At 72.1% G+C, this 56,948-nt stretch carries 46 protein-coding genes (2 of these 46 only partly in view); 19 read left to right on the top strand and 27 right to left on the bottom strand.

The annotated features are described in order from the left end of the window. On the top strand, window positions 1-1,225 hold the 3' portion of the coding sequence (gene ptsP / locus ACIRVK_RS09740) for a phosphoenolpyruvate--protein phosphotransferase (protein ID WP_404244927.1). 446 nt of this gene lie to the left of the window's left edge; only the last 1,225 of its 1,671 coding nucleotides appear in the window; its start codon lies beyond the left edge, outside the window; the stop codon is at window positions 1,223-1,225. A 66-nt stretch (window positions 1,226-1,291) separates the two neighbouring features. Here ptsP and ACIRVK_RS09735 read toward each other — a convergent pair whose 3' ends face one another. Together ACIRVK_RS09735 and ACIRVK_RS09730 are read right to left on the bottom strand one after the other, a co-directional pair. Next, window positions 1,292-2,185 carry a hypothetical protein gene (locus ACIRVK_RS09735; RefSeq protein ID WP_404244925.1) on the bottom strand — a complete coding sequence of 298 codons (894 nt, stop codon included), beginning with the start codon at window positions 2,183-2,185 and terminating at the stop codon, window positions 1,292-1,294. Window positions 2,186-2,356: 171 nt separating this feature from the next. After that, on the bottom strand, window positions 2,357-4,324 hold the full coding sequence (locus ACIRVK_RS09730) for an acetoacetate--CoA ligase (RefSeq protein WP_404244923.1): 1,968 nt from the start codon (window positions 4,322-4,324) through the stop codon (window positions 2,357-2,359). A gap of 210 nt (window positions 4,325-4,534) precedes the next feature. Between ACIRVK_RS09730 and ACIRVK_RS09725 the strand changes: the two genes are divergently transcribed. Next, window positions 4,535-6,913, top strand: coding sequence for a TIM-barrel domain-containing protein (locus ACIRVK_RS09725; RefSeq protein WP_404244921.1), 2,379 nt, complete (start codon window positions 4,535-4,537; stop codon window positions 6,911-6,913). Here ACIRVK_RS09725 and ACIRVK_RS09720 read toward each other — a convergent pair. Further along, window positions 6,904-7,440 (bottom strand): NUDIX domain-containing protein, encoded by a 537-nt coding sequence (locus ACIRVK_RS09720; RefSeq protein ID WP_404244919.1) that lies wholly within the window; start codon window positions 7,438-7,440, stop codon window positions 6,904-6,906. The genes ACIRVK_RS09725 and ACIRVK_RS09720 overlap by 10 nt on opposite strands. A 47-nt stretch (window positions 7,441-7,487) precedes the next feature. After that, on the bottom strand, window positions 7,488-8,297 hold the full coding sequence (locus tag ACIRVK_RS09715) for a M15 family metallopeptidase (protein WP_404244917.1): 810 nt from the start codon (window positions 8,295-8,297) through the stop codon (window positions 7,488-7,490). Between the two features lie 98 nt (window positions 8,298-8,395). Here ACIRVK_RS09715 and ACIRVK_RS09710 point away from each other — a divergent pair, with 98 nt between their 5' ends. The 4 genes from ACIRVK_RS09710 (at window position 8,396) to glpK (ending at window position 13,624) form a co-directional block, all read left to right on the top strand. Continuing rightward, window positions 8,396-8,821 (top strand): Zn-ribbon domain-containing OB-fold protein, encoded by a 426-nt coding sequence (locus ACIRVK_RS09710; protein ID WP_404244949.1) that lies wholly within the window; start codon window positions 8,396-8,398, stop codon window positions 8,819-8,821. Beyond that, window positions 8,818-10,008 (top strand): lipid-transfer protein, encoded by a 1,191-nt coding sequence (locus ACIRVK_RS09705; RefSeq protein ID WP_404244915.1) that lies wholly within the window; start codon window positions 8,818-8,820, stop codon window positions 10,006-10,008. Before ACIRVK_RS09710 ends, ACIRVK_RS09705 begins: the two co-directional genes overlap by 4 nt. Window positions 10,009-10,144: 136 nt before the next feature. Then, the gene (locus ACIRVK_RS09700; protein ID WP_404244913.1) at window positions 10,145-11,797 is read left to right on the top strand and encodes a GGDEF domain-containing protein; all 1,653 of its coding nucleotides are present in this window, start codon (window positions 10,145-10,147) and stop codon (window positions 11,795-11,797) included. Between the two features lie 315 nt (window positions 11,798-12,112). Continuing rightward, window positions 12,113-13,624: a glycerol kinase GlpK gene (glpK, locus tag ACIRVK_RS09695; protein ID WP_404244911.1), complete on the top strand. Its 1,512-nt coding sequence runs from the start codon at window positions 12,113-12,115 to the stop codon at window positions 13,622-13,624. Window positions 13,625-13,697: 73 nt separating this feature from the next. On the opposite strand, the gene ACIRVK_RS09690 is transcribed toward glpK, so the two are convergent. The 5 genes from ACIRVK_RS09690 to ACIRVK_RS09670 are packed head-to-tail and all read right to left on the bottom strand — an operon-like array spanning window position 13,698 to window position 21,632. Continuing rightward, window positions 13,698-14,303: a GTP-binding protein gene (locus ACIRVK_RS09690; protein ID WP_404244909.1), complete on the bottom strand. Its 606-nt coding sequence runs from the start codon at window positions 14,301-14,303 to the stop codon at window positions 13,698-13,700. Further along, the gene (locus ACIRVK_RS09685; protein WP_404244907.1) at window positions 14,284-17,901 is read right to left on the bottom strand and encodes a hydantoinase B/oxoprolinase family protein; all 3,618 of its coding nucleotides are present in this window, start codon (window positions 17,899-17,901) and stop codon (window positions 14,284-14,286) included. The genes ACIRVK_RS09690 and ACIRVK_RS09685 overlap by 20 nt, the downstream gene beginning before the upstream one ends. Before the next feature lie 24 nt (window positions 17,902-17,925). Beyond that, entirely contained in the window at window positions 17,926-18,321 is a 396-nt protein-coding gene (locus ACIRVK_RS09680; protein ID WP_404244905.1) for a DUF742 domain-containing protein, read from the bottom strand. Window positions 18,322-18,330: 9 nt separating this feature from the next. Further along, complete coding sequence (locus ACIRVK_RS09675; RefSeq protein ID WP_404244903.1) at window positions 18,331-18,765, bottom strand: roadblock/LC7 domain-containing protein; 435 nt, start codon at window positions 18,763-18,765, stop codon at window positions 18,331-18,333. Further along, a complete protein-coding gene (locus tag ACIRVK_RS09670; RefSeq protein WP_404244901.1) occupies window positions 18,762-21,632 on the bottom strand; it encodes a nitrate- and nitrite sensing domain-containing protein in 2,871 nt (956 codons plus the stop codon). The genes ACIRVK_RS09675 and ACIRVK_RS09670 overlap by 4 nt, the downstream gene beginning before the upstream one ends. Before the next feature lie 419 nt (window positions 21,633-22,051). Between ACIRVK_RS09670 and ACIRVK_RS09665 the strand changes: the two genes are divergently transcribed. Continuing rightward, window positions 22,052-22,591 carry a hypothetical protein gene (locus ACIRVK_RS09665; RefSeq protein ID WP_404244899.1) on the top strand — a complete coding sequence of 180 codons (540 nt, stop codon included), beginning with the start codon at window positions 22,052-22,054 and terminating at the stop codon, window positions 22,589-22,591. Between the two features lie 12 nt (window positions 22,592-22,603). Here ACIRVK_RS09665 and ACIRVK_RS09660 read toward each other — a convergent pair whose 3' ends face one another. The 4 genes from ACIRVK_RS09660 to ACIRVK_RS09645 all read right to left on the bottom strand — a co-directional run bounded on the left by ACIRVK_RS09660 (window position 22,604) and on the right by ACIRVK_RS09645 (window position 30,472). After that, window positions 22,604-27,226, bottom strand: a complete 4,623-nt coding sequence (locus ACIRVK_RS09660; protein WP_404244897.1) for a hypothetical protein — start codon at window positions 27,224-27,226, stop codon at window positions 22,604-22,606. Between the two features lie 37 nt (window positions 27,227-27,263). Beyond that, window positions 27,264-28,154, bottom strand: coding sequence for a hypothetical protein (locus ACIRVK_RS09655; RefSeq protein WP_404244895.1), 891 nt, complete (start codon window positions 28,152-28,154; stop codon window positions 27,264-27,266). 25 nt (window positions 28,155-28,179) lie between these two features. Next, window positions 28,180-29,706, bottom strand: coding sequence for a hypothetical protein (locus ACIRVK_RS09650; protein ID WP_404244893.1), 1,527 nt, complete (start codon window positions 29,704-29,706; stop codon window positions 28,180-28,182). Window positions 29,707-29,770: 64 nt separating this feature from the next. Continuing rightward, on the bottom strand, window positions 29,771-30,472 hold the full coding sequence (locus ACIRVK_RS09645) for a GntR family transcriptional regulator (RefSeq protein WP_404244891.1): 702 nt from the start codon (window positions 30,470-30,472) through the stop codon (window positions 29,771-29,773). Window positions 30,473-30,601: 129 nt separating this feature from the next. Here ACIRVK_RS09645 and ACIRVK_RS09640 point away from each other — a divergent pair, with 129 nt between their 5' ends. From ACIRVK_RS09640 to ACIRVK_RS09620, 5 genes are read left to right on the top strand one after another with little or no spacing between them, the layout of a single operon-like run. After that, the gene (locus ACIRVK_RS09640; protein ID WP_404244889.1) at window positions 30,602-31,897 is read left to right on the top strand and encodes an MFS transporter; all 1,296 of its coding nucleotides are present in this window, start codon (window positions 30,602-30,604) and stop codon (window positions 31,895-31,897) included. Further along, on the top strand, window positions 31,894-32,739 hold the full coding sequence (locus ACIRVK_RS09635) for a putative hydro-lyase (RefSeq protein WP_404244887.1): 846 nt from the start codon (window positions 31,894-31,896) through the stop codon (window positions 32,737-32,739). The genes ACIRVK_RS09640 and ACIRVK_RS09635 overlap by 4 nt, the downstream gene beginning before the upstream one ends. A 17-nt stretch (window positions 32,740-32,756) precedes the next feature. Further along, window positions 32,757-33,515, top strand: a complete 759-nt coding sequence (locus ACIRVK_RS09630; protein WP_404244885.1) for a LamB/YcsF family protein — start codon at window positions 32,757-32,759, stop codon at window positions 33,513-33,515. Further along, entirely contained in the window at window positions 33,512-34,129 is a 618-nt protein-coding gene (locus ACIRVK_RS09625) for an allophanate hydrolase subunit 1 (protein WP_404244883.1), read from the top strand. Before ACIRVK_RS09630 ends, ACIRVK_RS09625 begins: the two co-directional genes overlap by 4 nt. Next, on the top strand, window positions 34,126-34,995 hold the full coding sequence (locus ACIRVK_RS09620) for a biotin-dependent carboxyltransferase family protein (RefSeq protein ID WP_404244882.1): 870 nt from the start codon (window positions 34,126-34,128) through the stop codon (window positions 34,993-34,995). The genes ACIRVK_RS09625 and ACIRVK_RS09620 overlap by 4 nt, the downstream gene beginning before the upstream one ends. 38 nt (window positions 34,996-35,033) lie before the next feature. Here the strand turns inward: ACIRVK_RS09620 and ACIRVK_RS09615 are convergent, their stop codons facing one another. From ACIRVK_RS09615 to ACIRVK_RS09595, 5 genes are all read right to left on the bottom strand, one after another. Beyond that, on the bottom strand, window positions 35,034-35,879 hold the full coding sequence (locus ACIRVK_RS09615) for an SGNH/GDSL hydrolase family protein (protein ID WP_404244881.1): 846 nt from the start codon (window positions 35,877-35,879) through the stop codon (window positions 35,034-35,036). Next, window positions 35,876-37,033, bottom strand: a complete 1,158-nt coding sequence (locus tag ACIRVK_RS09610) for a glycosyltransferase (RefSeq protein WP_404244880.1) — start codon at window positions 37,031-37,033, stop codon at window positions 35,876-35,878. The genes ACIRVK_RS09615 and ACIRVK_RS09610 overlap by 4 nt, the downstream gene beginning before the upstream one ends. Next, window positions 37,030-38,166 carry a glycosyltransferase family 4 protein gene (locus ACIRVK_RS09605; protein ID WP_404244879.1) on the bottom strand — a complete coding sequence of 379 codons (1,137 nt, stop codon included), beginning with the start codon at window positions 38,164-38,166 and terminating at the stop codon, window positions 37,030-37,032. Before ACIRVK_RS09605 ends, ACIRVK_RS09610 begins: the two co-directional genes overlap by 4 nt. Before the next feature lie 186 nt (window positions 38,167-38,352). Further along, window positions 38,353-39,771 carry a HEAT repeat domain-containing protein gene (locus ACIRVK_RS09600; protein WP_404244878.1) on the bottom strand — a complete coding sequence of 473 codons (1,419 nt, stop codon included), beginning with the start codon at window positions 39,769-39,771 and terminating at the stop codon, window positions 38,353-38,355. Window positions 39,772-40,072: 301 nt separating this feature from the next. Then, the gene (locus tag ACIRVK_RS09595) at window positions 40,073-40,465 is read right to left on the bottom strand and encodes an ankyrin repeat domain-containing protein (RefSeq protein ID WP_404244877.1); all 393 of its coding nucleotides are present in this window, start codon (window positions 40,463-40,465) and stop codon (window positions 40,073-40,075) included. Window positions 40,466-40,725: 260 nt separating this feature from the next. On the opposite strand from ACIRVK_RS09595, the gene ACIRVK_RS09590 reads away from it, so the two are divergent. Together ACIRVK_RS09590 and ACIRVK_RS09585 are read left to right on the top strand one after the other, a co-directional pair. Beyond that, window positions 40,726-40,920, top strand: a complete 195-nt coding sequence (locus tag ACIRVK_RS09590) for a hypothetical protein (RefSeq protein ID WP_099934012.1) — start codon at window positions 40,726-40,728, stop codon at window positions 40,918-40,920. A gap of 40 nt (window positions 40,921-40,960) precedes the next feature. Beyond that, on the top strand, window positions 40,961-42,553 hold the full coding sequence (locus ACIRVK_RS09585) for a hypothetical protein (protein WP_404244876.1): 1,593 nt from the start codon (window positions 40,961-40,963) through the stop codon (window positions 42,551-42,553). A 27-nt stretch (window positions 42,554-42,580) separates the two neighbouring features. Here ACIRVK_RS09585 and ACIRVK_RS09580 read toward each other — a convergent pair whose 3' ends face one another. Then, window positions 42,581-44,089 (bottom strand): PLP-dependent aminotransferase family protein, encoded by a 1,509-nt coding sequence (locus tag ACIRVK_RS09580; RefSeq protein WP_404244875.1) that lies wholly within the window; start codon window positions 44,087-44,089, stop codon window positions 42,581-42,583. Window positions 44,090-44,187: 98 nt separating this feature from the next. Here ACIRVK_RS09580 and ACIRVK_RS09575 point away from each other — a divergent pair, with 98 nt between their 5' ends. From ACIRVK_RS09575 to ACIRVK_RS09560, 4 genes are all read left to right on the top strand, one after another. Next, window positions 44,188-44,853, top strand: coding sequence for a YitT family protein (locus tag ACIRVK_RS09575; RefSeq protein WP_404244874.1), 666 nt, complete (start codon window positions 44,188-44,190; stop codon window positions 44,851-44,853). Next, on the top strand, window positions 44,850-45,626 hold the full coding sequence (locus tag ACIRVK_RS09570) for a glycerophosphodiester phosphodiesterase (RefSeq protein WP_404244873.1): 777 nt from the start codon (window positions 44,850-44,852) through the stop codon (window positions 45,624-45,626). The genes ACIRVK_RS09575 and ACIRVK_RS09570 overlap by 4 nt, the downstream gene beginning before the upstream one ends. A 54-nt stretch (window positions 45,627-45,680) precedes the next feature. Then, entirely contained in the window at window positions 45,681-47,015 is a 1,335-nt protein-coding gene (locus ACIRVK_RS09565) for an MFS transporter (RefSeq protein ID WP_404244872.1), read from the top strand. A 267-nt stretch (window positions 47,016-47,282) separates the two neighbouring features. Next, window positions 47,283-47,657 (top strand): RNA polymerase-binding protein RbpA, encoded by a 375-nt coding sequence (locus ACIRVK_RS09560; RefSeq protein ID WP_003977404.1) that lies wholly within the window; start codon window positions 47,283-47,285, stop codon window positions 47,655-47,657. Between the two features lie 98 nt (window positions 47,658-47,755). Here ACIRVK_RS09560 and fxsA read toward each other — a convergent pair whose 3' ends face one another. From fxsA to ACIRVK_RS09540, 4 genes are all read right to left on the bottom strand, one after another. After that, complete coding sequence (gene fxsA, locus ACIRVK_RS09555) at window positions 47,756-48,316, bottom strand: FxsA family membrane protein (RefSeq protein WP_404244871.1); 561 nt, start codon at window positions 48,314-48,316, stop codon at window positions 47,756-47,758. A gap of 81 nt (window positions 48,317-48,397) precedes the next feature. Next, on the bottom strand, window positions 48,398-49,192 hold the full coding sequence (locus ACIRVK_RS09550) for a polyprenol monophosphomannose synthase (protein ID WP_404244870.1): 795 nt from the start codon (window positions 49,190-49,192) through the stop codon (window positions 48,398-48,400). 571 nt (window positions 49,193-49,763) lie between these two features. Further along, entirely contained in the window at window positions 49,764-51,365 is a 1,602-nt protein-coding gene (locus tag ACIRVK_RS09545) for an amidohydrolase (protein ID WP_404244869.1), read from the bottom strand. Window positions 51,366-51,428: 63 nt separating this feature from the next. Then, complete coding sequence (locus tag ACIRVK_RS09540) at window positions 51,429-51,869, bottom strand: Lrp/AsnC family transcriptional regulator (protein WP_093768230.1); 441 nt, start codon at window positions 51,867-51,869, stop codon at window positions 51,429-51,431. A gap of 270 nt (window positions 51,870-52,139) precedes the next feature. On the opposite strand from ACIRVK_RS09540, the gene ACIRVK_RS09535 reads away from it, so the two are divergent. Continuing rightward, window positions 52,140-52,577 carry a hypothetical protein gene (locus tag ACIRVK_RS09535; RefSeq protein WP_404244868.1) on the top strand — a complete coding sequence of 146 codons (438 nt, stop codon included), beginning with the start codon at window positions 52,140-52,142 and terminating at the stop codon, window positions 52,575-52,577. Between the two features lie 10 nt (window positions 52,578-52,587). On the opposite strand, the gene ACIRVK_RS09530 is transcribed toward ACIRVK_RS09535, so the two are convergent. From ACIRVK_RS09530 to ACIRVK_RS09515, 4 genes are all read right to left on the bottom strand, one after another. Continuing rightward, window positions 52,588-53,682, bottom strand: coding sequence for a phosphotransferase family protein (locus tag ACIRVK_RS09530; RefSeq protein ID WP_404244867.1), 1,095 nt, complete (start codon window positions 53,680-53,682; stop codon window positions 52,588-52,590). Window positions 53,683-53,695: 13 nt separating this feature from the next. Continuing rightward, window positions 53,696-54,796 carry a hypothetical protein gene (locus ACIRVK_RS09525; RefSeq protein WP_404244866.1) on the bottom strand — a complete coding sequence of 367 codons (1,101 nt, stop codon included), beginning with the start codon at window positions 54,794-54,796 and terminating at the stop codon, window positions 53,696-53,698. Window positions 54,797-55,137: 341 nt separating this feature from the next. Beyond that, window positions 55,138-56,310, bottom strand: a complete 1,173-nt coding sequence (locus ACIRVK_RS09520; protein WP_404244865.1) for an acyl-CoA dehydrogenase family protein — start codon at window positions 56,308-56,310, stop codon at window positions 55,138-55,140. 248 nt (window positions 56,311-56,558) lie between these two features. After that, window positions 56,559-56,948 carry the 3' portion of a TetR/AcrR family transcriptional regulator gene (locus ACIRVK_RS09515; RefSeq protein ID WP_404244864.1) on the bottom strand. The gene runs 306 nt beyond the window's last position, so only the last 390 of its 696 coding nucleotides appear in the window; the start codon falls outside the window, past its right edge; it ends in the stop codon at window positions 56,559-56,561.

The raw sequence follows: 56,948 nt of genomic DNA, 5'->3' as shown, positions 1-56,948 counted from the left end.
CGACGAGCCGTATGTCCTCATCGCGCGTGACCTTGCGCCTGCGGACACCGCCCTGCTGGATCCGGCCCTGGTCCTCGGATTCGTCACCGAAGAGGGCGGCCCCACCAGTCACAGTGCGATTCTGGCGCGGGCCCTCGGGGTGCCGGCCGTGGTGGCGCTGCCAGGTGCGGGCGAACTCGCCGAGGGCACGCTGATCGCGGTGGACGGCAGCACCGGCGAGATCTTCGTGAACCCGAGCGAGGAGAAGAAGGCACAGTTGGAGGCCGCGGCTGCCGAGCGTAAGGCGGCTTTGGCCGCCGCCACCGGGCCGGGTGTCACCTCCGACGGTCACAAGGTGCCGTTGCTGGCCAACGTCGGTGGGCCGGCGGACGTGCCGGCCGCCATCGAGGCCGGTGCCGAGGGTGTCGGTCTGTTCCGCACCGAGTTCCTCTTCCTGGACGACAGCAAGAACGCCCCGTCGGAGCAGAAGCAGATCGAGGCCTATCGGCAGGTTCTCGAGGCGTTTCCGGAGGGCCGGGTCGTCGTACGTGTGCTGGACGCGGGCGCGGACAAGCCGCTGGACTTCCTCACCCCGGCCGACGAGCCGAACCCGGCACTGGGCGTGCGCGGTCTGCGGACGCTGCTCGACCACCCTGAGGTGCTGCGTACCCAGCTGACCGCCCTGGCCAAGGCTGCCGAGGGGCTACCGGTCCACCTCGAGGTGATGGCTCCGATGGTGGCGGACCGTGCCGATGCAAAGGCGTTCGCCGACGCGTGCCGTGAGGCCGGGCTGCGGGCGAAGTTCGGGGCAATGGTCGAGATCCCCTCGGCTGCACTGCGGGCTCGGTCGATCCTGCAGGAGGTGGAGTTCCTGTCGCTGGGGACCAATGACCTGGCGCAGTACACGTTCGCCGCCGACCGTCAGGTGGGTGCGGTGTCCCGGCTGCAGGACCCGTGGCAGCCCGCGCTGCTCGACCTGGTGGCGCTGTCCGCGGAGGCGGCTAAGGCCGAGGGCAAGAGCTGTGGCGTCTGCGGTGAGGCGGCGTCCGACCCGCTGCTCGCGTGTGTGCTGACCGGTCTGGGCGTCACCTCTCTTTCCATGGGTGCGGCGTCGATTCCTTATGTGCGGGCGACGCTGGGCAAGTACACGCTGGCCCAGTGCGAACGAGCCGCCTCGGCCGCCCGCGCCGCGGAGAGCGCCGAGGAGGCGCGCAGCGCGGCGCAGGCGGTGCTGTCCGGCGAGTAGTCCGGCGGGGACAGTCGGCTGTTCGTTGAGGGGCGCTTCACCTTCGGTGGGGCGCCCCTCGTGCTGTCAGTGGTGGTGGCCCGGCGTCTGTCCTTCCTGCCCGAGGTCGGGCGGTACGCAGTAGTCGACGTCGGATTCCGGGGAGATGATGTCTCCGGAGTCGATGTCGGTGCAGTAGGCGTCGAAGACCTCTCCGGCGGTCAGCGGTGCGAGTCCTTCACCGCGCAGGCGCCAGCCGTAGACGCGGTCGGTACTTCCGGGGCCGCTGGTGCGAATGACGAGTCCGCCGGGGCTCTGGGTGGCGAGGCCGAGGGCCAGGACGGTGGTGAACTCGAGGGCTTCGGCCTCGTCCAGTCGGAGCGCGCCCTGCTCGTCCTCGTCGGCGTGCAGGACGGAGACCAGTGTCTCCGGCTCCGCGGAGACACTGCAGACGAGGTGCCGGTTGCCGCGTCCCGCGGTGTCGAGGATGCGGACCACCAGGTCCGCGGCCCGGGCGAAGGCGGCTCGGCCGATGTCCTCGCCACAGGAGGCGCAGGCGCCGAGTCGGGCCAGGAGGGTGGACGCGTACTCCCAGGTGGCCTGGCGGACGGCTTCGTCGACGAGGGCGGGGACCAGGTCGGCGAGAGGCCGGCCGTCGTAGGGGATGGCGGGGCCCGTGCTGGCGAGTTCGGCTGTGAAGCGGGTACGGCTCGACGGGATGTCGGGATCCAGGCCGGTGTCCGCGCAGAAGTCGGCGTACTCCTGCGGGTCGAACAGGGCCAGGGTGGTGTGGCTGCCCTGGGAGGCGCGGACCTTGAGGAGTGCCTCCACCTGCTCGAGGTACGTCTGGTGGTCGTCGAAGGTGAAGCTGCGGTAGCGCCGCATGGCACGGAAGTCGTGCTCGTCGGTCAGCAGGCCGATGGTGCCCGCGATTTCGCGGCGCAGGACCCGCCGCATGATCTGGTGTTCTGTTCGAGCCATTTTTCCCCCTGTTGCCTGGTCGATCAATGCTCACTCACAGTAACGGGCGGCACTGACAACGGGGGCTGGCAAGGCGATCGAGGACCAGCGGGTGCTGGAGCCTGCAGGTCAGGGGGTGGGCGTCGGGAAGTCGGTCCGGTTCGCCGGAGCGGCGGCGGTGGATACGGGCTGTCAGTCGCGTTTGCGGGCGAGGGCCTCGTAGAAGTGCAGCAGGTCGAGGTTGTCGATGGAGCCCGGGTTGACCGCCTTCTCCAGTGGCGTGCCCTGGAGGAGGCGTTTGACCGGAACCTCGATCCGCTTGCCGGTGAGGGTGTGCGGGACGCCGGGAACCTCGATGATCTCGTCCGGCACATGGCGTGGGGAGAGCTGTTCGCGGATGGTCTGCTTGATGCGGCTCAGGAGGTCCTCGTCGAGGGTGGCTCCGGGCGCCAGGTGCACGAACAGGGGCATCCAGTAACCGCCGTCGGGCTGTTCGATGCCGATGACGAGGGATTCCCTGATCTCGGGTAGGCGCTCGACGGCTTCGTAGATGTCGGCGGAGCCCATGCGGACGCCCTGGCGGTTGAGCGTGGAGTCGGAGCGGCCGTGGATGACGACGGAGCCACGGGAGGTGATGGTGATCCAGTCGCCGTGCCGCCACACACCCGGGTACGTGTCGAAGTAGCTGTCGTGGTACCGGCTGCCGTCGGGATCGTTCCAGAAGCAGACCGGCATCGACGGCATGGGGTTGGTGACGACGAGCTCGCCGACCTCGTCGATCAGGGGCTTGCCGCTCGGGTCCCAGGACTGCAGGTCGGTGCCGAGGCCGGGGGCCTGGAGTTCGCCGATGTAGACCGGCAGCGTGGGGACGGCTCCGGCGAAGCAGGAGCAGACGTCCGTGCCTCCGCTGACGGACGCGATCCACAGGTCCTCGCGGACCTCGTCGTGCAGCCAGCGGAATCCGTCGGGGGGCAGCGGCGATCCCGTGGTGGCGACGCACCGCACCCGGGAAAGGTCGAAGTCGCGCGCGGGGCGCACGTCGGCCTTGCGGCAGGCCATCACGTAGGCCGCGGAAGTGCCGTAGAGGGTCGCTCCGGTCCGCTCGGCGATCCGCCACTGGGCCGCGGTGTCCGGGTATCCGGGGCTGCCGTCGTAGAGGACGATCGTGGTGCCTGTCAGGAGGCCGGAGACGAGGAAGTTCCACATCATCCAGCCGGTCGACGTGTACCAGAAGAAGCGGTCCTCGGGTCCCAGGTCGCAGTGCAGGCCCAACTGCTTGAGGTGCTCGACCAGGATGCCGCCCTGGGACTGGACGATGGCCTTGGGCAGGCCGGTCGTGCCCGAGGAGTAGAGCACCCAGAGCGGGTGGTCGAAGGGCACCTGTTCGAAGACGGGCTCCACGTCCGCGCCGGTCAGCGCCGACCACTCCAGGGCACCCTCCGGAGCCTCGGTACCGAGCAGCGGGACGTGTACGACGGCGCGCAGTGTGGGCAGTTCGCGGCGCAGTTCGGCGACGGTCTCCCGGCGGTCGTGCTCCTTGCCGCCATAGCGGTAACCGTCGACGGTGAACAGGACGACCGGTTCGACCTGCTGGAAGCGGTCCAGGACGCTGCGGGCACCGAAGTCGGGCGCGCAGGACGTCCACACGCCGCCCACGGCCGCCGTGGCGAGGAGGGCCACGACGGCCTGCGGGATGTTCGGGAGATAGCCGCTGACGCGGTCTCCTCGGCTTACGCCGAGGGCGCGCAGCTCGGCCGCCAGGGAACCGACCTGACGGCGCAGCTCGGACCAGCTGACCGGGCGCGGCTCGTGCGTCTCGTCGACATACAGGAGGGCCGGTTCGTCCGCACGGGTCGCGGCCGCGCGCAGGGCGTGCTCGGCGTAGTTGAGGGCCGCCCCGGGGAACCACTGGGCGCCCGGCATCGACCGGTCGCCCAGTACGCGCGCGGAGGGGGTCGAGAACCGGACGTCGAACCAGTCCGTGACGGCTTTCCAGAACGTGTCGAGTTCGTCGACCGACCAGCGGTGCAGCGCCGCGTAGCCGCCCTCGGCCGGGGCGCCGTGGTGTTCGGCGGCCCAGGCCTGGAACCGTGTGACCTGCGCCTGGTCGATGCGCTGCGGATCCGGCTGCCAGAGCGGCTGGGGGGTCACGGACGACATGGGGCGGCTCCCGACTGTGCGCGTCGTGTGCGTCGGCGCGCACGTGCTGGGTTGTGCGCGGACGCGGCTGACACGGACGATGCCATGTGATCGACTTCTGCACCAGGGTGAGTCCCACATAGTCCGCCTCATGAAGATGTGGTCCCGGCACGGGTGAACGGAAGTTGAACAACACTCGTGTGGGGGGCGGTCGATGGCAGGCTGAGCAGCATGGACGGTCGTGACCTGGTGCGTTCGATAAGGGTGGTCGGTTCGGTGGGGGCGTCCCAGGGCTTGCGGACCGTGAAAGCAGCATGGCGCAGGAGGCGTACGGATGCCGCCGCGTTGCCCCGCCGGGGCGCGGAGCGTGCTCGGGTGCCCGGGCCCGTACGGGAGGTGGAGCCCGGTCCGGGCGGTGGCTTTCTCCGGTTCGACCGCTCGGAGCTGCGGATCCTGGTCGCTGTGAACGGGGCGGTGTTCTGGGGCTGGGACGGGTCCGCTCCGGAGCCGTCGTACGCGCTCGCGGGCCGCTGCCCGGAGCCGGATCCCCGGGCGGTCCTGGAGCCGGACAAGGACGGCGGCTGGCGGGTCGTGGCGGAGCGGGTGACGGTCGTCGTCTCGCGGCACGGAGCGATCGAGGTGCGTACGCCCGGTGGGGTGACCCTGCGCAGGGATCTACCGCCCAGGTGGTGGGAGCCGGTCGGTGGCGGCGTCGCGCGATGGATGCAGCGCTCCGAGGTGGCGGCGGACGCGCGGTTCTTCGGGCTCGGGGGCCGTGCGTCGGGCCCACGGCTGCGTGGGGGGACGTACCGCCTGTGGAACACGGACCCGGGCGGCAGCTTCGGTCCGGACGACGATCCGCTGTACATCACGATGCCGGTGCAGCTGGTGGTTGCCGACGCGGCCACGCATCTGGTGTTCCACGACTCCTCCTGGGACGGCACGGTGACGCTCCGGGAAGGCGAGGAGGGCGCTGGTTCCGGGCACGACCGGCCGGGGACCAGCGAGCTGCGGATGGACGGCGGCCCCTTGCGCTGCTGGGTGATGGTGGGCACCCCCGCGCGCGTGCTGCTGGCCTGGGCGTCCCTGACAGGTCCGCCGGCGCTGCCGCCGACGTGGGCGCTGGGGCATCACCACGCGCGTTGGGGCTTCGGCAGCGAGCAGGAGGTGCGCCGGGTCGTCGCGGGCTACAAGGATCACGAGCTGCCTCTCGACGCCGTTCATCTGGACATGGACCACTACGACGAGCACCAGGTGTTCACCGTGGACACGGAGCGCTTTCCCAAGCTGCCGGTGCTGGCGGAGGAGCTGCGGCGGGACGGGATTCGGCTCGTGTCGATCGTCGACCCCGCGGTCAGGGCGGAAGCCGGCAACGCCGTGTACGACGGTGGAGCAGCCGAGGACGCGTTCGTCCGGGACACCGCGGGGCAGGTGGTGCGCGGAGTCGCGTGGCCCGGGGAAGCGGTGTTCCCGGACTTCACCCACGCGCGCGTGCGGGAGTGGTGGGGGCGGCTCTACGAGGAGCGCCTGGCTCAGGGGTTCTCCGGTTTCTGGCACGACATGAACGAACCCACCTCGTTCACCGCTTTCGGGGAGACGACGCTGCCGCGTTCGGCCCGGCACTTCCTGGAGGGACGCGAAGGCGACCACAGGGAAGCGCACAACATCTACGCCCTGTGCATGACGCGGGCAGGCTATGAGGGTCTGCGCGAGCTGGCTCCCAAGGAGCGGCCGTTCGTCTTCTCACGCTCCGGGTGGGCCGGTATGCAGCGCTACGGGGGCACCTGGTCCGGCGATGTGGCGACCGGCTGGCCGGGGCTGCGGGCCTCGCTGTCGCTGGTCATGGGGCTCGGGCTGTGCGGAGTGCCGTATTCCGGGCCGGACGTGGGCGGTTTCGACGGGAGTCCGTCTCCCGAGCTGTACCTGCGGTGGTTCCAACTGGGTGCCTACCTACCGCTGTTCCGGACACACGCGAGTCTGCGGGCGGGGCGGCGGGAGCCCTGGGAGTTCGGGGACGAGGTGCTGGAGCACGCGCGCCTGGCGCTCGTCGAACGCCGGCGGCTGCTGCCGTACTTCATGACGCTGGCGCATCTGGCCCGGCGCACGGGAGCGCCCTATGTGCGGCCGTTGTGGTGGGGCGTGACCGAGGACCGTGCGCTGCGTGACTGCGAGGACGCGTTCCTGCTGGGCGACTGCCTGCTGGTGGCGCCGGTGCTCGATCCCGGCACGGACCGGCGCGCGGTGCAGCTGCCGCGGGGGCGCTGGTACGACACGGTTACGGAGAAGGCGTACGAGGGGCCGTCGCAGGTGCTCGTCGACGCTCCCTTGTCGCGGATTCCGGTGCTCGCACGCGCGGGTGCCGTGATTCCCGTGCGGGGGGACGACGGCGGGCTGGAACTGGAAGTGTGGGCGCCGCCCAAGGGCCGCACCGGGGGCGGGCTGGTGGTCCCCGACGCGGGTGACGGATGGGACGAGCCGGAACTCGAGCGCTACGTCACCCGTTGGAAGGGTCGGAAGCTGGTGGTCCAGCGGGAGAGTGAGGGCGGCTCGTCACAACCGCCCTACCCGGTGCGTGTGCGCGGCCTCGACGAGGCCCGGGCTCAGATGTAGCGGCCCTCGAACCAGGCCCGTACGGCCAGCGTGTGCAGGGGGAAGGCGAGTTCCTCCGGCCTGCGCAGGAGCTGCCAGCCCTCCGTCTCGTCCGTGGGGGCGGACTGCGGCAGGACGTCGGCAGGGCGTTCCGGAAGCAGCCCGAACAGCAGGAGGTGGCCGTCGGGGGAGCTCATCGCGTCGACGAGCCGCACGTCGCGGCCGGCCGCGTCGATGCCGGTCTCCTCCTTGAGTTCGCGGACGACGGCCTGCCGCCAGTCCTCGCGGTCGTCGATGTAACCGCCGGGCAGGGCGAGACCCCCGCGCGCGGGGGCGATGGTTCGGGTGATGACGACCAGGGCGGTGCCTTTGGTGTCGTACACGGGCTGGAGCGCGATCGCGACCGGGAGCGGGTTGCGGTAGGCCACGGTGTGGCAGGCCGGGCAGGTGCGGGGCCAGCCGGAGACGCCCTCTCCATAGAGGGCTCCGCAGCTCGAACAATGCGAGTCGGGCGCGGAGTTGGGGGTGGAGGCTTGAGTTTCGGACACGAAGCGGAATGTATCCGATCGGGTGAAGGGCGTCTTCGGGTGGTCGCTCAGCGGCCGCTCACGAGAGACTTCCAGGACACCGGGAAGTCGAAGTAGGTGTTGGGGTAGGGCTCGGGCTGGTAGGTGTAGTGCCACCATTCCTCGGCGAGGTTCACGAATCCGAGCCCCTCCATGGTGCTCTTGAGCAGCAGGCGGTTGGCGTGCTGTTCGCCCTGGATACGCGGGTCGAGGGTGTGGGCGAGGGTGTCGAAGCAGTCGAAGCCGGTGCCCATGTCGACGGAGTTGTCAGGGAAGCGCTCCTCCTTGGGCGCGAAGCAGGGTACGAGCGGTTCACCGGGGTGATAGGGCCTGGTGGGTTTCGCGGGGAGCCTCACGATCGTGAGGTCCATCGTCGAGCCGCGGCTGTGGCCGGATTTCTCCGCGATGTAGCCGTCCGCGAACAGGCGGGTCTTGTCGACGCTCGGGTAGAACTCTCCTTTCATGGCCTGGTCGTCCAGGTCCTCGGCCCAGCGGACGAAGTGGTTCACGGCGCGCTGCGGCCGGTAGCAGTCGTACACCTTGAGGGTGTAGCCCTTGCGCAGGAGCCGCAGCTGGGCTCTGTGGAGGGCTTCGGCGGCCGGGCGGGTGAGGATGCAGACCGGCTGCTCGTAGCCGTCGATGCGCTCGCCGACGAAGTTGTGCGGAGTGAAGTAGCGCATCTCCTGGATGATCGTCGGATCCACGCTTCTCAGGGCCACGAAGTTCTTCGGCGCCTCGGGTTCGGTGCTCGCCCGGGGGGTCGCGGACGCGGCGGTCACGGTCAGTAAGGCGGCGAGGACGGTGACGAGACCGCGGACCGCGCTGGTGAGTCGTGTCATGTCTCCTGCACTGCCCATTTGGAGACGTCCGTGACACACTTCTGACGTTCCGTCAGGTACGGCGCCAGGGAGGGGCTTTGTCTCGGACACGAACACCCGTGGTCGACGGTTGGTTCGCCGGGGACGGTGACGGCTTCAGGCTTCTCGGCACCCGCTGCGCCGCATGCGCCTCGGTGTTCTTTCCCCGCGAGGACGTCCACTGCCGCAACCCGGGGTGTCCCGGCGGCGACCTCGAGGAGGTGCCCCTCTCGCGGCGCGGGCGGATCTGGTCCTACTCGGACAGCCGGTACCGGCCACCGTCACCCTATGTGACGAACCCGGAACTTTCGTGGGAGCCCTACGCGTTGATCGCTGTGGAACTGGAGGCCGAGCGGATCGTGGTGCTGGGCCAGGCTGTTCCCGGGGTCACCGTCGCCGATCTGACGGTGGGCATGGAGGTGGAGGTCGTCCCCGGCGTGCTGCACGAGGACGCGGAGACGACCTGGACGACGTGGCACTGGCGGCCGACGGGGGTGGGGGTATGACGGGCGAGGTTGCGGTGCTCGGTGCGGGGATGCACCCGTGGGGCAAGTGGGGCCGCAGTTTTGTCGAGTACGGAGCGGCGGCGGCCCGCGCGGCGCTCGCCGACGCGGGCGTGGAGTGGCGTGACGTCGGCGCGGTCGTCGGTGCGGACACGGTGCGCGGCGGCTATCCGGGCTACGTGGCCGGCGCGACGTTCGCGAAGGCGCTGGGCTGGCAGGGTGCGCGGGTGACCAGCGTGTACGCGGCGTGCGCTTCGGGGGCGCAGGCCGTCAACACCGCGCGGGCGCAGATACTTTCGGGTCTGGCGGAGGTGGTTCTCGTGGTGGGCGCGGACGCGGCGCCCAAGGGCTTCTTCCGGCCGGCGGGCGGTGATCGTCCCGACGATCCGGACTGGCTGCGTTTCCGTGTCCTGGGGGCCACCAATCCGACGTACTTCGGGCTGTACGCGCGCCGCCGCATGGCGGCGCACGGGGATACTCTCGAGGACTTCGCGCAGGTCAAAGTGAAGAACGCGGCCCTCGGCGCACTCAATCCCAACGCGCGCTACCGCAAACGGGTCACGGCCGAGGAGGTCGCCGGCTCGGCGGTGGTCGCCGATCCACTACGCCTGCTCGACATCTGTGCGACGTCGGACGGGGGCGCCGCGCTGGTGCTGTCCAGCATGGAGTTCGCCCGTCGGCACGGATTGGCGGAGCCGGTACGGATCCGGGCCGTGTCGACGGTGACTCCGCGCTACCCGAGCACCGTGCTCGATCTGCCGGACATCGCGACGGACTCCGCGGTGGCGGTGGAACCGGCCGCCGAGACGTTCCGCGCGTCGATCGCGCGCGCGGCGTACGAGGAAGCCGGCACAGGACCGGAGGATCTCTCCTTGGCGGAGGTCTATGACCTCTCCACCGCGCTGGAGTTGCAGTGGTACGAGGATCTTGGGCTGTGCGGCGAGGGCGAGGGCGCGAAGCTGCTGCGCGAGGGCGCGACAAGCCTGGGCGGGCGCGTACCGGTGAACACGAGCGGCGGGCTGGCCTCCTTCGGGGAGGCGGTGCCGGCCCAGGCCATCGCCCAAGTGTGCGAACTCACCTGGCAGTTGAGGGGGCAGGCAGGCGATCGGCAGGTCTCGGGGGCGAGCGTGGGGATCACGGCGAACCAGGGGTTGTTCGGGCACGGGTCGGCGGTGATCGCGGTGCGGTGAGACACGGGTTGCGCGCGAGGACGCCGAGGGTTGGGAAGCAGACACCTTCTCCTACGCTGCGTGATCAGCCAGGAATCCTGCGTGAACGTCTTATGAACTGGGCATGGGCGTGCGCCCGCGGAGCCATCATGCTCCCGTGCGCTCCTGGACGGACACTCTCCGCTTCGCCTTCCAACCGGTGGTCAACCTGACCACCGGAGGGGTCGCCGGGCTGGAGATACTCGCCCGCCCGGAGAGCGGGGACATCCTCGCCGAGGCCCGTCGGGACCCCGAACTCGACGGCGAACTGGCGGTGTCGGCGGTCCGGGCGGCGGCGCGCAGGGAGACGCTGCTGCCGCTGCACGTCAACGTGTTCGCGGGAACCCTCGCCGACCTCGGGGGCCTGACTCCGCTGCACGACGCCGTACGGCAGGCGGGACGGCTGCCGTGGGAGGTGACGATCGACGTCGGTCCGCCGTACACACATGTGCCGCAGCAGGCACTGCTCGACGCGGTGGGCTCGGTGCGGGGGCAGGGTTTCCGGATCAGCGCGGACGGCGTAGGGGATGGGGACGTGCCGCTGCGGCTGCTCACCGATCTCGGCCCCGACCTGGTGAAACTCGACGCCTCGCTGCTGGCCCGGCCGGCGGCGGTGCGGGCGATGCGAACCCTGTGCGAGGAACTGGGCGCGCTGCTGTCCGTCGAAGGCGTGGAGACGGAGCTGCAGTGCGCGTCGGCGGTGGCGGCCGGCGCGCAGCTGGCGCAGGGCGAACTGTTCGCACCCCCGTCCCGGCTGCCCGCGGCGGACGTATACGTTCCGCCCCGCTCCCCCGGTGCCCTGGCCCTGCCGCGGTCGGGGCCGTCCGTGCGCGAGTTCGTGCGGCCGGCCGCTCTGCTGCCCGCGACGGCGTCCGCCGGTCAGGTCCGGGCGCTGCTGACCGGTTCGCCGGAGGTGTCCGGGGTGCTGCTCGTGGACGCACACGGGGTCCCGCTCCGGTCGGTGCACCGCTCGCGCTTCCTGCTGTCGATGTCGGGACGCTACGGGCACGCCCTGTACGCCGACCGTCCCGCGGCCAAGCTCGGCGATCCGCCGCGGACCGTGGGCGTCGACGCCACCGCGTGGGAGGTGCTGGACGTGGTGGCGGTCGGTGCCCGGGACCGCACCTCGGACGACGTGGCCGTCGTGGACCGGTACGGGCGGTGTGTGGGCGTCGTACGCCTGGCGGACCTGGTGCGGGCGCTGGCCGAGAGCCGGATCGAGGAGGCAGCCGGACTCAACCCGCTGACCCGGCTGCCCGGGTCGGACGCGATCACCTCGGAGGTGGACCGGCGCATCGCCGACGGGCGGGCGTTCGCGCTCAGCTGGCTGGACGTGGACCACTTCAAGCAGGTCAACGACGGGGCCGGGTTCGCGGCAGGTGACGAGCTGATCCGGTCGGTGGGGCGGGCGCTGCAGCGGGCGGCGGCCGGGAGCATGCGCGTGGGGCACATCGGCGGGGACGACTTCCTGGTGCTCACCGATCCGGAGCGGCTCGATCCGCTGGCCGGCTCCGTGCTGGAGGTGCCCTGGTCGGCGGGCGGGCGGCGCGTCACGTTGTCACTCGCCACGGTTCTGTGCCCGCCGGGCAGCGTGGTGGACCACCGGGAGGCCGCGGCGGCTCTGGCACCGCTGAAGCAGGCCGCCAAAGCGCTGCACGGGGCCAGCTGGGTGCTGGGACAGGCAGGTCTGCCCGGCCATGAGGTTCTGCGCGGCTCGCGGGCGGCGCCCGCCCCCGCGGGCTGCGCGCCGGCGGAACCCGGCCTAGGCTGATCCTTGTGTCGCCCCCGCCCGAGCGTCTGCAGAGGGACGTCCTGGCGGCTGTCACCGTTGGTGTCCGCGACCTTGACGCTCCCAGAGCGCCGGTGAACACTTCCGGTGTCGGTCGACATCACCGTCCGTACACGGTGTAACCAGGCACACGCCGCGCGGGCCCCGCCTGCGGAACAGGCCCGATCCCCCACGGGCGATTCGGCTGCGACGGCTCGCTCGTCACCGCACCCTGCGTGCAGGGCAGGGGCCCAGGAGCCGCTTCAACGCAGCCTTCTCATCCGAGCAGCATTCTGAGGGAACGACGAAGGGGACGTCATGACGGACAAGTTCGTCGCCGCTATCGACCAGGGCACCACCTCGAGCCGTTGCATCGTCTTCAACCAGGACGGCGCGATCGTCGCCGTCGACCAGCGCGAGCACCGCCAGATCTTTCCCAAGCCCGGCTGGGTGGAGCATGACGCGACCGAGATCTGGTCCAAGGTGCAGGCGGTGGTCGCGGGCGCGATCGCCAAGGCCGGTCTGCGGGCCGACCAGCTCAGCGCCCTCGGCATCACCAACCAGCGCGAGACCACGCTCCTGTGGGACCGCGCCACCGGCAAGCCGGTGCACAACGCGATCGTCTGGCAGGACACCCGCACCGCCGCGCTGACCAGGCAACTCGGCGGGTCGGACGGACAGGACCGGTTCCGGGAGCAGACCGGCCTCCCGCTGGCCACGTACTTCTCCGGTCCCAAGGCGGCCTGGCTGTTCGACAACGTGCCCGGCCTGCGGGCCCGCGCCGAGAACGGCGAGATCGCCTTCGGCACCATGGACTCCTGGCTCATCTGGAATCTCACGGGCGGCACCGACGGAGGGCAGCACGTCACCGACGTGACCAACGCCGGCCGCACGATGCTGATGAACCTGGAGACTCTGCAGTGGGACCAGTCCATCCTCTCCGCGATGAACATCCCCGAGGCGGTCCTCCCCGAGATCAGGTCCTCCGCCGAGGTCTACGGCACCGCCATCGGCCAGCTCGCCGGCGTGCCGGTGGCGTCGGCCCTCGGCGACCAGCAGGCAGCCGTGTTCGGGCAGGCCTGCTACGACGTGGGCACGGCGAAGAACACCTACGGGACGGGCTCCTTCCTGCTGCTCAACACGGGCAACCGGCCGGTGGCGTCGAAGAGCGGCCTGCTGACGACGATGGGCTACAAGATCGGGAGTGAGGCGCCGGTCTACTGCCTGGAGGGGTCCATCGCGATAACCGGCGCGCTCGTCCAGTGGTTCCGCGACCAGCTCGGGATCATCCGCACCGCGGACGAGATCGAGCCGCTGGCGGCGAGCGTCGAGGACAACGGCGGCGCCTACATCGTCCCCGCCTTCTCCGGCCTGTTCGCGCCCTACTGGCGCTCCGACGCCCGCGGTGTCGTCACCGGCCTGACCCGATACGTCACCAAGGCGCACCTCGCGCGGGCCGTGCTGGAGGCGACGAGCTGGCAGACCCGCGAGGTCGTGGACGCCATGTACCAGGACTCCGGGGTGCACATCACCACCCTGAAGGTGGACGGCGGCATGACCAAGAACAACCTGCTCATGCAGCACCAGGCGGACGTGCTCGACGTGCCGGTGGTCCGTCCGAAGGTCTCCGAGACCACGTGTCTGGGTGCCGCGTACGCCGCCGGGCTCGCCACCGGCGTGTGGAACGACCTCGACGAACTCAAGGCCCACTGGCAGAAGGACGCCGAGTGGACGCCCTCCATGGAGGCCTCCGTCCGTGACCGGGAGTACCACAACTGGCGCAAGGCCGTGGAGAAGAGCTTCGGTTGGGAGGAGGAGAGCGAGAACTGAGCGCACGTACGCGCGCGTGCGTCCAGGGCCGCGGCCCGTACCCCGGTCGGTGGGGGTGCGGGCCGTGCGCGCCTCAGGTCGTAACGGCGTGGCGGCGCTCGGCCGCGATCGCCATCGCGTGCCGGACGACCCCGATGAGGATCTCCTTCACGGACTCCCGGTCGCGGGCGTCGCACAGCAGGACCGGTACGTCCTCGTCCAGGTCGAGGGCCTGGCGGATGACCTCCGCGGGGTAGCGGGCGGCGCCCTCGAAGCAGTTGACCCCGACCAGGAACGGTATGGAGCGCCGCTCGAAGTAGTCGACGGCGGCGAAGCAGTCCTCCAGGCGGCGTGTGTCGGCGAGGACGACGGCTCCGAGGGCGCCCTCGGAGAGCTCGTCCCACATGAACCAGAACCGCTCCTGCCCGGGCGTGCCGAACAGGTACAGCACCAGGTCCTCGCGCAGGGTGATGCGCCCGAAGTCCATGGCCACGGTGGTGGTCCGCTTGCCCTCCACACCGCTCGTGTCGTCGACCGGACGTCCGGCCTCGGTGAGCAGTTCCTCGGTGCGCAGCGGGCGGATCTCGCTGACCGCGCCGACGAGGGTGGTCTTGCCCACGCCGAAACCACCGGCCACCAGGATCTTGAGCGTGACGGGCTCGACCGGGGACTTGCCGCGCTCAGAACGCCCGAAGATCATCGATCTGTTCTCCTGCTTGATGGGTGGGGGGCGGCGGTGGGCCGTAGCCTCCGCCGCCAGGGGTTTCGATGACGAGTACGTCGCCGCGTCCGACATCCGCCGAATCGCTGCCACCGAGGCGGGTGACCGTGCCGTCGGCCCGCTCCACGCGGTTGGCGCCCAGCGCGCCCGGCTCGCCGCCTGCCATGCCGTACGGCGGGACCCTGCGGTGCTGGGAGAGCGTGGAGACCGTCATGGGCTCGTGGAAGCGGATGCGGCGCACAGCGCCGTCCCCGCCGGACCACCGCCCGGCGCCGCCGCTGCCGTGTCGGACGGCGAACTCGTCCAGCTGCACGGGCAGCCGCCACTCCAGCACCTCGGGGTCGGTGAGCCGCGAGTTGGTCATATGGGTCTGCACGACGGGCGCGCCGGGAAAGCCGTCGCCCGCGCCGGATCCCGAGGCGATGGTCTCGTAGTACTGGTGGCGCTCGTTGCCGAAGGTGACGTTGTTCATGGTCCCGGAGCCCTCGGCCTGGACGCCGAGCGCCGCGTACAGGGCGCCGGTGATGGACTGGGAGGTCTCCACATTGCCCGCGACGACCGCGGCCGGCGGTTCCGGCGCGAGAAGGGAGCCGGGCGGCACGACGATGTCCAGGGGGCGCAGACAGCCGTCGTTGAGCGGGATGTCGTCGGCGACGAGAGTGCGGAAGACGTACAGGACGGCCGCGGTGACCACCGCGAAGGGGGCGTTGAAGTTGCCGGACAGCTGTGGTGACGTCCCGGTGAAGTCGACGGTCGCGGAGCGGTTGTCGCGATCCACGCGCACGCGTACGCGGATGACTGCGCCGGAGTCGGTCTCGTAGGCGTACTCGCCGTCGTCCAGGGCGTCGATGACCCGTCGGACCGCTTCCTCGGCGTTGTCCTGCACGTGCCGCATGTAGGCCTGGACGACGTCGAGGCCGAAGTTCTCGATCATGCGGGCGACCTCGTCGACGCCCTTCTGGTTGGCGGCGATCTGGGCACGCAGGTCGGCGAGGTTGGTCCTGGGGTTGCGCGAGGGGTGGGGCGCCTCGGTGAGCAGACGCCGGGTCTCGTCCTCGCGGAAACGGCCGTGCTCGGCGAGCAGCCAGTTGTCGAAGAGAACACCTTCCTCCGCGATGGTGCGGCTGTTCGCGGGCATGGAGCCCGGGGCGATGCCACCGATCTCGGCGTGGTGGCCGCGGGAGGCGACGTAGAACAGAATGCGGTCACCCTCTGTGTCGAAGACCGGGGTGATCACGGTGACGTCGGGCAGGTGGGTGCCCCCGTGGTACGGGTCGTTGACGGCGTAGGTGTCGCCCGGCCGCATCGAAGTGCCGCGCCGCCGGATGACTTCCTTGACGCTGGTGCCCATGGAACCCAGGTGGACGGGGATGTGCGGGGCGTTGGCCACGAGGTTCCCGTCCGGGTCGAAGAGCGCGCAGGAGAAGTCAAGGCGCTCCTTGATGTTGACGGACTGGGCGGTGGACTCCAGCCGGGCGCCCATCTGTTCGGCGATGGACATGAAGAGGTTGTTGAAGACCTCAAGCAGAACCGGATCGGCTTCTGTGCCGAGATCGGAACTCTGTGTAATCACCGCGCGTTCCATCACCAGATGCCCGTCGTCTCGCGCCACGGCCAGCCAGCCGTCGTCGACGACGGTCGTCGCACTGGCCTCCGTGATGATCGCGGGGCCGGTGACGGTCCGGCCGGGAGGAAGGTGCTCGCGGCGGTGGAGGGGTACGTCTCGCCAGGTGCCGCCCGTGTGGAGGCGGACGGTGTCGGGGGCGGCGGGCCGGCCTTCGTAAGGGGCGAGGGCGGAGAGATCGGGGGGTTCGGTGATGCCGGTGGCTTCCACGGAGAGGGCTTCAACGACGACAGGGCGATCGAGGGTGAAGGAGTACGTGGAGCGGTGACGTTCCTCGAAGGCGTGACGCATCGTGTCGGGCTCGGTCAGCTCGACGGTGAGGGTGGTGTCGGTGCCGTCGTAGCGCAGCTGTGCACGGCGGGTGACCTCGATGCGGGTCGCGGGGACGTCCTCCGCGAGGAGTTCGGTGCTGGCCGCTGCTTCGAGGTCGTCGGCCGTCTCGAGGACGCCGGACATGGAGGCGGGCGCCAGGGGTGCCTCGACGGACTGTTCGCGCATGGCGGTGGTGTCGGCGAGGCCGATACCCAGGGCGGAGAGGACGCCGGCCATGGGCGGGACGAGGACGGTGCGGATGCCGAGCGAGTCGGCGACCATGCACGCGTGCTGGCCACCCGCCCCGCCGAAGGTGGTGAGGGCGTAGCGGGTGACGTCGTGGCCCTTCTGGACCGAGATCCGCTTGACCGCGTTGGCGATGTTCGCGACGGCGATCTGCAGGTAACCCTCGGCGACCTGTTCCGGTGTGCGGTCGTCGCCGGTGGCCTCGCTGATCTCGCGTGCGAGGTCGGCGAAGCGGTCACGGACCAGATCCTCGTCGAGGGGCTGGTCGCCGTCGGGGCCGAACACCCGGGGGAAGTGCGCGGGTTGGATGCGGCCGAGCATGACGTTGGCGTCGGTGACGGCAAGCGGTCCGCCACCGCGGTAGCACGCGGGGCCGGGGTCCGCGCCCGCCGAATCCGGCCCCACGCGGTAGCGGGAGCCGTCAAAGTGGAGGATCGAACCGCCTCCGGCCGCGACGGTGTGGATGTCCAGCATCGGGGCGCGCAGTCGGACACCGGCGATCTGGGTGGTGAAGACGCGTTCGTACTCGCCGGCGAAGTGCGAGACATCGGTGGAGGTACCGCCCATGTCGAAGCCGATGACCCGGTTGAAGCCGGCCAGCTGGGACATGCGGGCCATGCCGACGATGCCTCCGGCAGGTCCGGAGAGGACGGCGTCCTTGCCACGGAACTGCCCCGCCTCGGCGAGACCGCCGTTGGACTGCATGAACAGCAGCCGCACGCCCTCGAGTTCGTCGGCGACGTGCTTCACGTAACGCCGAAGCACGGGCGACAGGTAGGCGTCGACGACCGCGGTGTCTCCGCGGGGCACGAGCTTCATCAGCGGGCTGACCTCGCTGGAGAGCGAGATCTGCGGAAAACCGATGCGGGCGGCCAGCTCGCCCACGGCCTGTTCGTGCGCGGGGTGCAGGTGACTGTGCATGCAGACGACGGCGACGGCGCGGATCCCGTCGTCGTACGCCTCCTGGAGGGGTCCGGCGAGGGCGTCCAGGTCGGGGGCGCGCAGGACGGTGCCGTCGGCGGCGGTGCGCTCATCGACCTCCACGACCCGTTCGTGGAGCAGCTCAGGGAGTTCGATGCGCCGGGCGAAGATGCGCGGGCGGTTCTGGTAGGCGATGCGCAGGGCGTCGCGGAAGCCGCGGGTGACGACCAGGAGGGTGCGTTCACCCTTGCGCTCCAGGAGGGCGTTGGTGGCCACCGTCGTCCCCATGCGGACCGCCTCGACTGCCTCGCCCGAGCCGTCCAGCAGTGCACGCACCCCTGCCACGGCCGCGTCGGAGTACCGCGCGGGGTTGTCCGACAGCAGCTTGTGCGTGAGCAGACGCCCGTCCGGGCGTCGCGCGACGATATCGGTGAACGTGCCGCCTCGGTCGACCCAGAACTGCCAGCCTGTCACGTCAGTACCCCGCTTCCGCGCCGCTCACAGCGCCCGGAGGCCGTTGATCACGTCGCGCAGAATACTCTCGTCCACCAGCTCGGCCGGGGGTACGGGCCGGTTCACATGGACGAATTCCGCGTCCACGAGGTCGCCGACCAGCACTCGCACCACCCCGATGGGCAGATCGAGCGAGGCGGCGAGCTCGGCGACCGACTGGGGGGTGTCACGGCACAGGTCGACGATGTCCACGTGCTCCGGGGACAGCGTCACGTCGGTGTCCGGGTCGTCCGCCTGAGGCTCCGCGACGACCACCGCGATCAGGTCGAGGCGGTGCTGGCCCGGACTGGAGGTGCGGCCGCGCGTCATCGCGTACGGACGCACGACCGGTCCGGCCTCGTCGTCGAACCAGTGGCTTCTTCCCCGACCCTCAACGCTCATGACATCCCACTACCCGCCCGCGGGCAGATCGGTGCGCGGAGCGGTGCCCAGATGCACGCCGACCCGCTTCACGAGCAGCGTCATCTCGTACGCGACCTGGCCGACGTCGGAGTCGGCGTCCGAGAGGACGGCGAGGCAGCTGCCGTCACCGGCGGCCGTCACGAAGAGGAAGGCGTCGTCGAGCTCGACGACGGTCTGCCGGACGTTGCCGGCCTCGAAGTGCCGTCCGACGCCCTTGGCGAGGCTGTGGAAACCGGAGGCGACCGCGGCGAGGTGCTCGCTGTCCTCCCGGCTCAGGTCCCGGGACACACCGGTCGGCAGGCCGTCGCCGGACAGGACGAGGGCCTTGCGGATGCTCGCGACGCGGTCCACCAGTTCGTCCAGGAGCCAGTTGAGCTCGCCGGAGTTGGTCGCGGTGTGGCCGGTCGGCTTCGGTGCGGTCATCGACCGTCCCCCTTTGTCGTTCCGTGTGGTGCTGTGCCGCTGTGGGCGTTGTCGCCTGCGGCGTTCTCCTCGCGGCCGCGTTGCCAGCCGCGCTGGAGCGAGGCCATACGGCTGCGTACCTCGTCGGCGTCCCGCTCCGCGAAGTCCGGGTTGTCCTGGGGGCGCCTCGGGGCGCTCTGCTTGAGCTGCGGTGCCAGATTCGCCTGGCGTACCCGCCGGGGCAACGGGCTCGTTCCCGGGCTCCCGTCGCCACCCCCTGCGATCGCCGGTCGAGCGCGCGTCGGGAGGACGGGAGCCTGCGATGCGTCCGCGTGGCCGTCGGGCGCCTGGGCGGCGGCGGGTTCACCGAGCCCGTCGGAGCCGCCCGCTCCCGGACCCAGCGGCGAGGCGCCGCGGCGACGGGTGGGCAGCGGCGGGGCGCCGTCCTGGCCCGGCCGAACCGGTCCGCCCGACATCAGGCTGTCGTCGGCCCTGCGGCGGGAGGGCAAGGGTGCCGCGCTCGGCGGTTCGGCGGACGGCTCCCCGGGGGTCGTCGGGCCCCCTCTCGCGTCCTCTCGGCGTGAGCGCTGCCCGGTGACCGGGCGGCCGTGGGAGCTGACCAGCTTGGGCACACCGCGCCTACCCAGCGGGAGGGGGGCGCTCGTCTGGTCTTCCGCGGTGTCGCGGGCCGACTGGTGGCTGTCGGCGTCGCCGGGGAAGGGATCGCTGTGCCGGACTGTCGTCTCGTCCCGTGTGAGGGCGATGGAGCGGCGGGGACGGAACAGTCCGCCTTCCTCGGCGTCGTCGTCGAGCGCCCCCGGGAAGTCCTCGACGGCGTCGAGGTCGACGGGGGCCTCCAGCTCCACCGGACCGTCCAGGAGGGAGGCGGGCAGGCCGGGCAGCTGCGCGGACGCGCTCCGGCGGCTCTCCTCCAGCTCGGCCTCCTTCGAGGGGTGGGGCCGGTCGAGACGGAAGCCGATGCCGTTGGTGTCCGGGACGTCGTCCGTCAGCAGGGCGTCCGGAATGAAGACGACGGCGGTGGTGCCGCCGTACGGGGAGGGCTGCAGGGAGACGCGGACGTTCTGCCGCTGGGCGAGCCGGCTGACCACGAACAGGCCGAGCCGGTCGGTGTCGGACAGTTCGAACTCCGGTGTCTCGGCGAGCCGGAGGTTGGCGTCCAGCAGCGCGTCGGCCGCCATGCCGAGGCCGCGGTCGTGGATCTCCAGGGTGAAGCCGTTGGCGACCCGCTCACCCACCACCTGGACGGCCGTGTGCGGCGGGGAGAACACCGTGGCGTTCTCCAGGAGTTCGGCCACGAGGTGGGTGAGGTCGGCGACGGCCGGGCCGGTGACGGCGACCCGGGGCAGTCGGCGGACCTCGATGCGCTCGTAGTCCTCGACCTCGGCGACGGCGGCCCTTACGACGTCCATCAGCTGGACGGGCTTGCGCCACTGCCGGGAGGGAGCGGCGCCGGAGAGGATCACCAGGCCCTCGGCGTGCCGGCGCATACGGGTGGTCAGGTGGTCGAGGCGGAAGAGGTCAGCGAGCTCGTCGGTGTCCTCGGTCCGCCGTTCCATGCTGTCGAGCAGGGTGAGCTGCTTGTGCAGCAGGACCTGGCTGCGCCGGGCGAGGTTGACGAACACCTCGGAGACGCCCGCGCGCAGTTCGGCCTGTTTGACGGCGGCCTCGACGGCGGCGCGGTGCAGGGTGTTGAGGGCCTGGCCGACCTCGCCGATCTCGTTCTTGTCGTACTCGAGGTGCGGGACCTCGGTCTCCACGTCGACCTGTTCACCCGCGGACAGCCTCCGCATGACGCTCGGCAGCCGCACACCGGACGCCTCATGGGCCTCGAGGCGCAGTTGCCGCAGGTCGCGGACGAGGGTGCGCCCGACACGCACCGACAGGAACAGCGAGAGCAGCAGGGCGACGAGGCCCAGGACGCCGGCGACGGCGGCTTTGGCGATGACCCTGACGGCGACCGGGCGGACGCGGTCCTGATAGCGGTCACCCGCCTGGTCGTTGAGGGTGCCGAGCCTGTCGAGCACATGGCCGGCGGCGGTGTCCCAGCTCTGCGCGGTGACCTCGCCCGGCCTGCCGGAGGTGGAGGAGACGGCGGCCTGTTCGGCCACGCGCAGCGGGGCGGTGGTGGCGTCCTTCCAGAACCGCGTGTAGCGATTGCTCTCCGCGGAGGGCAGCAGCGGCAGGTTCACGTCGTACAGCAGGCCGCGCTGGGCCACGAGATCGGTGATGTCCCGTATCTCGCCGCGCGAGAGCTTGCCGACGATCAGGGAGGAGCCGAGCAGGGCGTCCTCGCGGGAGAGGAGTTCGCGGGCGCGAGCGAGGTTGACCAGCGCGCGGTACTGCTTGTCCATCTCGACGTTGTCGACGACGTGCAGGTTGGCGAGCAGGACGTAACACGGGTCGACCAGGCGGTTGTAGAGGTCGAGGGCCTGGGCTCGGTCGACGGTGCCGTCCTCGATGCTCCGGCGCAGGGCGTCGAGGCCCTCGAGGGAGTCCAGCACGGTGGACAGCCGCTCGCCGGTGGCCTGCCCCATGGCGTCGCGGACGTCGGGGTTCCTGGAGTTCTGCCGGATCTCGGCGACGGCCTTGTCCGTGGCGGCCCGGCTGCGCCTGAGGTCCACGAGGCTGTCGGAGGCCCGCGGGTCGGCGAGGTAGACCAGGGACTGCCGCCGTTCCTGTTGCACGACCCGGACGGTGTCCTCGATCGGGTAGGCGACCTTCTCCACCACGTCGGAGACGCTGAACAGGTCCTCTGCCTGACGACCTGTTAGCACCGTGGCGAAGCCCCAGATCGCCGTCAGGGACACCAGCGGCACGAGAAGCAGCGCCACGATCTTCCGGCGGATGGACTTCCCGCGAAAGCGCATGGCCTCCCCCAGCTCGACCCCCGCCGGCCGGGGGTACACATGTACGTCAACAAACGGCGCGAGCCTACTACCGACACACAGGTAACTCGAAGAGCCGTCCGGAGGCTGAACTTCCGCACGGGCGACGAGACATGGCGAGTTGTCCGGTCATGGGGGACATCGCCTCCCTCGCGGTCCGCCCGGTGACGGGAACTCATCCCGCCGGTGCCTGCCGCCTATTGGCCGAATTTTGTCGTTCTTTGGGAATCTTCGCGACGCGTCGTTCGTCCTTCTCTACGGGAGATGGGGGCGGAATCGGCCACACGAGCCGCATCCCGCACCCTCGGCGGCGTAAAACAGCGCAAGCCGGGCAGCCACTGGGGAGCCGTGCCGTCCGGCACGGGGCGAGCGGTCTGCTGGCGGTGGGGAGTGACACGGTGATGGGCACGGCGGAGCGGCACAAGACGCAGGGGGACGGCGTGAGGGCGAGCCTGGTCGAGGAGCGGGGCGCGCAGGCACCGGATCACGACATTCCGGCAGCCGGACGTGAGGTCACGGTGGAGCGGGAAAGGCGGCGTGACCGGCCACCCGCCCGTCCGTTGTGGGTCGAGGAGCCGGCACGGCGGCGCCGGCTGCCCGATCCGGTGCGGACGGCGGCGGTGCGGGCGGTGCTGATCATCGCGGTGACGCTGCTCCAGGCGATGGTGGCCTTCCTGTGCACCATGGCCGGGTCCTGGCTGGCCTTTCCCATGGTCATCAGCAGCATCGCCAGCACGGTGGTGGCCACCTGGGGCGCCCTCGACGTGTGGGTGACCCGCCAGGTGTGGAACCAGCGCAACGGCGTGGTGTCGACGCCGAGCAGCACGGCACGGGCCCTGCGGCGCGAGCGTCGCCGGGCCCGGCGCCAGGCGAGGGTCGCCGAGCGGGCCGAGAAGCGGATATCCCGGCAGGGCGGCACCGGGCAGCTGTCGCACTCCTGAGACCGTCGCCCGTCAAGTGGCGCTGGGTGCGGGCCGTTTGAACATCCGTGTCGCCGTGATCTCGCTGTGCACCGCCTCGCCCTCGCCGGCCGGTGCCTGCTGGGGCAGCCCCGGCCGGAGGTGTTCCTCCACGCTGATGTACTTCAGCCCGGCCCGCAGGTCGGCGTCGTTGCGCAGCCGGATGACCAGCGGGAACTCGGCCAGCGCGGTCGTGTCGAACAATCCGGTGGTGTACAGGAGCTGGACACCCAGCGCGTCGGAGACGGCCCGCTGGAGTTCCAGCAGGTAGGTGGCGTTGGCGCGGCCGATGGGGTTGTCGAGGAAGAGCGTGCCGGCGTGCCGGTGCCTGTCGCGTCCCCGGTCGTTGGAGCGCAGTGCCGCCATGGTGCAGTACAGCGCGATGGCGGCGGTGAGCAGCTGGCCGCCGGAGAACACGTCGCCCATCTGGCCGACGGGCACGCGCTCGGCGCGCAGCACGGCGTCCGGTTTGAGGATCTCGACGGCGACGCCCTTGGGCTGGAGCGCGGCGGCCACACCGCGCAGCAGCAGGGACATGCCGTCGCGGCGCAGGTCGGAGTTCTTCTTCACGGCGGCCCGGGTCGCCTCGTCGATGACCTCGCCGAGCCGTTCGGTCAGGGTGGCCTGATCGGGTTCCTCGAAGCGGATGCGCAGGAACTCCTGACCCGACCACTCGCCGAGTCCCTCGGGCAGCCGGGACAGCCGCTGGGCGGAGCGCAGGGTCGCCAGCGCCGACTCGACGAGACCACGCAGCCGGTCCACGATCGAGTCGCGGTTGCGCTCCAGTTGAGCCAACTCGTCGGTGAGGACCCGCAGTCGGGGTGCGAAGGCGTCCGACCACTTCTGCGCGTGCTCGGGCAGCGCGGAGGTCGGCAGCTCGCGGATCTGCTGGCGGGCGGGGGTGCGGACCTGTTCGTAGCGGGTGGAGTTGGCGTGCCGGACGAGGACGTCGCTCGCCTCGCGGACGGCGGTCTCGGCGGCCGAAAGATCGGCGGCGCAGCCGCGCAGCGACCGGCGGGCCTCTGCCGCCGACTGCCGGGCCTCCTCCAGGCTGCCCGGGTAGGGCTCCGGCTCCTCCTGCTCGTCCTCCATGGAGTGCTCGCGCAGCAGGTCCCGCAGCATCGCGGCGGTCTCGTCGAAGCCGCCCGCCGCGTCCTCGGCGGCGCGGTGGGCGTCGAGCAGCTCGCTGTGGGCCTCCCGGGCCTGGGTCAACGCCTCGGTGCGGGAGGCCAGTTCGGTCGTCGCCGTACGCAGGAGGGCCTGGGCGTGCTCGGCGTCCCGCGGCTGCAGTTCCTCGGTCAACTCGGTGTGCGCCTCGCCGTCCTCGGGGGCGTGCCGTTCGGCCTCGCCGCGCAGCCGGCCCAGCTGCTCGCTCGCGCTCGACATCCGGGTCTCCAGGAGCTGCACCAGCTCCTCGGCCCGGGCGGCAGCCGCCTGCCGGGACGGTCCGTCGGAGCCGTCCGGCGACTCCAGCAGCTGCTCCGCGCGGGTGCGGACCTTGTTGCTGAGCCGGTCCAGGTCGGCGCGGGCCGCACTCTCGTCGCTCTCCGCTCGCGCCTGCTCGGCCCGCAGGTCGGCGCCGACGCCGACCTTCTCGTACACCTGGGACGCGGCCCGGTAGGCCTCCCGCAGGGCGGGCAGGGACGCCCTGGGGGCGTCCGGGTCGGCGTCCGGTACGTCGTCGGGGGCGCCGGCGATCTCCGAGCGCTCGGCACGCAGCGCGCGTGCGGTGCGGCGGGCGTCGTCGGCGGCCCGCTGGGCGGCACGCCGGTCCTCGTCGGCGGCGCGGGCGCGTTCCAGGCAGGCCTGGGCGCGGGCTTCGCACTCGGCGCCGTCGTCCGCCAGTTCGCGCAGCTTCACCTGCCAGCCGGCCCGCTCGCGCAGCCGGAAGGCGAGCCCGGCGAGGGCGTCGGCGGCCCGGCGGGCCTTCTGCGCGGCCTCCTGCCGCTCGTCCCGCACCTGCGCGGCCTCGGCGGCAGCCTCGTCGGCCTCGGCCCGTACGGTGCGGGCCTCGGCCAGCTCTACCTCGGCCTCCTCGGCGAACAGGCCTGCCTCGTGCGCCGCCTGTGACAGCTCGAGGAGCCGCCCGGCCGGGCAGCCGGTGCGCCAGGAGGCGAGACGGGCCGCCAGCTCGCGGTCCTTGCCGAGGCGGGCCGCGAGTGTGCGGATCTCCTCGTCCCGTTCGGCCGCCCGAGCTCGCAGCGTCTGCCGCTCCTCGTCGGCGGCGTGCTCGTCGTGCATGGCCGGGTTGGGTGGCACCAGGAAGACGTCCGTGCCCTGGGTGTCCGGGGCGGGCGTCGGCGCGAGCAGGGCGGCGGCGGTGCCCACGGCGACGGCGGACCGGGGCAGCAGTGCCGCGTCGGTCAGCGCGTCGCGGGCACGCGCGTGCGTGGCGGGGTCGGTGATGATCACACCGTCGACCAGTTCGGGTCGTGCGGCCAGCACGCGGGCGTGGTCGGCCGGGTCGACGGCCTGGGCGAGGTAGCGCCAGCCGGGCAGGGCGGGGATGCCGTGCTCGCCGAGGAACTCGACGGTGGCCAGCACGTCCGGTCCGGGCGGCAGCAGCCCGCCGTCGCCGAGCGCGGCGAGGATCCGGGAGTCGTCGGCCGCGGCGGTGCGCAGCTCGAAGAGCTGGCGTTCGGCAGCGGACACCGAGTCGTCGAGCAGTTCCCGCAGTTCGTCGGCGAAGCGGTCCAACTCCTCGGGGGTGAGGGCGGGTTCAGCGTGCTGGGACGCCTCACGGGGGTGCGGTACGGAGGACCTGGGGCGCCCGCCGGTCAGGCTCAGCAGCTCCGCCAGCCGCTCCTCGGCCGCCAGTGACTCGGCGGTACGCCGCTCGGTCTCGTACGAGCGCCGGGTGGCCGTCGCGGCGTCGGCGGCGCGGGCGGCCGTCAACTCGGCGCGGGACTCGGCGGCAGCCGCCTCGCGGGCGTGTTCGGTGGCCTTGCGGGAGACCTCACGGGCCGTGTCCCAGGCGGCGACGGCGGTCTTCTCGGCGTCGCTGGCCGCGAGCGCGGCGCGGGCCGGGTCGGCGTCGGGCGCGCTGTCGTCGAGCCAGCCGGCGCGCACGGCCTCGGTGGTCTCCTGCTCGACCTCGGTCAGGCGCTGGCGCAGGTGGCCGATCTCGCTGCGCGTGCGTTGTGCCTCCGTGGCGGCGGCGGTCGAGTCACGGTACGCCGACTCGCTGACCTCCTGGAGGGCGGCGGAGCGCTCCTCCTCCTCGTTGGCGAGGGTCTCGGCGCTCTCGGCGGCCGCGTGCAGGGCCCGTACGAGGTCCACGGCGGCCTTGGCGCGGGCGGCGAGGGCCGGGGCGGCATCACGCTCGGCCTCCTGGATCGCGGCGGCCACGCGGGCGACGCGGTCGGCGGCGGCGCGGTGGCGCAGCACGGCCTCGGCGGCCTGCCAGGCGGAGTGCAGGGTGCGCGCGTCGGCGAGCTCGCGCTTCTGCCCGGCGGCGGACTTCTCCGCCGCCGCCAGAGCCAACGAGGCGTTGCGGTAGGCGAGTTCGGCGGCGATCCGCGCGCTGCGCTCCCGGGCCGCCTCGGCGTGCGTGACCGCGTACGCGGCCGCGGTGACCCGCTGGGCGAGGTCGGCGGCCCGGACGCGTTCCCGCCCGCCCCGCGCCGACAATCTGCGGGCCAGGGTGCGGGTGCGGCGTTCCGCACCCGCGTGGATGTCACGCGCACGCGCGCGTGCCTCGGCGGCCTCGACGATCCGGCCGAGCAGGTCCACCGAACCGGCGGTGAAGTCACGTTCGGCCATCAGCTCGGCCCGGCGGCCCAGCTTGTTGCCGAAGCCGCTCACCAGGTCGGCGAGCCCGTCGGTGTCCCGGGTGTCGGTGACGGCGCGCAGCAGCAGGTCGGTGAAGTCGGAGTCCTTCTTGACCGCGAAGAGGCCGGCCGCCTCGCCCTCGTCGGCGTTCATCTCCCGCTGGTAGCGGAAGAGTTCAGGATCGAGGCCCAGGTCGGTGAGGTGTTCGATCCACCGGTCGTGGATCTCCTCCCAGTGCACCTCCAGGTGCGGGTACGCCTTGCCCGCCTCGGTGATGGCGTCCCGGAAGCCCTTCATGGTGCGCCGACGTCCCTGCGCGCCCGACTGGCCCTCGACGGGCGGGCGTACGGAGGTGGCCTCGGCCACCGGCAGGTTGTCGAGGGACAGCCCCGGCCCGGGCCGGAACGAGTACCAGGCCTCGGCGAACTTGCGCGGGTCGTTGGAGACCTGGCGCCCGCGCCACTCGCTGACCTTGCCGACGACGACGCACTCGCCGGTCAGCGTGTGCTGCCATTCCAGGGCGACGTGCCCGCAGTCGTCGGCGAGCAGGAACTTGCGCAGCACGCCGGAACTCGCGCCGCCGAGCGTGTTGCGGTGGCCGGGCAGCATCACGGAGAAGATCAGCTTCAGGAGCACCGACTTGCCGCCGCCGTTCTCCAGGAAGAGCACGCCGGCCGGCGCGGGCCGGCGTGGCGGGCCGACGGGTTCCTCCTCGAAGAACTCCGCCTGGGTGGGCGCGGGGTCGGGCACGGGTTCGCCGACTCCCCGCAGGTCGAGCACGGTGTCGGCGTAGCGCGCACCGGCAGGACCGATGGAGTAGAGGCGGACCCGGGACAGCTCGTACATGGCGGACTCTCGTAAGTCTTCGGCAGGTCGGGGAGGTTCAGGAGTGTGACGACGCGTGGAACGGCAGGCCCGCGTCGGACGCCAGCTCCAGGTCGTCGGTGTCCTCGGGCGGGAGCAGCGTCGGCGTGCCGTCGGTCACCGGGACGACACCGAGCTCCAGCAGCTCGGCCATGGCGGCGCTGCCCGCCATGTCCCGTACCTGGAGCTGGTAGCGGGCCGTCGTGCGATACGTGCCGCCATTGTCGTCGCCGGTGCGCTGGAGGAACCCGGAGTCGGTGAGGAAGGCGACCGCCTTGCCGACGATGCCGGTGGTCGAACCCGCGAGCCTGCGCGCGTCCTTGGTGGCACCGGTGGCGCTGCGTCTGACCCAGATCCGCCAGGCGGCCTCCAGACCCGGCGCGTCGGTCGCCGGGTCGGTGTTCTCGCCCTGCTCGTCGGCCCGCTCCTCCAGGCGCCGGCAGGCCTGCCGTACGAAGGCGTCCACGCCGTTGACGGTGACGCGCCCGATGTATCCGTCGTCGGCCAGGTCCTCGGGGCGCGGGAAGGCCATCGCGGCGACGGCGAGGTGGGCGAGCCCGTGCAGGAACCGGTCGCCGCCGTCGGCGGACGTACGACGCGCGTAGTCTCCCATGCGGACGGCGAACACGGAGTCCTCCGCCGCGGTCACCGCCATCCCCGCGCGTGGGGACACCTCCAGCACCACGAGCCCGAGCCCGGCGGCCACGGCGTCCGCGAGCCGCGCGAACGCCGGATCCTCGCGGTGGCGCCGCAACAGCTCCGCGTACTCCTGGTCCCGCGCGGGCTGCAACTTCGGCTGCAGCCCGAAGGCGACGAGCCGTGCCGCGTCGGCGGCGTCGGCAGGCGTGACGGTGGCCGGGGCTGCCGGAACCGGTGCCTCGGCGTCACTCCGTTCGACGTGCTCACTCACGACTGCATCTCCTTGAACTCGTCGATCACGCGGCCTCCGTCCGGTCCGCCGTCATCCCCGCGGCATCGAGCAGCGCCGTCCCCACGATCAGGTCGGCCCCGCCGAACTCGGGATCATCCAGCTCGGTCCCGTCGTCCACGGCGAACAACAGCTTCTGCTCGCCCTGCCGGTACGCGGTTCCGACCGGCGGACTGGCCGCGTGCACGGCCAGCAGCGCGACCAGGTACGGCAGGTCCGGATCCTGGCGCCGCGCGTCGGCGAGCAGTCCCGACAGCCGGCGGGGCGCGTCCGCCGGCAGGTCCAGCAACTCCGTCGCCGCCGCGAGCTGCTCCTCGCTGAACCTGCTGTCGTCGGGCGTTGCGATCAGGTCCGGCTCCGGCATCTCCGCACCGAGGTGCTCCCGCTCCACCGGAGGCGTCAGCAATATGTCGACAAGGTCACTCACCCGCACGGACACGGGCGTACGCAATCCGGTCCCCCGCGCGAAGAACGCGTCCGTGACCCGAACCGCCTGCTCCACCGGCAGCGGGAGGAGCGGGGCGAGCAGGTGCCCGTACAGGTCCGTCCCCGAGGACGTCATGGGGGTCGCGAAGGCCTGCCGGTCCTGTTCGGCGCGGAACAGCGGCCCCGCCTCAAGGAGGCGCGACTGCAACTGCGTGTGCCGCCGGATGCAGTCCTTGACGATGTCGACCAACTCGGCGGCCCGCCGCTTGTGCTCGGCGTCCTCCGTCTCATCGCGCGCCTTGCGGATGTTGGTGAGGATCGCGTTCTCGTGGCGGTAACGGTCGGCGACGTGGTCCAGCGCCTCGGCGATCATGTCGGGAACCGAGTTGAGCCAGTCCACCGCCCGGACGTTGCGCCGGGTCGCGTCCAGCGCCCGGCGCAGGGTCTCCGAGTACTGCACCGTCCGGTAGCGGGCCTGCTCGGCGGCGAGTTGCGCGTCGGCCAGGCGCCCCCGGTTGATCAGAACCTCGAGCTTGACCTCGGCGGCGATCTGGGCGCTGGTGACGTCGGTGTCGAGAGCGCCGACGAGGACGTTGACCGCCTCGTCGGTGGTGCGGAGGTACACCGTGCCGCCGGGGCCGGGGACCTCTTCGATCAGTTTGAAGTCGTAGTCCCGCCGGACATAGCTGCCGTCGGTCGTGAAGGTCCCGTAGACGGCGCGGAAACCGCGGTCGACGCTGCCGACGTTGATCAGGTTCTCCAGCACCCAGCGGGCCACACGCTCGTGCTCGGCGACCGGCCGCCGGGGGGCCTGGGCGGCGATGCGCGGGATGAGCCGGGCGACGATCTGGTCGTGGTCGGCGCCCGTGTCGAAGTCCATGTTCAGGGTGACCAGGTCGATGGCGGCGAGAGCGATCTCCGCCATGCCGTACACCGAGTACTCGCCCGCGAGGTTGGCCTTGCGCGCGTCGAGGTCGTGCAGCGGCGCGGTGCACGCGAGCGCGCGCAGCCGCCGCGCCAGTCCCTCGTCGGCGGCCGGGCCCGGTGCGGGGCGCGGCCCCGCGCTGAGCTGGGGCGGAACGCTGTCCGTCGATGCAGGCGAAGTCACGGTGCACAGACTAGGTGCTGGGTCTGACAACTCCCCAAACGACGGCGAGAGCGCGCACGGCGGTCTAGACGGCGTTCTCGTCGCCGACCCGTCGCCGGTACACCTCGACCACGCGTTCCAGGGAGTCGGCCAGGTACACGGCCAGCAGCTTCTCGGCCGCCAGACGGTCGCCCTTCTCCAGCGCCTGGAGGATCTGCTGGTTGCGGGCCAGGTAGGGCTCGTGCAGGGCCTGGGGGTCGTCCACGACGTGGAAGGCGAGGCGGAGTTCGGCGAAGACGCTGCGCATCAGTTCGTCGGTGCGGGCGCTGCCGGCCAGGGACACCAGTTCGCGGTGGAAGTGGATGTTGGCCGTGCCCACCGTTTTCCAGTCACCTTCGCGCGCCGCCCGCCGGCCCGCCTCCACGGCCTCGGCAAGCGCTTCGAGGCGGTAGGGCGGGGCGGCGAGGCCGCGTACGACGGCGCACTCGACGAGGCCGCGGGTGCGGTAGATGTCCTCGACGTCCTCGACGGTCAGGACCCGGACGAAGACGCCCCGGTTGAGTTCGTGGACCAGCAGACGTTCGTGGGTGAGCAGGCGGAACGCCTCGCGCAGGGTGTTGCGGGAGACCCCGAGCGCACCGCCGATGCTGTCCTCCGACAGCCGTGTGCCCGGTGGGAAGTACCCCTCGGCGATGCGGCTCCGGAGGATGTCCGAGACCCGTTCGGCCGTACTGGTGCGCCCGAGGAGGGCGCGGTCGTCGGCCAGTCCGCTCAGCTGCTCTGCCATGCCGGAATTCAATCGCAGACACGAGAACGAAACAACGCGACTATTGAAGGATCGTTGAACGATCCTCTACGGTACCGTTCACCGCACGGCTCAGCTCCGCACCCTCCGTCCTCCCTCTGTGAGGTGCCCATGAGCACGACCCCTCCACCGCAGGCCCTGTCCACCGGCGCGCAGAGCGCCGAACTCAGCGATCACGACGGCGCGTTGGGCTGGCTGCGCGCTCTCGGTCCGGGCGGCCGGCGTGCCTTCGCCGGCGCGTTCGGCGGCTACGCCCTGGACTCGTACGACTACTTCACGCTGCCGCTGAGCATGGTCGCGCTGGCCGCGTACTTCGGTCTCGACAGCGGACAGACCGGACTGTTCACAACGGTCACCCTGGTCGTCTCCGCGGTCGGCGGGGCCGTCGCGGGCGTGGTGGCGGACCGGGTCGGACGGGTCAGGGCGCTGATGATCACTGTGATCACCTACGCGGTCTTCACGGTGGCCTGCGGCTTCGCGCCCACCTACGAGACACTGCTGGTGTTCCGGGCGCTGCAGGGCCTCGGCTTCGGCGGGGAGTGGGCGGTCGGCGCCATCCTGGTCGCCGAGTACGCGAGCGCGCGGCACCGGGGCCGCACTCTGGGAGCGGTCCAGAGCTCGTGGGCCGTGGGCTGGGCACTGGCCGCGATCGTGTACACCCTGGTGTTCTCGTTCGCCGGAGGCGACCTGGCCTGGCGGATCATGTTCTGGACCGGCGCGCTGCCGGCGCTGCTGGTGATCTGGATGCGGCGCCGGGTTCACGACGCCCCGCACGCGGTCGCCGTCCGCGAGCGCAGCGCCCGGAAGGGTTCGTTCACCGCGATCTTCAAGCCCGGGCTGCTGCGCACCACGGTCTTCGCCGGGCTGCTGTCCACCGGTGTGCAGGGCGGCTACTACACGCTCGCCACCTGGGTGCCGACGTACCTGAAGAGTGAGCGCGGGCTGTCGGTGGTCGGGACCGGGGGCTATCTGACGTTCCTGATCTCCGGCGCCTTCCTCGGCTACCTGACCGGCGGCTATCTGACCGACCGGCTGGGAAGGCGGCGCAACATCTGGCTGTTCGCGCTGCTGTCGGCGATCTGCATCCTGGCGTACGCGAACATCCCGCACGGTGCCAACACCCTGCTGCTTGTGCTCGGTTTCCCGCTCGGGTTCTGCATGTCGGCGATCTTCAGTGGCTTCGGGTCCTACCTGAGCGAGCTGTACCCGACGGAGGTACGCGGCACCGGGCAGGGCTTCACGTACAACACCGGGCGCGCCGTGGGCGCCGTCTTCCCCACGGCGGTCGGTTTCCTCGCCGACAGCTGGGGCGTGGGCGGCGCGCTGGTCTTCGGCGCGATCGGCTACGGCATCGCGGCCCTGGCGCTGCTGGGGCTGCCGGAGACACGCGGGAAGGAGCTGGCGTGAGCCGCACCGAAGACCGGTCCACGACCGTGGCGGAGGACCGCCCGCTGATCCTCGTCGACGAGCACGCGCACGCGTGGAGCCCGAAAACCGCCCGGGCCCGCTTCCGGGAAGGGCTCAGCGGACCCACCGCCGGGGTCGCGGGCGGCTACACCCAGGTCAACCTGATCTCGCTGCCCGCCGACTGGGCGTACGAGATGCTGCTGTTCGGCCAGCGCAATCCCAAGCCCTGCCCGGTGCTCGAGGTCACCGATGCCGGGTCCTGGACCAGCACCCTCGCCGACGGCGCGGACCTGCGCACCGATCTGCCCCGCTACCGGGTGTGGCGGGACGGTGAGTTGGTGGACGAGCCGACGGACGTGCGCGCGTACTGGCGCGAGGACCTGGTGTCGTTCCTGATCGGCTGCAGCTTCACCTTCGAGTGGGCGCTGGCCCGGGCGGGCGTCCCGATCCGCCACGTCGAACAGGGCCGCAACGTCCCGATGTACGTGACGAGCCGTCAGTGCACCGCCGCGGGGCGGCTGCGCGGCCCGATGGTGGTGTCCATGCGTCCGGTGCCGCCGGAGCACCTGGCGGCGGCGATCCGGGAGAGCAGTCTCCTCCCGGCGGTCCACGGCGGACCCGTGCACTGCGGCGATCCCTCGGCGCTCGGCATCGAGGACCTCGGCCGCCCCGACTTCGGCGACCCGGTGGACGCCGCGCCGGACGACATCCCGGTGTTCTGGGCCTGCGGGGTGACCCCGCAGGCCGCGGTGATGGCCTCCCGGCCGCCGTTCGCCATCACGCACGCTCCAGGACAGATGTTCCTGACCGACGCCCGCGACGAGCAGTACCGCGTGCTCTGAGAGGAAACCGAATATCCATGACCCCGATCGATCTGAACGCCGACCTCGGCGAGGGCTTCGGCCGTTGGCGGCTGACCGACGACGAACAGCTGCTGTCCGTCGTCACCAGCGCCAACGTGGCCTGCGGCTTCCACGCCGGGGACGCGGCCACCATGCGGCGGGTGTGCGAGATGGCGGCCGAGCGCGGCGTGCGGGTCGGCGCCCAGGTCTCCTACCGCGACCTCGCGGGCTTCGGGCGGCGCGCGATGGACGTGCCGCCCGCGGAACTCGCGGCGGAGATCGCCTACCAGATCGGCGCCCTCGAGGTCTTCGCGCGGGCGGCGGGCACGCGCGTGTCGTACGTCAAACCGCACGGCGCGCTGTACAACCGCGTCGTGCATGACGAGGAGCAGGCCGACGCGGTGGTGGAGGGCGTACGGCTCACCGACGCCACCCTGCCCGTGCTCGGGCTGCCGGGCTCACGGCTGCTGGAGTACGCCCGGAAGGCGGGCCTGCCGGCCGTCGGGGAGGCGTTCGCGGACCGCGCGTACACCGAGGAGGGCACGCTCGTACCGCGCGGTCAGGACGGCGCCGTGGTGACCGACCCGGAAGCCGTGGTGGAACGCTCGGTGCGCCTGGCCCGTGACGGAGCGGTCACCTCCCGCTCCGGCACGCGCGTGGAGGTCCGCGCACGCTCCCTCTGCCTGCACGGGGACACGCCCGGCGCGGTCGAGCTTGCCCGGCTGGTACGGGAGCGCCTGCAGAAGTCCGGCGTCCGGGTGGAGGCCTTCGTATGAGGGCGTTGCCCGTCGGCCACCACGCCCTGCTCGTCGAGGTGGACTCCGGCCCCGAGGCCCAGGCGCTGCACGCGGACCTGCTGCGCCGTCGCGCGGAGGGAGCGCTGTCGGTCCGCGAGATCGTCCCGGCGGCCCGCACCATCCTGCTCGACGGCCTCCGTGACCCGTCCCGCCTGGCTGCGGAACTCACCACGGCGCACGTCCCGCCAGCTCCCCCGCACGCGGGTGAGGCGGTCGAGATCCCGGTGCGCTACGACGGCCCGGACCTGGCCGAGGTCGCCGCGCACTGGGGCGTGACCGCGCGGGAGGCGGCCCGCATCCACGCCGAAACCGAGTTCGGCGTCGCCTTCTGCGGCTTCGCCCCCGGCTTCGGCTACCTCACCGGTCTCCCGCCGCGGTACGACGTTCCCCGCCGGGCCACGCCGCGCACGGCGGTCCCGGCGGGCTCGGTCGCTCTGGCGGGCTCCTACACGGGTGTGTACCCGCGTTCGTCGCCGGGCGGCTGGCAGCTGATCGGCAGCACGGACGCCGTGCTGTGGGACCACGCCCGCGTACCGGCCGCGCTGCTCTCGCCCGGCACGCGCGTGCGCTTCGTCCCGGTGGAACGCTCATGACCGACCGCGCGCTCGTCGTCGTACGAGCCGGAGCGCTGACCACGGTCCAGGACGAGGGCCGCCCCGGACACGCCCACCTCGGCGTGCCCCGCTGCGGCGCGCTCGACGCCCCTGCGGCGGCCCTGGCCAACCGCCTGGTCGGCAACCCGGCCGCCGCGGCCGTCCTGGAGACCACGGTCAGCGGCTGCGCCCTGCGCCCCCGTTCGACGGTCACCGTGGCGGTCACCGGCGCCCCCTGCCCGGTCGCTGTGGACGGCCGCCCGGCCGCCTGGGGCGCCCCGGTTCGCGTGCCCGCGGGGGCGCTGGTGGAGGTCGGCACCGTCGTCGGCGGAGTACGCGGTTATGTGGCCGTCTCCGGAGGCATCGCGGTGGAGCCGGTCCTGGGCAGCCGCTCCACGGACCTCCTCTCGGGCCTGGGCCCGCCGCCCCTCACGGACGGCACGGTGCTCCCCCTGGGGGCGCCGACCGAGGTCCGCGCGCGCGTGGACGTGGCCCCGCAACCGGCACCCCCGGCGGAACTCGTCCTGCGGGTGACGCTCGGCCCTCGTGACGACTGGTTCACGCGCGAGGCGCTCACCGCCTTCACGACCCGGACCTACCGGGTCTCCCCCGCGAGCAACCGCATCGGCCTGCGCACCGAGGGCCCCGCGCTGGAACGGGCCTTCCCCGGCGAACTCCCCAGCGAGGGCATGGTCCTGGGCGCGGTCCAGGTGCCCCCGGACGGCAGACCGGTGGTCTTCCTGGCCGACCACCCGACGACCGGGGGTTACCCGGTGATCGCGGTGGTCAGCACGCGGGACCTGCCGGTCGCGGCCCAGGCGGCGCCAGGAACCCCGGTCCGCTTCGTGGCGGTACGTCGGCGTTGACGCCGTGAAGGGACGCGGGGAACCGCGCACCGAACGGTTCAAGCAGCCTCCGGATCCGAGATCGACACCGCGGCCAACGCCGCCGACACCGCGGCCGCGGCCCGTAGATCCAGCCGGGCGCTCGTCCCCCGCGCGCGGTGCCGCATCTCGTCCGCGGCGAGCCGCAGCAACTGCGGCAACAGGTCGGTGCACCGCCGGGCGATCCAGGCGCTGCCCGCGGTGGCCAGCCACAGCAGGCTCGCCGACCTGGTCGGGGCGGGGAACTGCGGTTCGGGCGAGGGCGGCGGCCCGCCGGCCCGGTCCGCCTGCCTCAGCAGCGTGTGGAAGCGCAGGGCGAGTTGCCGGTGCCCCTGCTCCCCGGGATGCAGCCGGTCCGCGCTCCACATCGCGCGATGCGTGATCCAGTCCTCCTCCGCCGCGTGCAGATGGATCGCCCCGTACCGGTCGGAGAGCGCGTGGACCACCCGGTTGACCGCCCGCTGCCGCCGGGCCAGCGGGCGGGCGAGGGATGCGGGCAGGCCGAGCATCGAGCCGGGGTCGGGCAGACAGGCCGTCAGCAGGGTCGCCCCCTGCCCGGTGAACGCGGCGTACACCTCGTCCAGCCGCTCGGCGACGGCATGGATGTCGAAGGTGCACCGCAGGGTGTCGTTGACACCGATCACCACCGACACGATGTCCGGCTTCAGCGCGAGACCGGCCGGCGTCTGCACCTCCAGCACCTCCCGGGTCTGCGCGCCGCTCACCGCGAGGTTGGTGAACTCGACGTGCTCCTCGGCCAGCCCGCCGGCGAGCAGCGCGGCCCAGCCTCGCCAGGCGCCGCCGACGGGATCGCCCACGCCCTCGGTCAGCGAGTCACCGAGGGCGACGAAACGCACGGTTCTCATCCCACGCCCCCGGGCGCGAAACGACGCACCGGTACCGTCGCGTCGTGGGCGGCGAGGAACGCGTCAACGGCCGCGGTCCAGCCGAAGCACTCGGCACGCGCGCGTGCGGCCCCGCGCCGCTCCCGCTCGGGGAGTTCGAGCATCATGTCGACGGCGTCCGCGAAGGCGTCCCCGTGGTCCGCCGCGACGCCCCCGGCCGACCCGATGACCTCGGGCAGCGCGGACGACGTGCTCACGACGACGGGGGTGCCGCAGGCCATCGCCTCCAGAGCGGCCAGCCCGAACGTCTCGGCAGGCCCGGGGGCCAGGCACACGTCGGCCGAGGCCTGGAGGGCGCCCAGCGCCCGGCGGTCGGAGATGTGCCCGAGGAAGGTCACCGGCAGCCTTCGTTCCCGTGCCCGCAGTTCGAGCCGCGCCCGCAGTGGCCCGTCCCCGGCCACCACGAGCACCGCCCGCCTGCCACGCCGCAGCAGCGCCTCCAGGGCGTCGAGCGCGGTCACGGGCCGCTTCTCCACCGACAGCCGGGTGCACATCACGAGCAGCGTCTCGTCCGCCCGCGCGTACCGTGCGCGCACCTCCGCCTCACGCAGCGTGGGATGCCGCTCCACGAGGTCGACGCCCAGCGGGGCGCGTACGACGTTGCGGGCGCCGATCCGCACGAACTCCCGCTCGGCGTACTCGGTGGTGCACACCACACGCGCGTACGTGTGCGCCGTACGGACATTGAGGGCGTCGGCGGCCCGGCGGGCCGCGCCCTCGGGCAGGCCCCAGGTGCGCAGGACGCCGTCGGCGGTCTCGTGGGAGACCATCACGGCGGGAACCCGGGCCCGCCGCGCCCATTTGCCGGTCCAGCGCAGGGTGGTGCGGTCGGAGACCTCCAGGCGGTCCGGCGCCAGTTCCTCCAGCAGCCGGGTCACGCGCCGCCTGTCGGTCAGGACTCGGTAGCCGCCGGTGCCCGGCAGCAGCGGCCCGGGCAGGGTGATGACGCGGCCCTGCTCGGTGTCCCGGTCGTCGGCGCGCTCGCCCGGCACGATCAGGACGGGTTCGTGTCCGGCGGCCCGGTAGCCCTTGCCCAACTCGCGCAGGGCGGTGCGCAGACCGCCCGACGCGGGGGCGACGAAGTTGGCCAGTCGCACGATGCGCAGGGAGTTCACGCGGCCACCGCCGTCTTCTCACGGGCGGCGAGCACCGCACCGTAGTGGCCGATCAGCTGGTCGCCGACGGCCGCCCAGGTGCGTCCCTCGACGGTGGCGCGTGCGGTGGCGCCGAAGGAGATCCGCCGTTCGGTGTCGGTGGCCAGGGACCGCACCGCGTCCCGTACGGCGTCCGCGTCGTGCGGCGGGACCAGGAGCCCGGTGCGCCCGTGGGCGACCAGGTCGAGGGGACCGCCCGCGGCGGGGGCCACCACGGGGACACCGCTCGCCATGGCCTCCTGAACGGTCTGACAGAAGGTCTCGAAGGGGCCGGTGTGTGCGAAGACGTCCATCGAGGCGTAGATCCGGGCGAGGTCGTGGCCGGTGCGGCGGCCGAGGAAGAGCGCTCCCGGCAGCACCTCGTCGAGGGCCGGCCGGCTCGGGCCGTCACCGACGACGACGACCTTCACGCCGTCGAGAGCGCAGACTCCGGCGAGCAGTTCGATGTGCTTCTCGGGGGCCAGGCGGCCGACGTAGCCGACGATCAGCTCCCCGTTCGGGGCGAGTTCGCGGCGCAGGGCGTTGTCGCGCAGCTCGGGACGGAAGCGGGCGGTGTCCACGCCGCGCGGCCAGAGCTTGACTCGGGGGACGCCATGGGCCTGGAGGTCGTTCAGGGAGGGGCTGGAGGGGGCGAGGGTGAGGTCGGCGGCGGCGTGGACGGAGCGGATGCGCCGCCAGGCGGCGGCCTCACCGGCGCCCATGTAGGTGCGTGCGTAACCGGCCAGGTCCGTCTGGTAGACGGCGACGGCCGGGACGCCGAGCCGGGCGGCGGCCGCCATGCCGCGGACGCCGAGGACGAAGGGGCTGGCCAGGTGCACGAGGTCGGCACGGTGCTCGACGATCGCCGCGGCGAGGCGCCTGCTGGGCAGCGCCACGCGGACCTGGGGATAGCCCGGGAGCGGTAGGGAGGGGACACGGACGACGGGGCACGGCGCCGAGGCGTCGGGCCGCTTGCCGGCGGTGGGGGGCGGGGCCGGCGCGACGACGAGCGGGGAATGACCGCGATCCACGAGGTGCCGGGCGGTCTGGAGCGCGCAGTGGGCCACGCCGTTCACATCGGGGGGAAAGGATTCGGTCACGATGACGACACGCATACCGGTGTTCTCGCCGGGCCCGGCGTGGCCGGGTCAACGTGGATCTTTGCGAACGATGAACGTCCCGTGAGCGTTCCTTCGCGCACCCGAGCAGGTCAGACCCTGTCCATGACCGCCTGACCCGCGGGTCACCCGTCGTTCACCCGGCGGTCCTGAAGGGGCCCGGTGAAGATCTGCTCGGCCGCCTCACACGGCGGGCCCTTCGGGGGCGATCCGGCTGCGTACGGCCGTCTGCACCTCGTCCTCCTCGGCCGGGTCGGCGGCGAGCCGGCGGAGGCGTTCGACCACGCGGGCGTCGCCGGTCTCGGCGTGCCGGGCGGCGATCTCGCGGGTGGTCTCCTCGCAGTCCCAGAGGCATTCGACGGCGAACCCGGCGGGGAAGGACGGGTCGGTGGCGGCGAGGGCGCGGGCGGCCCGGCACCTCAGCTGGGAGGAGGCGGTCTCGCGGTAGATGTGGCGCAGGACGGGGGCGGCGCAGGCGATGCCGAGCCGTCCGGTGCCGTCGACGAGGGTCCACAGGGTCGGGGCGTCGGGGCCCTCGCCCCGTACGGCTTCCCGCAGGGCCGAGAGAACGAGGTCCTTGTCCTCGACTCCGCCCCGGCAGGCGAGCATGCGTCCGGCGGCGGCGCCCAGCAGGTCGGGCCGGTGGGCCCAGCCGCGGGCCCGTTCGACGGCGGCGACGCTGCGCATCCGCTCGAAGGCGTCGACGGCGGCCTCCACGACGGCGGGTGAGCCGGCGACGACGGCGCCCTCGATCAGGTCGAGGGTGTGGGGATCGTTACTGTCGGCCAGGTAGCGCAGGGCGGTGCAGCGGGCTCCGTCGGTGCCGTCGACGGCGGCCCGCAGGATCTCGGGCCGGTCCTCGGGGCCGGCGACGGCGGTGAGACAGCGGGCGGCGGGGACGTGCAGCGCGGCTCCGCGCTCGACGCCCTGCTGGGCCCACTCGAACACCGCCCGCACGCTCCACCCCGGCCGGGGCCCGGATGGTCGCATCTGGCGTTGCCACCGGTCGAAGCAGCCGGTCTCCTGGGCGGCACGCACGCGCGTGGCGATCGACTCCCGCGGATCCTCGGCCCACAGCCGCCAGGGCCGTGGCTCAAAAGCGTCGCGCACGGCCGTGGCCAGTTCGGCCTCGCCCTCGGCGTCGGCGGGGAAGCGGGCGAGCACGGGCGCGGCGAGGGCGCGCAGACCGGCGTCGTCGTCGCGCAGCGCCAGTTCGTCCAGGGCCCAGGCCCAGTTGGAGCCGACGGCGGCGTACCTGCGCAGCAGCGCGAGGGCGTCCCGCCGGCCGTAGGAGGCGAGGTGGCCCAGCACGGCCAGGGCCAGACCCGTGCGGGACTCCTCGGTGTCGAAGATGTCCTCGGCGTCGAAGAGGTGCGCCTCGATCTCGTCCAGCTCGCCGTTCAGGTCGAGGTAGAGACGGGCGTAGTACAGGGAGCGGTTCTCCACCTGCCAGTCGTGGCGGGGGTCGCGCAGCACACAGTGGTTCAGCGCCGCGAGCGCCTCGGCGCGCGGAGCGGTGAGCGCGTGCAGCGTGCCGTCGCCGCGGCCCCGTTGGAGCAGGCCGAGCAGCGTACCGCTGGGCGCTATGACCGGTTCGAACATGGGAAACAGCCTCACATCAAGCGTCGACGCAACCGGGGGTCCTGCTTCACCTGGCCGCGTGACAACACGTCGGGGCGCCCGCCGTTTCCTGCTTGCTGTAGACCATCTTCCTCTGCCTCTCGTCAGTGGCCCGTGCGGACCGCTTCACGGCCCGCGCGGTGCGGCAACCTCTGCCCGGCCATCGCGTCCGTGAATCACGACGTCATGATGACTCGGCACTTCGACCTGCCGCGACCGAAATTTCGGCGGCCCTGTACCGCCTCCCCCGTTTTCCTTGTTCTCGCTGGTCAGAATCCGTGGATCAGTGCGCGCCGAACAGTTCGAGCAGTTCCGTCTTGCCGAACATCCGTGCGGTGTCGACGGCCGACGGGGTGCCCTCGGAGGGGTCGGCGCCGCCCTCCAGAAGAGCCCTGATGACCTCCGTCTCGCCCTTGAAGACGGCTCCGGCGAGCGGTGTCTGCCCCCGGTCGTTGACGCGTCCCGCCTCCGCGCCCCGGGCGAGCAGTGCGCGGACCGCCTCCGCGTGGCCGTGGTAGGCGGCGAGCATCACGAGCGAGTCGCCGCGATCGTTGGTGAGACCGGCCGGAACGCCCGCGTCGACGTACGCCACGAGCGCCTCGGTCCGTCCCTGCCGCGCCAGATCGAAGATCTTGGTCGCCAGCTCCACGACCTCGGGGTCGGGGGCTTCAGTCATCGGCCGGTCCGCCTCTCCTGCAACCGTTCAGGTGAATCGCCAGGGTACTGCCCGGCGCGGCACATGACCCGATGTGCCGGAGGTAAAGATCACCACATACCCGGCCGGACGCAAGCGGCCTGTTCAACCGGCCCAGGACGGCTCGGCCAAGAGAGGGAAATCCACCGAATGTCACCCAGTTGCACCTTTTATCGTATGGATACATCCTGTGATCCTGGAAGTACTCATGGTGACTGTCCCCGCGAACCAGGAGATCCCCAATGATCCTGTCCATCTCAGGCGTGGTCCTGCTCGGCATCATCGTCTTCCTCTTCTTCCGCAAGGACGGCCTGAAGGCGTCGCACATGCTGGTCTCGGCCCTCTTCGGCTTCTACCTCGCGAGCACGGCCATCGCCCCGAGCATCAAGGCCGGCGGCGAGAGCCTGGCCAGTCTGCTCGGCGGCATCAAGTTCTGACGCCGCCCGTCCCGTCCGTACGCACATCCAGGAGACAGCAGTGGCCCGCCGCCCCCTCCCCCGCATCCTGAGCACAGGCAGCGCGCAGATCGCCCGGAGCCGGGAGCTGGCCCGGACGGCGGCCGACAGTGCCACCGACGTCCTCCATCCGCTGATCACGATCACGCGCGGTCTGCGCCGGCTGGCGGCCGCCGGACGGCGCAGATGGACCGAGACTCCCAAGGACAAGCGCGGGCCGCTGCTGTTCCTGGTGTCCTCGGTGGTCCTGGTCGTGGCGCTCGTGCCGTACGGCCCGCTGCTCGCCGCCATCGTCGTGATGGCGGCGGCGGCCTGGCAGGGCAGGGAGCGCAAACCGGCGGCGCAAGAAGGCCCCGACACCTCGCAGACCGAGCGCCTCAAGTCCCTGTACGAGGCCCTGGTCCCGTACTTCTCCACCCCCGAGGACCCCGCCCCCCTCTACGCGCACGGCGGCGAGTGGGAGAAGGTCTTCCCCACGTACGAGTTCGACGAGTCCGGGCGTGTCACCGAGATCGTCATCCGCTACCCGGCGTACTTCCCGGACGGCGAGTCCGAGGCCCGCGCGCGGATCGAGCAGTTGCTGCACGCCAAGTCGGGCCGCGGCCGCGAGTACCACTTCGCCTGGGACGAGGAGGGCAACCAGCTCACCGTCACCGTCCTGCCCCCGCTGCCCACCGACATCGCCGCCCAGCGTTTCGTCACGGCTCCGGGCGAGACGGTCCTGGGCTTCACCGACCCCTCCCAGGTCCAGCGCACTCTCCCCCTCACCTACGGCGCGGACCGGCGCGACGTCCCGCCGGTCGTGTGGCGCACGGGCGTGCGGTCCACCGAGCCGCACCTGCTGGTCATGGGCCAGCCGGGCAGCGGCACCTCGACCCTGCTGCGCTCGGTCGCCCTCCAGGCCCTCCAGCACGGCGACGTCGTGATCGTCGACGGCGGTGGCACCGGCGAGTACGCCTGGCTGACCGGCCGGGACGGCGTCCTAGCCGTCGAGTGCGGGCTGGCGGGAGCGCTGGCCAGTCTGGAGTGGGCGGCCACGGAAACGGAGCGCCGGCTCATCGCGGCCAACCGCGCCCGCCAGGCCGGTCACCCGCCGCCGGAGGACACCAGGCGCCCGCTGTGGATCCTGCTGGACCACCCGACCGCCTTCTCCCACCTCGCCGCAGCGGACGGCCGCAAGGACCCGCAGGCGCTGCTCCAGGTCCCGCTCCGGCACGGGCGCGCGGCGAACGTCACCGTGGTGGTGGCCGACCAGTTCGACAACGCGGACGCGCTGAGCGACGCGCTACGGCAGCACACCCGCGCGCGCGTGGTGCTCGGGCCCGCGACGACCGGGCAGTTGGAGACGGTGCTGGGGGCGCCGCCCCACACCACGCCGGTCGCGCACGTGCCTCCGGGACGCGGGTACGCCCGTCTGGGCTCGGGCCCCGTGCACCGGCTCCAGGTGCCGTCCACGCCGGACCCCTACGACGACGCGACGAGCGACGCGGACCGGCAGGCCGTACTGGCCCTGCTCCCGCCCCGGACCACCCCGGCCGACGGGGAGGGCCTCGCGGCCGAGGGCGTCGAGGCGGAGCCGGTGCCCGTGGAAGCCGTGGTGGCGGAGAGCCCCTAGACGCCGAAGCGGCTCGGAGGCTGGGGTTCAGGCGACGAACGTCCTCGGTGCCTCCCCGCCCCCCGTCGCCCCGGTCTCCACCAGCTTCGCCGCCGCAGCCAGCCGCACCGCCGCCTCGTCGGCGACCGCGCCGCCCACGGTGAACGGGAGGCGCACGTACCCCTCGAAGGCGCCGTCGACCCCGAAGCGCGGCCCGGACGGGACCCGTACGCCGACCCGCTCCCCCGCCTCCGCGAGCCGTGACCCGGACAGACCGCCCGTCCGCACCCACAGGGTCAGCCCGCCGGCCGGCACCTCGAACTCCCAGTCGGGCAGTTCCCGGCGCACCGCCGCGATGAGGGCGTCCCGGTTCTCCCGGGCCTGCTCGCGCCGCATGTCCACGGCCTGTTCCCAGCCCCCGGTGCTGAAGAGCCAGTTCACGGCGAGCTGCTCCAGCACGGGCGTTCCCAGATCGGCGTACGCCCGGGCGGCGACCAGGCTGCGGATCACGTCCGGTGCCGCGCGCACCCAGCCGATGCGCATGCCCGCCCAGAAGGCCTTGCTGGCGGAGCCGACGGTGATGACGCTGGACCCGGCGGGGTCGAAGGCGCACACCGGCCGCGGCATCGTCGCCGCCCCGAGCCCCTCGTCCAGCCACAACTCGCTCATCGTCTCGTCGGCGATGAGCACCGTGCCCGCCGACCGGGCCGCCTCCACGAGCTGCCTGCGCTGGTCCTCGCCGGCGAGCGCGCCGGTGGGGTTGTGGAAGTCGGCGACGATGTACGCGATCCGGGGTGCCGCGTCGCGCAGCACCTGACGCCAGCGGTCCAGGTCCCAGCCGGTGAGCCCCTCCGCCATCGCGACGGGCACCAGCCGGGCCCCGGCCTCCCGCATCAGCTGGAGGATGTTGGCGTACGAGGGCGATTCCACGGCGATCCGCTCACCGCGGCCCGCGAAGAGATGACAGATCGCGTCGATGGCGCCCATCGCCCCGGTGGTCACCATGATCTGCTCGGGCATCGTCGGGATCCCGCGCGCGCTGTAGCGCTCGGCGATCATCGAGCGCAGGGCGGGGAGCCCGGCCGGATAGTCGCCGTGTGTGTGGGCGTACGGCGGCAGTTCCTCCAGCGCGCCCTGGACGGCCCGGGTCAGCCACGGTTCGGGAGCGGGAAGCGCCGCGCAGCCCAGGTCGATCATCGAACCGAGGGCCTCGGGCGGAAGGGGTTCGAGCCCGCGCGCGGGGAGCGGGTTCCCGGCCGGTACGGCCGTCCAGCTGCCGGCGCCGCGCCGGGACTCCAGGAAACCCTCGGTGCGCAACGCCTCGTAGGCCGCCGCGACCGTCGTACGGCTGACCGACAGGGCCAGGGCCAGTTCGCGTTCGGCGGGCAGTCGGGCGGCCACCGGGACGCGGCCCTCCAACACCAGCAGCCGGATGCCGTCGGCCAGCGCCCGGTACGCGGGCGGACGGCGGGTGCCCGGTCCCGCCGGGCGGTCCTGCTGGGAGTTGAGCAGCCGGGCGAGCTGCGCCGCACCCATCGCCGAAGTCCAATGGGCCATGAGAATCAGTCCACCTTCCTTGAATTGGCCATGGATGACACTTCCACCCAAGCCCCAGGGTGACATGCACCAGGCCACTACGACCACAGGGGTACGACGTGAAGTCCGCGAAGCCCACGAAGGACCGTCTCGGGCGACGGTTGCTCCAGCTCTATGTCGGGCTCGCGCTGTACGGGGCGAGTGCCGCGCTGCTCGTCGACGCCGGCCTCGGACTCGAACCCTGGGGCGTGCTGCACCAGGGCCTGGCCCGGCTCACCGGCCTGACCATCGGCGTCGTGTCGATCATCGTCGGCGCGGCCGTACTGCTCCTGTGGGTCCCGCTGCGGCAGCGCCCCGGACTCGGCACGGTCTCCAACGTCTTCGCCGTCGGCCTCGCCATGGACGCCACCCTCGCCCTGGTGCCCGAGGTTCGTTCCCTGACCGTCCGCGTACCGCTCCTGCTGGCCGGCATCCTGCTCAACGGCGCGGCGACCGGGCTCTACATCTCCGCCCGGTTCGGACCCGGCCCGCGGGACGGGCTGATGACGGGGCTGCACCGCCGTACCGGCCGCTCGATCCGGCTGATGCGGACGGCCATCGAAGTGGCGGTCGTGGTGACCGGTTTCGCCCTCGGCGGCACCGTCGGCATCGGCACGGTCCTGTACGCGCTGTCCATCGGCCCGCTCGCCCAGCTCTTCCTGCGGGTGTTCGACGTCCCCCGGGCAGCCGCCGGCAGCACGGTCGTTGCCGAAGGGCAACCGCGGGGGGCGATACTGCGACCGTGACCACGCGGATACGCCACCCCTACCTCGATCATCCCGGCCCGATCGCCTTCGCCCACCGGGGCGGGGCCGCCGACGGTCTGGAGAACACCGTGTCGCAGTTCCGGCGGGCGGTGGCGGCGGGCTACCGCTACATCGAGACCGACGTGCACGCCACGGCCGACGGCAGGCTGGTCGCCTTCCACGACGCGACGCTGGACCGGGTGACGGACGGCGCCGGCCGCATAGCCGATCTGCCGTGGAAGGACGTGAGCCACGCGCGCGTGGCGGGCAGGGAGCCGGTTCCGTTGTTCGAGGAACTGCTGGAGACCTTCCCCGAGGTGCGCTGGAACGTGGACCTCAAGGCGGAGGCCTCGCTCCGTCCCTTCCTGGACCTGGTCGAGCGCACGCACGCGTGGGACCGCGTCTGCGCCGGCTCCTTCTCCGAGGCCCGGGTGATCCGCGCCCAGCGGCTGGCCGGGCCACGGCTGGCGACGTCGTACGGCACCCGGGGCGTGCTCAACCTCCGGTTGCGCTCCTGGGGCGTGCCGGCCGCGCTGCGCCGCTCTGCGGTCGCCGCGCAGGTTCCCGAGGCGCAGTCCGGCGTCCGGGTCGTCGACCACCGCTTCCTGCGGGCCGCCCATGCGCGCGGGTTGCAGGTGCACGTGTGGACCGTCAACGACGCCGATCGCATGCACCGGCTCCTGGACCTGGGAGTCGATGGCATCATGACCGATCACATCGACACGTTGCGCAAGGTCATGGAGGACCGCGGCGTCTGGGTGCCCCACCCCTGACACCGACGCCCCGCCGCCTTCGCGCGGGACATCCACGGGGAAGCGAGGGCACGGGTGAGCACCGAGACCGTGCGGGCCGAGGCCATCGACCGGCGGCGCGAGCAGCGCGGCTGGTACTTCTACGACTGGGCCTGCTCCGTCTACTCGACGAGCGTGCTCACCGTGTTCCTCGGTCCCTATCTGACGTCGGTCGCCAGGTCGGCGGCGGACGCGGCCGGGTACGTGCACCCGCTGGGCGTCCCGGTGCGGGCCGGGTCGTTCTTCGCGTACTGCGTCTCCGCCTCCGTCATCGTGTCGATCCTGGTGATGCCGCTGGTGGGCGCCGCCGCGGACCGCACGGGGCGCAAGAAGCCGCTGCTCGCCGCCTGCGCCTATGTGGGGGCGACCGCCACGACCGGCCTGTTCTTCCTGTCCGGGGACCGCTATCTGCTCGGCGGTCTGCTGCTGGTCGTCGCCAACTCGTCCGTGGCCGTCTCGATGGTCGTCTACAACTCCTACCTGCCGCAGATCGCGCCGCCCGAGGACCGGGACCGGGTGTCCGCACGCGGCTGGGCCTTCGGCTATGCGGCCGGTTCGACAATGCTCGTCGTCAACCTGGTGCTGTTCACCGCACACGACTCCTTCGGCCTGTCCGAGTCGACGGCCGTGCGCATCTGCCTGGCCTCCGCGGGCCTGTGGTGGGGCGCCTTCACGCTCGTACCGCTGCAGCGGCTGCGCGACGCCCGCACCGTGCCCTCCAGGCCGGCGGTCCACGGCTGGCGGCAACTCGCCGTCACCGTCCGCGGCATGCGCACCAAGCCCCTCACTCTCTCCTTCCTGCTCGCCTACCTCATCTACAACGACGGCATCCAGACCGTGATCTCCCAGGCGTCGGTGTACGGCTCCGAGGAACTGGGCCTGAGCCAGTCCACGCTCATCACAGCCGTCCTGATGGTCCAGGTGCTCGCGGTCGCGGGAGCCCTGGGAATGGGGCGGCTGGCGCGGACGTACGGGGCCAAGCGCACGATCCTCGGATCACTGGTGGCATGGACGGTGACGCTGGCGGCCGGGTACTTCCTGCCGGCCGGGGCTCCGGTGTGGTTCTTCGTCCTCGCGGCCGGCATCGGGCTGGTGCTCGGCGGCAGCCAGGCGCTGTCCCGCTCGCTGTTCTCCCATCTCGTCCCGCCGGGCAAGGAGGCCGAGTACTTCTCCGCGTACGAGATGAGCGACCGGGGAATGAGCTGGCTCGGTCCGCTGCTGTTCGGGATCACCTACCAGCTGACCGGAAGTTACCGGGACGCGATCATCTCGCTGGTGGTCTTCTTCGTCATCGGATTCGCCCTGCTCGCGCGGGTTCCGGTGCGGCAGGCGATCAACGATGCCGGCAATCCGGTTCCCGAGAGGATTTAGCACAGACAGCAAAAGAGCTGTAGTGTACGCGTTTGGCCTGCCAGGCGTACCGTTACTGCGCGTCAAAGATGCCGAAACGCTGGGTGACATCTGCTAGCAGATGTGACAAACCGGGCGCCGGTGGGTACAACAAGGGGCGGCTACGACGGCGACGCATGACCCGGAACGGGACTCGGAACGGGAATCTTTACCGCCGACCGGACGTTGACCGGATGACGACGACAGCGACACCTGTCCTGTGGGCGACAAGCCCGGGAGGCACGATTCATGAGTGAGCGAGCTCTTCGCGGCACGCGCCTCGTGGTGACCAGCTACGAGACGGACCGCGGCATCGACCTGGCCCCGCGCCAGGCCGTGGAGTACGCATGCGAGAAGGGGCACCGGTTCGAGATGCCCTTCTCGGTCGAGGCGGAGATCCCGCCGGAGTGGGAGTGCAAGGTCTGCGGGGCCCAGGCACTCCTCGTCGATGGCGACGGCCCGGAAGAGAAGAAGGCCAAGCCCGCGCGTACGCACTGGGACATGCTGATGGAAAGGCGCACCCGCGAGGAACTCGAAGAGGTCCTCGAGGAGCGTCTGGCCGTTCTGCGTTCGGGCGCGATGAACATCGCGGTCCATCCGCGGGACAGCCGCAAGTCGGCCTAGTCCCTGCCAGGGTCGAGGCGCACGACAACCGAAGCAAGTGACTGCGGGCGCCTACGTGAATTCACGTAGGCGCCCGCAGTCGTGTGTCCGTGGCGCGCTCAGCGGGTCAGCGGCGGGCGCGGCCCCTGCGGGGCGTCGCCGCCCGGCTCGTCGTGCCGGACGACCTCGCCCTGGACGACCTTGCCGTCGGGGCGGTGGATACGGGCCTGCTGGAAGGCACCCCCGAAGCCGCCCTCGGCGGCCTCGCGCAGCTTGCGGTCGACGGTGCGCTCCGTGTAACGGCCGAGGACCTTCTGGACGGGCGGGACCAGCAGGAGCAGGCCCACCGCGTCCGAGATGAGCCCGGGGATCATGAGCAGCAGGCCGCCCAGCATCATCAGGCCGTTGCCGCCGCCGCGCTGCGGGGTGCCGCCGCGCTGCAGCGCTTCGTTGAGATTCTGGAAGGCCCGGCGGCCCGCCTTCTTGATCACCGCGCCGCCCAGCACGAATCCGGCGAGCAGCACGAGAAACACGGTGAACCCGCTCGACGCCCCGGCGACCACGGTCAGCAGCCAGATCTCCAGCACCAGCCAGGCCGCGACGCCGAGCGGCAGGAAGGTCCGCAGCCGGGAGCGCCTGGGCCGGGCGGGGTACGTGGGGGTCGGAGCACCAGTCGTCATGCGTCCAGTGTGCCTGGCCCCGGCTCAGCGCGGGATAAGCGAACGATCAGGCCGCCCGATGAGCCCGTACACCTGTCCTGGTCAGGCCTTCTTCGCGCGGCCCGTGAGCTTGCCCACCCGCTCCGAGGCGCCCCACGCGGTGACCCGCCACAGGGCCTCGAGGAGGATGTCGCGGCTCATCTTGGAGTCGCCGAGTTCCCGCTCGACGAAGGTGATGGGGACCTCGACGACGTGGTAGCCGGCCTTGACCGCGCGGCGGGCGAGGTCGACCTGGAAGCAGTAGCCCTGGGAGGCGACCTGGTCCAGGCCGAGTCCCTCGAGCGTCTCCCGCCGGAAGGCGCGGTAGCCGCCGGTGATGTCCCGCAGCGGGAGGTCGAGGGCGAGGCGGGAGTAGAGGCTGCCGCCCCGGGAGATGAACTCACGCGACTTTGGCCAGTTGACGACCCGCCCGCCGGGCACCCAGCGGGAGCCGAGGACCAGGTCGGCGCTCTTGAGCGCGGTCAGCAGGCGGGGCAGCTCCTCGGGCTGGTGGGAGCCGTCGGCGTCCATCTCGACCAGCACGCCGTAGCCGTTGTCCAGGCCCCAGCGGAAGCCCGCGAGGTAGGCGGCACCCAGACCCTCCTTGCCCTTGCGGTGCAGCACCTGGACGTGGTCGTCCTCGGCGGCCAGCTCGTCGGCGAGCTTGCCGGTGCCGTCGGGGCTGTTGTCGTCGGCCACGAGGACATGCGCCTCGGGGACGGACTTGCGGACCCGGCCGACGATCTTCTTGATGTTCTCCGCCTCGTTGTAGGTCGGGATGATCACCAAGGCCGTACCGAGCGGGCCGTACTGCCTCTGACTGGCCTGTCCCGCGAGGGTTCCGTCGCCGTCGTTCACTGCTGCCCCTTCGTGTCCGTACACAGGTGTCCACCATAGTGGCCGGGGCCTGCGCGGACGTGACAGGTGGTTCGTATGGTGGTGTCGATTCCACAAGAGCGGGGTAAGACTCCCCGTTTCAGGCTCTTTTGCCCCCGCGGTGACCTCGCATGCCTGGCGGCCGCATGCTGCGGATGGGGGCCCGGCGCCCTTCGGGCCGACCTGGGACCCGCTGGCTGCGGGTCGACCGAGAGCCGTTGTCTACTGAACGACCGGGCCCCACCCGGGTCACACCTCCCCGTCCGGCCGGAACGTTCCCTCGCCGCGGCGCGGGCGCTGAGCCTGGCTCCCAGTGGCGGTGCCCCGGTGCGGCACACCGTCCCTGACCCAGCGGCGCCGCGGGCGAGCGCGCGGAAGTTCCCCGGTAGGGCGTCCGGTGGTGGACTCCGCCGAACCTACCGGCCCCCTGCCTCCGCCTGTCAACAGCCGTTTGACCTGCGCGTCTTCGACCAATGGCCTGGTCAGCGGGGCGGACGCGCAGGTCGCGCCGCGAGGCGCGGAAGCCCGATCGGACCTGCGCCGCCCCGGGAGATCACTCGCCCGGCCGTACGAAAACCGTCCGTCCGCCCACCACGGTGCGCAGGCAGACGGGCAGGTCACGGCCCGGGGCCAGGTCGGGCAGGCCCGGGGTGCCGGAGCGGGGATCGGTGGACCAGCGGGCGACCCGGTCGTCGGGGGCCTGGACCACCAGTTCGTCGGTGCGCCACACGGCGTAGTCCGCGGGGGCGCCGGGCACGAGCACGCCCGCGTCGTCCCGGCCCACCGCCCGCCAGCCGCCCCGTGTGTGGGCGGTGAAGGCGGCGCGGACGGAGACCCGGTGCTCGGGGGTGCGGTGGAAGGCGGCGGCGCGGACGGTGCCCCAGGGGTCGAGCGGTGTGACCGGGCTGTCGGAGCCGAAGGCGAGGGGCACGCCTGCCCGCAGCAGGGCCGCGAAGGGGTTGAGCGACCTCGCCCGCCCCGCACCCAGCCGCTGGGCGTACATGCCGTCCGCACCGCCCCACAGGGCGTCGAAGGCGGGCTGCACGGAGGCGGTCAGACCGAGCTCGGCGAAGGCGGCGATCGTCTCCGGCGTCAGCATCTCCGCGTGCTCGACGCGGTGCCGCGCCGCGCGGACCCGGGCGAGGCCCACCTTCTCGGCGGCGGCCCGGACGCCGTCGACGACGGTGGTCACGGCCGCGTCGCCGATGGCGTGGAAGCCGGCCTGGAGCCCGGCCTCGGTGCAGGCGACGACATGGGCGGCGACGGCGACGGCGTCGAGGTAGGCGGCGCCGTTGTGGCCGGCGTCCGCGTAGGGCTGGTGCAGACAGGCGGTGTGGGAGCCCAGGGCGCCGTCGACGAACAGGTCCCCGGCCGCGCCGGCCGCGCCCAGCTCACGGGCCTTCTCCACGTCCTGCTCGGCCCAGTAGCCGACGACGCGGGGGCTCGGTTCCTCGGCGGCGAGCCGCAGCAGTCCGCTGAAGTCGGCCTCGGAGGAGATCTCGGGCCCGCCGCACTCGTGAACCGAGCCGATGCCCAGGGAGGCCGCCCGGTCGAGGGCGGCGCGCTGGGCCCGGGCGCGCTGCTCGGGCGTCACGGCTGCGAACGCGGCCGCGCGGACGGCGTGGTGGGCGTCGCCGGTCAGCGGACCGTCCACGCCGCCGTGGTCCGGGGTGAGGTCCAGCAGCGCCGTCGTCACGACCGCCGAGTGGACGTCGATGCGGGACAGGTAGAGGGGACGGCCGCCGGTGGCCTCGTCCAGTTCGGCACGCGTCGGCGGGCGTCCGCCGGGCCACCGGGAGGCATCCCAACCGTGCCCGAGCAGGACACGGTCCCCGGGCCGACCGGCGGCGAAGCTCCGTACGAGGCCGAGGGCGGCCTCCAGGGAGGGCGCGTCGGACAGGTCGAGCCCGGTGAGCGCGAGCCCGGTCGAGGCGGTGTGCACATGGGCGTCGGTGAAGGCCGGCGTGACCAGGGCACCGTCCAGGTCGACCACCTCGTCGACCCCGTCGGCGAACGCGTCGGCGGCCCCTTCGGACCCGACCCAGGCGACCTGCCCGGCCTGAACGACCATCGCGGTCGCGAAGGGATCGGCGGGACTGTGGACCTCACCGCGGCGAAGCAGGACGGTGCCGGGCTCTGGGCTGCGCTCACTCATGGGCAACAGTCTCGCCCGTCGCCCGGGCGCCTCCTGACGCGGGGCGCTCCCAGTGCCGCGGCACTAGATCCTCGGTGGCCGTGCCTCGTACGGAGTCGACAGCACCACCGTCGTCCGGGTGGAGACGCCCGCCAGCGTCCGTACCCGGGCCAGCAGCTCCTCCAGCTCGTGCGGGGTGGCCACCCGCACCTTCAGGATGTAGTTCTCGTCCCCGGCGACGCTGTGGCAGGCCTCGATCTCGGGCACACCGGCGAGCCGGTCCGCGATGTCGTCCGGCGCGCTGGGATCGAACGGCTTGACCGAGATGAACGCGGTCATGGGCAGCCCGACGGCCTCCGGGTCGACCACCGCGGCATAGCCGCGGATGACGCCACGCTGTTCCAGCCGCCGCACCCGCTGGTGCACGGCCGACGTGGACAGGCCCGTGGCCTTGCCCAGGTCTGTGTAGCTCATCCGCCCGTCCTTGACGAGCAGCTGCACGATCTGACGGTCCAGCTCCTCCATGGCGCAAGAACCTACAGGGTGCTTGATCTCCACGGATACCTCAGCAGACCAGGTCATACCCGGTTCGTGATGTGGGCGGGAGCAGCCTGTGAGCCGTTCGGGGGGACAAAACGTCCACCAGGGGCACCTGCGAGCGGCATGTGACGAACGCCACATCCACCGGGGCATCTCCGTGATGGTCTCGTGATTACCGCCGAGAGCGGACGGGAAGTGCTTGCTGTGGTCGAGGCCGCAGTGCCTTCACGGCCCCAGCCCAAGGGGGAGTTATCCATGCAGAGTCTCAAGCGCCCTGGTCGCACCGCGTCCAAGCGGCTCCAGCCGGTGGTCGAGCCCGAGCCGGAGGGCGTCGAACCCGACGCCTACGACGACGAGGAACTCGACGCGTACGACACCTTCGAGATGTACCGGGTGGTCTGCCCGGACTGCGCGCAGCCCATCGCCCTGCTCGCCGACGAGGAGATCCTGCCGGAGCACGCGCTGTGCGCCTCGCCGTGGAACCCGTTCGGCCTCACCGTCTGCGCCGGCACGGGCCGCCGCGCCGCCGAGGCCCGCTCCGCGGACGAGTCGGCCGAGCCCCAGGAGCAGCACACCGCGCTTCTGTTGACGCTCCCCCAGGGACTCGACTGGCGGACGCAGCCGTTCTCGCACGTCGGCGGCCCGGGCTCGCGCCCGTTGCGCGTGCCGGTGTTGCGCCGTCAGGCCGCCTGAACCGCCTCGCTCACTCCCAGTACCTGCCCTGCACCATGGCGCGCAGGCTGTCGTGGTGCAGGATCAGTGTGTCCGGGTCGGCCGGGACGGCCGCCTCGCCGAAGTGCACCTGGCGGTAGGCGATGCGGAGCATCACGATGGCGTGCCGCAGGGCCGCGTACAGGGTGTGGAAGTCCATGTCGCGTGGGGTGTGACCGGTGAGTGCGGCGTACCGGGCCTCGACCCGGTCGCGGCGCAGGAAGTCCGGCAGGCCCTGCTGCCCGAAGGCTTCGGTCAGGTCCTGGAAGAAGCGGTGCAGGTAGACCGTCCAGCCGAGGTCGACCTCGCGCGGGGCGAGCGAGGCCATTTCCCAGTCCAGGACGGCGACGGGTTCGAAGCCGTCGTACACGATGTTCCCGATGCGCGCGTCGCCCCAGTTGAGCACCGGTGTGCCCGGATCGTCGGGCCAGCAGTCCTCCAGGCGGTCGAACGCGGCCTCGATGAGCGGGGAGCGGGCGCGTCCGTCGACGACCCAGTCGTAGTAGGCGCGTTGGGCGTTGACGTGACGACGCAGTGCGTCGCCGTCACCGGGTAGAGTGAGGAACTCGGCTGCTTCCGGGGGAACTTGGTCGTGCAGCCGGGCCAGCAGTCCGATCGAGGCCGCCTCCAGCCGCTCCCGTTCGGCGTCGCTCGCCGCGTGCAGCCAGTTGCCCTGGTAGGTGTACGGCATCACGTCCGGCGGCACGCGCCCCGCGACCCGTTCCATCACGAAGAAGGGCGCTCCGAGCGGCCCCGGATCCTCCTCCAGCCACAGCACCCTCGGCACCGGCAGGTCGGAGTGCTCGGCCACGAGGCGCATCGTGCGGTACTGGCGCGGCATGTCGTACACCGGGAAGACGGTGTACGCCGCCGGGTCCGCCGCGAGCCGCAACGCGCAGGAGGCCACGGGCGGTTCGGGGTGCTCGATGTCGAAGAGCAGGGTCTCGCTGGACAGCCCGTTGGACTCCGGGACGCTGACGCCGACCGCCTTGGCGCCGGGCAGCCGAGTGCCGAGCCAGGTGGTGAGGCGGCGGGCGAGCTCCTCCGGGTCACGGGTGGTGGTGCGGGGGCGGGGTGCCGTGGCCATGTCGTGAACCCCCTTACGGTGCGACCGACGTGAATTCCGTGAAACCGCTCGGGTCGTGCCGCCCGAACGAGCCGTGCTCGAAGATGCCGTACCCGACGTGTCCGTCCAGCCGGAAGCGTGCCGCGTGGTCGGTGACGCCGTACGCGGCGAGCGGGTGCGGCTGCGTCAGGTCGTACGTCCGCCGGTCCGTCCAGCCTCGCCCCTGCCAGGTGCCGTGCTGCCAGTCGTCGGCCGGCGGGTAGCCGGCGCCGACGGCGAGCGGCGTGGATATGAGGATCTCCGCCTCCAGCTCCTGGGGCTTGCGGAGGTCGCCGAGGTGGATGACGGCGCGTTCGGGCCGGCGGGTGCCGGAGCGGTAGGTGATCTCGGGCTGGGGCCAGCCGAGTTGGCGGTCGCGGTGGCCGGGGCGGACGAGGGTGGCGTCGTTGAGGGTGCGGTAGCCGTCGGCGTCCTCCTGGACGATCACCATCAGGAACCGGTCCTCGAAGCGGACCGGACACCACAGCCAGTGGAAGCCCTCGGTCGGCCGCTCCTCGGCGAACCGTCCGCCCTCCTCCCCCGGAATGGGCCGCACACCCCAGCTGCGGTCCCGGGTGCCGGTCCACTCCCGTGCGCTCACCCGGAACTCCTCGCCGGCCGCCCGGATGACGCCCTCCACGCCCCCCGCCTGCGCGAACCGGCGTCCTTCCAGGGTGAGCCGGTCGCCGCGGCGCTGGACGTGATGGGGTTCCCACAGGGCCGGGAAATCGGCGGTCCAGGTGAGGTCGTACGACAGCGAGTCGTCGTCGCTGATCAGCCGCAGGCGCCGCAGGGGCTCCGCCACCTCGATCCGCAGCGGCCCCACCGCGAGCCGCATGCGGTCCTCGCCGAGCGCGTCCGACGCGCGCACCGCGTGCAGGGAGTCCCCCACCCGCAGGGTCGCGTACGCGTCGACCACACCCACGTTCGGGTACACGCCGAGGCCGGCGATCAGCAGGGCGCGGCCTTCGTGGTCGAGGACGTGGAAGATGCAGCGGTCGTAGGCGTTGCGGTCCCCGGTCGCCACGTACCGCATGGACAGGGGGACCTGGTGCACGGGGTACTCGTCGAGCGGTACGGGACGGTCGTCGGCCATGCCTCACCTCCCTGGAGACGGCGTGGCTGACGGTACGTCAGACGGCGGCCGGTGACCAGGGGCGGGCCGCGAACTCACGCTCGATACGTGGGATCGGTGACCTGTCCGAGCCCTGCCGCGTTGACCTGGTATGACCCCCACCTCTTCAGCGACCGGGCGTCAGCGCCGTATCTTCGTCCCGCCACCCGCAAGAACGGTTCCGCCTGCCCCTGCGCCGGTCCAGGACCCGCCGATCTACCGTGATCTGCTGCGCGCCTGGGCCGACCGGGGCCGCACCCTGCCGGGCCGCCACGACCCGGAGTGGGTCAGGCTGGCGGCCCCGCAGGTCCTGCCGGGACAGTTCAGCGGGTTTCCGGGCCCGCGAGGTGCCGGGCGATGACCATCCGCTGGATCTGGTTGGTGCCCTCGACGATCTGCAGCACCTTGGCCTCGCGCATGTAACGCTCGACCGGGAAGTCCGCGGTGTAGCCGTATCCGCCGAGCACCTGGACGGCGTCGGTGGTGACCCTCATCGCGGTGTCGGTGCAGTGCAGCTTGGCCATGGCCGCCTGCTTGGCGAAGGGCCGGCCCGCATCGCGCAGCCGCGCCGCGGACAGGTACAGAGCGCGGCCCGCCTCGATCTGGGTGGCCATGTCGGCGAGCAGGAAGCGCAGCCCCTGGAAGTCGGCGATCGGCCGCCCGAACTGCTGCCGCCCGGTGGCGTAGGCGACCGCCTCGTCGAGGGCCGCCTGGGCGAGGCCGATCGCGCAGGCCGCGATGCCGAGCCGGCCGGAGTCGAGCGAGGCCAGGGCGATCGCGAAGCCCTGCCCCTCGTCCCCGATGCGCCGCTCGTCGGGCACCCGCACCCCGTCGAAGTGGACCTGTGCGGTGGGAGAGCCCTTCAGGCCCATCTTCTTCTCGGGCGCCGCGCCGGTCAGCCCCTCGGCGTCGCCGGGCACCAGGAAGGCGGTGATCCCGCGCGGGCCGTCCTCGCCGGTGCGGGCCATGACGGTGTAGAAGTCCGCGATCCCGCCGTGGGTGATCCAGGCCTTGGTGCCGTCGATCACCCAGTCCTCGCCGTCGCGTACCGCCCGCGTGCGCAGGGACGCGGCGTCGGAGCCGGAGGACGGCTCCGAGAGGCAGTACGCCCCGAGCAGGCCGCCGCCGAGCATCATGGGCAGGTGTTCGACCTGCTGCTCCTTGGAGCCGTAGGCGGCGAGGGCGTAGGAGGCGAGGGTGTGCACGCTGAGGCCGAGGCCGACGGTGAGGCGGGCCGCGGCGAGCTCCTCCAGCACCTGGAGGTAGACCTCGTACGGCTGGTCGCCGCCGCCGTACTCGGAGTCGTACGGCAGTCCGAGCAGTCCCGACCTGGACAGCAGGGTGAAGACCTCGCGCGGGAAGCGTCCGGCGTCCTCCTCCTGGGCCGCGCTGGGCGCGATCTCGCGCTGGGCGATGTCGCGGACGAGCGAGATCAGGTCCCGGGCCTCGTCCGTGGGCAGTTGACGGTCCACCGGCTGCGGGGCGTGGTCGGGCATGGCGACGCTCTCCTCCCTGTTTCGGGCACATCGGCCGACGTGCGCCTTGGGTGGGGGCGGCTCCGCCGGGTCTTCCTCGGACCCAGCCGGTGGCCTGCTCTCCCGGGTCTCGGAAGCTGCTGACCAGCGGCTGTGCGCTGTGAGTATGCCCGATCGAAGGCATCCCGTCACCGGTTAACGACCGCTCACTTCAAGAATATCGCGCACGGCACGAAGGGCACGTCGACCGCAGCGGAACGCCTTCTCGGTCAGGAGTCGCGGCGGGCCGGGGAGGGGGCCGGGTAGGCGGGGTCCAGTTCCTCGATCGCGCGCATGGAGGCGCCGAGGGTCTTGGTCAGCAGCTCGCGCATCTGGTCGCGGGTCAGCGCGGGGCGGTCGATCCAGTCGAGGGTGGCGCCTTCGACGCTGCACACCCAGGCGAACAGGCCCATGCGGGCTATCGGGGCGATGTCGGTACGGCCGTACGCCCCGTCGGCGATGGTCGCGACGATCGCCTCCCGCACCCCGTCCCGGATGGCCTGCACCTCGGTGTCGAAGCCGACGCCGCCGCTGACGATCGTGCGGTAGGCAGCCTGGTTGTGCTCGGCCCAGCGCAGGTAGCTCTCCATGGTGCGGTGGACCCGGTCCAGCTGCTCCAG

Source organism: Streptomyces sp. NPDC101152, from assembly GCF_044768275.1.
In the GTDB taxonomy this organism is placed as follows: domain Bacteria; phylum Actinomycetota; class Actinomycetes; order Streptomycetales; family Streptomycetaceae; genus Streptomyces.
This window is presented reverse-complemented; position numbering and strand designations above follow the sequence as displayed.

Bases quoted from the DNA above. Each gene is read 5' to 3' on its own strand.
- ACIRVK_RS09605 (WP_404244879.1), bottom strand. From the start codon at position 38,166: ATGCGTGTCGTCATCGTGACCGAATCCTTTCCCCCCGATGTGAACGGC.
- ACIRVK_RS09660 (WP_404244897.1), bottom strand. From the start codon at position 27,226: ATGTACGAGCTGTCCCGGGTCCGCCTCTACTCCATCGGTCCTGCCGGT.
- ACIRVK_RS09540 (WP_093768230.1), bottom strand. From the start codon at position 51,869: ATGGAGGAGCTGGACCGTCAGATCGTGCAGCTGCTCGTCAAGGACGGG.
- ACIRVK_RS09625 (WP_404244883.1), top strand. From the start codon at position 33,512: ATGAGGGCGTTGCCCGTCGGCCACCACGCCCTGCTCGTCGAGGTGGAC.
- ACIRVK_RS09725 (WP_404244921.1), top strand. From the start codon at position 4,535: ATGGACGGTCGTGACCTGGTGCGTTCGATAAGGGTGGTCGGTTCGGTG.
- ACIRVK_RS09735 (WP_404244925.1), bottom strand. From the start codon at position 2,185: ATGGCTCGAACAGAACACCAGATCATGCGGCGGGTCCTGCGCCGCGAA.
- ACIRVK_RS09560 (WP_003977404.1), top strand. From the start codon at position 47,283: ATGAGTGAGCGAGCTCTTCGCGGCACGCGCCTCGTGGTGACCAGCTAC.
- ACIRVK_RS09525 (WP_404244866.1), bottom strand. From the start codon at position 54,796: ATGGCCGACGACCGTCCCGTACCGCTCGACGAGTACCCCGTGCACCAG.
- ACIRVK_RS09530 (WP_404244867.1), bottom strand. From the start codon at position 53,682: ATGGCCACGGCACCCCGCCCCCGCACCACCACCCGTGACCCGGAGGAG.
- ACIRVK_RS09580 (WP_404244875.1), bottom strand. From the start codon at position 44,089: ATGGCCCATTGGACTTCGGCGATGGGTGCGGCGCAGCTCGCCCGGCTG.
- fxsA (WP_404244871.1), bottom strand. From the start codon at position 48,316: ATGACGACTGGTGCTCCGACCCCCACGTACCCCGCCCGGCCCAGGCGC.
- ACIRVK_RS09630 (WP_404244885.1), top strand. From the start codon at position 32,757: ATGACCCCGATCGATCTGAACGCCGACCTCGGCGAGGGCTTCGGCCGT.
- ACIRVK_RS09665 (WP_404244899.1), top strand. From the start codon at position 22,052: ATGGGCACGGCGGAGCGGCACAAGACGCAGGGGGACGGCGTGAGGGCG.
- ACIRVK_RS09615 (WP_404244881.1), bottom strand. From the start codon at position 35,879: ATGAGAACCGTGCGTTTCGTCGCCCTCGGTGACTCGCTGACCGAGGGC.
- ACIRVK_RS09670 (WP_404244901.1), bottom strand. From the start codon at position 21,632: ATGCGCTTTCGCGGGAAGTCCATCCGCCGGAAGATCGTGGCGCTGCTT.
- glpK (WP_404244911.1), top strand. From the start codon at position 12,113: ATGACGGACAAGTTCGTCGCCGCTATCGACCAGGGCACCACCTCGAGC.
- ACIRVK_RS09675 (WP_404244903.1), bottom strand. From the start codon at position 18,765: ATGACCGCACCGAAGCCGACCGGCCACACCGCGACCAACTCCGGCGAG.
- ACIRVK_RS09730 (WP_404244923.1), bottom strand. From the start codon at position 4,324: ATGTCGTCCGTGACCCCCCAGCCGCTCTGGCAGCCGGATCCGCAGCGC.
- ACIRVK_RS09640 (WP_404244889.1), top strand. From the start codon at position 30,602: ATGAGCACGACCCCTCCACCGCAGGCCCTGTCCACCGGCGCGCAGAGC.
- ACIRVK_RS09590 (WP_099934012.1), top strand. From the start codon at position 40,726: ATGATCCTGTCCATCTCAGGCGTGGTCCTGCTCGGCATCATCGTCTTC.
- ACIRVK_RS09595 (WP_404244877.1), bottom strand. From the start codon at position 40,465: ATGACTGAAGCCCCCGACCCCGAGGTCGTGGAGCTGGCGACCAAGATC.
- ACIRVK_RS09690 (WP_404244909.1), bottom strand. From the start codon at position 14,303: ATGATCTTCGGGCGTTCTGAGCGCGGCAAGTCCCCGGTCGAGCCCGTC.
- ACIRVK_RS09715 (WP_404244917.1), bottom strand. From the start codon at position 8,297: ATGACACGACTCACCAGCGCGGTCCGCGGTCTCGTCACCGTCCTCGCC.
- ACIRVK_RS09645 (WP_404244891.1), bottom strand. From the start codon at position 30,472: ATGGCAGAGCAGCTGAGCGGACTGGCCGACGACCGCGCCCTCCTCGGG.
- ACIRVK_RS09545 (WP_404244869.1), bottom strand. From the start codon at position 51,365: ATGAGTGAGCGCAGCCCAGAGCCCGGCACCGTCCTGCTTCGCCGCGGT.
- ACIRVK_RS09680 (WP_404244905.1), bottom strand. From the start codon at position 18,321: ATGAGCGTTGAGGGTCGGGGAAGAAGCCACTGGTTCGACGACGAGGCC.
- ACIRVK_RS09705 (WP_404244915.1), top strand. From the start codon at position 8,818: ATGACGGGCGAGGTTGCGGTGCTCGGTGCGGGGATGCACCCGTGGGGC.
- ACIRVK_RS09520 (WP_404244865.1), bottom strand. From the start codon at position 56,310: ATGCCCGACCACGCCCCGCAGCCGGTGGACCGTCAACTGCCCACGGAC.
- ACIRVK_RS09600 (WP_404244878.1), bottom strand. From the start codon at position 39,771: ATGTTCGAACCGGTCATAGCGCCCAGCGGTACGCTGCTCGGCCTGCTC.
- ACIRVK_RS09620 (WP_404244882.1), top strand. From the start codon at position 34,126: ATGACCGACCGCGCGCTCGTCGTCGTACGAGCCGGAGCGCTGACCACG.
- ACIRVK_RS09535 (WP_404244868.1), top strand. From the start codon at position 52,140: ATGCAGAGTCTCAAGCGCCCTGGTCGCACCGCGTCCAAGCGGCTCCAG.